Origin of the sequence: Cognataquiflexum rubidum (assembly GCF_022538115.1) — a bacterium.
GTDB lineage: Bacteria > Bacteroidota > Bacteroidia > Cytophagales > Cyclobacteriaceae > Cognataquiflexum > Cognataquiflexum rubidum.
Genome location: NZ_JAKZAL010000002.1, coordinates 115,343 through 173,013, shown reverse-complemented (window position 1 = coordinate 173,013; position 57,671 = coordinate 115,343). Strand labels below are relative to the sequence as shown.

General features: G+C 43.2%; 48 protein-coding genes (2 of these 48 running past the window's edge). 26 read left to right on the top strand and 22 right to left on the bottom strand.

The window, feature by feature from the left end; genetic code table 11:
* Positions 1-231, top strand: the final stretch of a protein-coding gene (locus MMU05_RS03060) for a protein-L-isoaspartate(D-aspartate) O-methyltransferase (protein ID WP_241140195.1). The gene continues 444 nt to the left of window position 1, outside the view; only the last 231 of its 675 coding nucleotides appear in the window; its start codon lies off the left edge, out of view; it ends in the stop codon at positions 229-231.
* Positions 232-464: 233 nt separating this feature from the next.
* Here the strand turns inward: MMU05_RS03060 and MMU05_RS03055 are convergent, their stop codons facing one another.
* Complete coding sequence (locus MMU05_RS03055) at positions 465-926, bottom strand: YehS family protein (protein WP_241140194.1); 462 nt, start codon at positions 924-926, stop codon at positions 465-467.
* 408 nt (positions 927-1,334) lie between these two features.
* On the bottom strand, positions 1,335-2,372 hold the full coding sequence (locus MMU05_RS03050) for a serine hydrolase domain-containing protein (protein ID WP_241140193.1): 1,038 nt from the start codon (positions 2,370-2,372) through the stop codon (positions 1,335-1,337).
* 619 nt (positions 2,373-2,991) lie between these two features.
* Here MMU05_RS03050 and MMU05_RS03045 point away from each other — a divergent pair.
* The 10 genes from MMU05_RS03045 (at position 2,992) to moaCB (ending at position 15,480) form a co-directional block, all read left to right on the top strand.
* A complete protein-coding gene (locus MMU05_RS03045) occupies positions 2,992-3,495 on the top strand; it encodes a CIA30 family protein (protein ID WP_241140192.1) in 504 nt (167 codons plus the stop codon).
* Between the two features lie 1,355 nt (positions 3,496-4,850).
* Positions 4,851-6,662, top strand: coding sequence for a 3-keto-disaccharide hydrolase (locus MMU05_RS03040; RefSeq protein ID WP_241140191.1), 1,812 nt, complete (start codon positions 4,851-4,853; stop codon positions 6,660-6,662).
* Between the two features lie 18 nt (positions 6,663-6,680).
* Complete coding sequence (locus MMU05_RS03035) at positions 6,681-8,648, top strand: c-type cytochrome (protein ID WP_241140190.1); 1,968 nt, start codon at positions 6,681-6,683, stop codon at positions 8,646-8,648.
* Between the two features lie 921 nt (positions 8,649-9,569).
* Positions 9,570-10,550, top strand: coding sequence for a GTP 3',8-cyclase MoaA (gene moaA, locus MMU05_RS03030; protein WP_241140189.1), 981 nt, complete (start codon positions 9,570-9,572; stop codon positions 10,548-10,550).
* Between the two features lie 9 nt (positions 10,551-10,559).
* Entirely contained in the window at positions 10,560-11,741 is a 1,182-nt protein-coding gene (locus MMU05_RS03025; RefSeq protein ID WP_241140188.1) for a molybdopterin molybdotransferase MoeA, read from the top strand.
* Between the two features lie 3 nt (positions 11,742-11,744).
* Positions 11,745-12,488 (top strand): sulfite exporter TauE/SafE family protein, encoded by a 744-nt coding sequence (locus MMU05_RS03020; RefSeq protein WP_241140187.1) that lies wholly within the window; start codon positions 11,745-11,747, stop codon positions 12,486-12,488.
* Between the two features lie 40 nt (positions 12,489-12,528).
* Positions 12,529-12,771, top strand: a complete 243-nt coding sequence (locus MMU05_RS03015; RefSeq protein WP_241140186.1) for a MoaD/ThiS family protein — start codon at positions 12,529-12,531, stop codon at positions 12,769-12,771.
* A gap of 12 nt (positions 12,772-12,783) precedes the next feature.
* Positions 12,784-13,869: a ThiF family adenylyltransferase gene (locus tag MMU05_RS03010; protein ID WP_241140185.1), complete on the top strand. Its 1,086-nt coding sequence runs from the start codon at positions 12,784-12,786 to the stop codon at positions 13,867-13,869.
* A gap of 7 nt (positions 13,870-13,876) precedes the next feature.
* Positions 13,877-14,323 (top strand): molybdenum cofactor biosynthesis protein MoaE, encoded by a 447-nt coding sequence (locus tag MMU05_RS03005; RefSeq protein ID WP_241140184.1) that lies wholly within the window; start codon positions 13,877-13,879, stop codon positions 14,321-14,323.
* Between the two features lie 245 nt (positions 14,324-14,568).
* Positions 14,569-15,480, top strand: a complete 912-nt coding sequence (moaCB, locus tag MMU05_RS03000) for a bifunctional molybdenum cofactor biosynthesis protein MoaC/MoaB (RefSeq protein ID WP_241140183.1) — start codon at positions 14,569-14,571, stop codon at positions 15,478-15,480.
* A 72-nt stretch (positions 15,481-15,552) separates the two neighbouring features.
* Here the strand turns inward: moaCB and MMU05_RS02995 are convergent, their stop codons facing one another.
* The 3 genes from MMU05_RS02995 to MMU05_RS02985 all read right to left on the bottom strand — a co-directional run bounded on the left by MMU05_RS02995 (position 15,553) and on the right by MMU05_RS02985 (position 18,495).
* Positions 15,553-15,870, bottom strand: a complete 318-nt coding sequence (locus MMU05_RS02995) for a hypothetical protein (RefSeq protein ID WP_241140182.1) — start codon at positions 15,868-15,870, stop codon at positions 15,553-15,555.
* 280 nt (positions 15,871-16,150) lie between these two features.
* Positions 16,151-18,271 carry a ferrous iron transport protein B gene (gene feoB, locus MMU05_RS02990; protein WP_241140181.1) on the bottom strand — a complete coding sequence of 707 codons (2,121 nt, stop codon included), beginning with the start codon at positions 18,269-18,271 and terminating at the stop codon, positions 16,151-16,153.
* 5 nt (positions 18,272-18,276) lie between these two features.
* The gene (locus tag MMU05_RS02985) at positions 18,277-18,495 is read right to left on the bottom strand and encodes a FeoA family protein (RefSeq protein WP_241140180.1); all 219 of its coding nucleotides are present in this window, start codon (positions 18,493-18,495) and stop codon (positions 18,277-18,279) included.
* Positions 18,496-18,920: 425 nt separating this feature from the next.
* Between MMU05_RS02985 and MMU05_RS02980 the strand changes: the two genes are divergently transcribed.
* The 13 genes from MMU05_RS02980 to MMU05_RS02920 all read left to right on the top strand — a co-directional run bounded on the left by MMU05_RS02980 (position 18,921) and on the right by MMU05_RS02920 (position 34,665).
* The gene (locus MMU05_RS02980) at positions 18,921-19,505 is read left to right on the top strand and encodes a TetR/AcrR family transcriptional regulator (protein ID WP_241140179.1); all 585 of its coding nucleotides are present in this window, start codon (positions 18,921-18,923) and stop codon (positions 19,503-19,505) included.
* 16 nt (positions 19,506-19,521) lie between these two features.
* The gene (locus MMU05_RS02975) at positions 19,522-20,847 is read left to right on the top strand and encodes a TolC family protein (protein ID WP_241140178.1); all 1,326 of its coding nucleotides are present in this window, start codon (positions 19,522-19,524) and stop codon (positions 20,845-20,847) included.
* Between the two features lie 10 nt (positions 20,848-20,857).
* Positions 20,858-21,907, top strand: a complete 1,050-nt coding sequence (locus MMU05_RS02970) for an efflux RND transporter periplasmic adaptor subunit (protein WP_241140177.1) — start codon at positions 20,858-20,860, stop codon at positions 21,905-21,907.
* Between the two features lie 10 nt (positions 21,908-21,917).
* Positions 21,918-25,031 carry an efflux RND transporter permease subunit gene (locus tag MMU05_RS02965; protein ID WP_241140176.1) on the top strand — a complete coding sequence of 1,038 codons (3,114 nt, stop codon included), beginning with the start codon at positions 21,918-21,920 and terminating at the stop codon, positions 25,029-25,031.
* Between the two features lie 770 nt (positions 25,032-25,801).
* Positions 25,802-26,233 (top strand): RrF2 family transcriptional regulator, encoded by a 432-nt coding sequence (locus MMU05_RS02960; protein WP_241140175.1) that lies wholly within the window; start codon positions 25,802-25,804, stop codon positions 26,231-26,233.
* Between the two features lie 44 nt (positions 26,234-26,277).
* A complete protein-coding gene (gene ric / locus MMU05_RS02955; protein WP_241140174.1) occupies positions 26,278-26,997 on the top strand; it encodes an iron-sulfur cluster repair di-iron protein in 720 nt (239 codons plus the stop codon).
* Positions 26,998-27,000: 3 nt separating this feature from the next.
* On the top strand, positions 27,001-28,818 hold the full coding sequence (locus MMU05_RS02950; RefSeq protein WP_241140173.1) for a c-type cytochrome: 1,818 nt from the start codon (positions 27,001-27,003) through the stop codon (positions 28,816-28,818).
* A gap of 21 nt (positions 28,819-28,839) precedes the next feature.
* Complete coding sequence (gene nosZ, locus MMU05_RS02945) at positions 28,840-30,804, top strand: Sec-dependent nitrous-oxide reductase (protein ID WP_241140172.1); 1,965 nt, start codon at positions 28,840-28,842, stop codon at positions 30,802-30,804.
* A 56-nt stretch (positions 30,805-30,860) separates the two neighbouring features.
* A complete protein-coding gene (locus MMU05_RS02940) occupies positions 30,861-31,448 on the top strand; it encodes a hypothetical protein (protein ID WP_241140171.1) in 588 nt (195 codons plus the stop codon).
* Positions 31,449-31,476: 28 nt separating this feature from the next.
* Positions 31,477-31,911, top strand: coding sequence for a nitrous oxide reductase accessory protein NosL (locus tag MMU05_RS02935; RefSeq protein WP_241140170.1), 435 nt, complete (start codon positions 31,477-31,479; stop codon positions 31,909-31,911).
* A gap of 28 nt (positions 31,912-31,939) precedes the next feature.
* Positions 31,940-33,187, top strand: a complete 1,248-nt coding sequence (locus MMU05_RS02930) for a nitrous oxide reductase family maturation protein NosD (RefSeq protein WP_241140169.1) — start codon at positions 31,940-31,942, stop codon at positions 33,185-33,187.
* Entirely contained in the window at positions 33,162-33,905 is a 744-nt protein-coding gene (locus MMU05_RS02925; protein ID WP_241140168.1) for an ABC transporter ATP-binding protein, read from the top strand. The genes MMU05_RS02930 and MMU05_RS02925 overlap by 26 nt, the downstream gene beginning before the upstream one ends.
* Complete coding sequence (locus MMU05_RS02920; RefSeq protein WP_241140167.1) at positions 33,898-34,665, top strand: ABC transporter permease subunit; 768 nt, start codon at positions 33,898-33,900, stop codon at positions 34,663-34,665. The genes MMU05_RS02925 and MMU05_RS02920 overlap by 8 nt, the downstream gene beginning before the upstream one ends.
* A gap of 79 nt (positions 34,666-34,744) precedes the next feature.
* Here MMU05_RS02920 and MMU05_RS02915 read toward each other — a convergent pair whose 3' ends face one another.
* The 4 genes from MMU05_RS02915 to MMU05_RS02900 all read right to left on the bottom strand — a co-directional run bounded on the left by MMU05_RS02915 (position 34,745) and on the right by MMU05_RS02900 (position 39,542).
* Complete coding sequence (locus MMU05_RS02915; protein WP_241140166.1) at positions 34,745-35,155, bottom strand: putative toxin-antitoxin system toxin component, PIN family; 411 nt, start codon at positions 35,153-35,155, stop codon at positions 34,745-34,747.
* Positions 35,145-35,369, bottom strand: a complete 225-nt coding sequence (locus MMU05_RS02910) for a hypothetical protein (protein ID WP_241140165.1) — start codon at positions 35,367-35,369, stop codon at positions 35,145-35,147. The genes MMU05_RS02915 and MMU05_RS02910 overlap by 11 nt, the downstream gene beginning before the upstream one ends.
* Before the next feature lie 118 nt (positions 35,370-35,487).
* Entirely contained in the window at positions 35,488-36,879 is a 1,392-nt protein-coding gene (locus MMU05_RS02905) for an MATE family efflux transporter (protein ID WP_241140164.1), read from the bottom strand.
* Positions 36,880-37,211: 332 nt separating this feature from the next.
* A complete protein-coding gene (locus MMU05_RS02900) occupies positions 37,212-39,542 on the bottom strand; it encodes a patatin-like phospholipase family protein (RefSeq protein ID WP_241140163.1) in 2,331 nt (776 codons plus the stop codon).
* 386 nt (positions 39,543-39,928) lie between these two features.
* On the opposite strand from MMU05_RS02900, the gene MMU05_RS02895 reads away from it, so the two are divergent.
* Positions 39,929-40,831, top strand: a complete 903-nt coding sequence (locus MMU05_RS02895) for a cation diffusion facilitator family transporter (protein WP_241140162.1) — start codon at positions 39,929-39,931, stop codon at positions 40,829-40,831.
* 671 nt (positions 40,832-41,502) lie between these two features.
* On the opposite strand, the gene MMU05_RS02890 is transcribed toward MMU05_RS02895, so the two are convergent.
* Positions 41,503-43,920 carry an alpha/beta hydrolase gene (locus tag MMU05_RS02890; RefSeq protein ID WP_241140161.1) on the bottom strand — a complete coding sequence of 806 codons (2,418 nt, stop codon included), beginning with the start codon at positions 43,918-43,920 and terminating at the stop codon, positions 41,503-41,505.
* 298 nt (positions 43,921-44,218) lie between these two features.
* On the opposite strand from MMU05_RS02890, the gene MMU05_RS02885 reads away from it, so the two are divergent.
* Positions 44,219-44,698: a thermonuclease family protein gene (locus MMU05_RS02885; RefSeq protein WP_241140160.1), complete on the top strand. Its 480-nt coding sequence runs from the start codon at positions 44,219-44,221 to the stop codon at positions 44,696-44,698.
* A gap of 99 nt (positions 44,699-44,797) precedes the next feature.
* On the opposite strand, the gene MMU05_RS02880 is transcribed toward MMU05_RS02885, so the two are convergent.
* The 12 genes from MMU05_RS02880 to MMU05_RS02825 all read right to left on the bottom strand — a co-directional run.
* Entirely contained in the window at positions 44,798-45,265 is a 468-nt protein-coding gene (locus MMU05_RS02880; RefSeq protein WP_241140159.1) for a ferritin-like domain-containing protein, read from the bottom strand.
* A 188-nt stretch (positions 45,266-45,453) separates the two neighbouring features.
* Positions 45,454-46,017, bottom strand: a complete 564-nt coding sequence (locus MMU05_RS02875; protein ID WP_472843683.1) for a helix-turn-helix domain-containing protein — start codon at positions 46,015-46,017, stop codon at positions 45,454-45,456.
* Between the two features lie 20 nt (positions 46,018-46,037).
* Positions 46,038-46,490 carry a response regulator gene (locus MMU05_RS02870; protein ID WP_241140158.1) on the bottom strand — a complete coding sequence of 151 codons (453 nt, stop codon included), beginning with the start codon at positions 46,488-46,490 and terminating at the stop codon, positions 46,038-46,040.
* A complete protein-coding gene (locus tag MMU05_RS02865) occupies positions 46,487-49,978 on the bottom strand; it encodes a CheR family methyltransferase (RefSeq protein WP_241140157.1) in 3,492 nt (1,163 codons plus the stop codon). Before MMU05_RS02865 ends, MMU05_RS02870 begins: the two co-directional genes overlap by 4 nt.
* A gap of 194 nt (positions 49,979-50,172) precedes the next feature.
* Positions 50,173-51,966 carry an alpha-amylase family glycosyl hydrolase gene (locus MMU05_RS02860; protein ID WP_241140156.1) on the bottom strand — a complete coding sequence of 598 codons (1,794 nt, stop codon included), beginning with the start codon at positions 51,964-51,966 and terminating at the stop codon, positions 50,173-50,175.
* Between the two features lie 108 nt (positions 51,967-52,074).
* Entirely contained in the window at positions 52,075-53,025 is a 951-nt protein-coding gene (locus MMU05_RS02855; protein ID WP_241140155.1) for a YihY/virulence factor BrkB family protein, read from the bottom strand.
* Positions 53,026-53,265: 240 nt separating this feature from the next.
* Positions 53,266-54,471 (bottom strand): ATP-binding protein, encoded by a 1,206-nt coding sequence (locus tag MMU05_RS02850; protein ID WP_241140154.1) that lies wholly within the window; start codon positions 54,469-54,471, stop codon positions 53,266-53,268.
* 64 nt (positions 54,472-54,535) lie between these two features.
* Entirely contained in the window at positions 54,536-54,847 is a 312-nt protein-coding gene (locus tag MMU05_RS02845; RefSeq protein WP_241140153.1) for a circadian clock KaiB family protein, read from the bottom strand.
* A gap of 10 nt (positions 54,848-54,857) precedes the next feature.
* The gene (locus tag MMU05_RS02840; protein WP_241140152.1) at positions 54,858-55,148 is read right to left on the bottom strand and encodes a circadian clock KaiB family protein; all 291 of its coding nucleotides are present in this window, start codon (positions 55,146-55,148) and stop codon (positions 54,858-54,860) included.
* A gap of 7 nt (positions 55,149-55,155) precedes the next feature.
* Positions 55,156-56,571 carry a circadian clock protein KaiC gene (gene kaiC, locus MMU05_RS02835; RefSeq protein WP_241140151.1) on the bottom strand — a complete coding sequence of 472 codons (1,416 nt, stop codon included), beginning with the start codon at positions 56,569-56,571 and terminating at the stop codon, positions 55,156-55,158.
* Positions 56,572-57,007: 436 nt separating this feature from the next.
* Positions 57,008-57,505 carry a PEGA domain-containing protein gene (locus tag MMU05_RS02830; protein WP_241140150.1) on the bottom strand — a complete coding sequence of 166 codons (498 nt, stop codon included), beginning with the start codon at positions 57,503-57,505 and terminating at the stop codon, positions 57,008-57,010.
* A gap of 101 nt (positions 57,506-57,606) precedes the next feature.
* Positions 57,607-57,671: the 3' portion of a VapC50 family PIN domain-containing toxin gene (locus tag MMU05_RS02825; protein ID WP_241140149.1), read on the bottom strand. It continues 499 nt past the right edge of the window; the window shows 65 of its 564 coding nt (coding positions 500-564); its start codon lies off the right edge, out of view — the gene reads right to left on this strand; it ends in the stop codon at positions 57,607-57,609.

Below are 57,671 nucleotides of genomic sequence, written 5' to 3'. Positions count from 1 at the left end.
GGTTATCAGGGTTGGAAGGAAAACAGTCCCTTTGATGCGATCATCGTCACTGCGGCGGCAGAGAAAGTGCCCCAACCGCTGATCGACCAACTCAAAGAGGGTGGCAAAATGGTCATTCCCGTCGGACCGGAAGGAAAAGTGCAGGACCTACTATTGCTCGAAAAATCCAAAGACCAAATCAAAACCACCAACCTTGGCCCCGTGAGGTTTGTACCCTTTACAAGAAAGTAAAGAGAGCGGATGAATCAGGCAGAATGACCGATGCAAGATGACCGATGTATCAGGCAATTCAATCATTAACCGGAATATCAATTGATTCCCAATACCTTAAAGAGTGGAATAAACGGTTTTTTTGGATCAATATCCCTTAATTACCAATATCAATCAATATCCGTAATCAAAATTAAAAACTTTAAAACAGTCCCTAAACAAATAACCAATTAACCTTTAACCCAATAACCCAATCAATCCGGCCTATACTTCATCTGAATCCCCCTCAAAAAATTCCTTAAAATCTGATCCTTGCAGGGGCGGTATTGGTCTTGGGTTGGTTTGCGGAAAAAGGCACTCAGTTCATGTTTGCTGATATTGATATTCACTTTGGCCAAGATTTCCAGGATCTCATCATCCTTCATGTTAAGGGCGATTTTGAGTTTTTGGAAGATCATGTTATTGGTCAGGGTCTTCTCCGCCACAGGTACATCCCCTTCCCGCTTGCCGCGGCGGTCGATAATCAGGCCATTGAGGAAGTAAGCCAGGTCCTTGTCATAAATTCCCTTATACTCCAGATCTTCTTCCCGCTTCAGCCAATCACTCACCTCAGACCTTGTGACCGTCTTGCCCCCCAACCCAAAAAGCGCGATCATCTTGTCATCACCAAAATCAAAAGTATAGCGCAGGCTGCGGAGGATATCGTTGTTGGTCATTTTTTAAAGGATGAAGGAGGAAGGTTGAAATCTGAATTCGACGGAACGTAAAGATGTCGGATTGGGGTAAGTTTTCCAAATAAGAAGATTAAAGCCGGAAAAGGAAATCTCCCTTTGTGACTCCTTGCCATCCCTTCGTTTCCTTTGCAGTTTAAGAAAATTTATCTCACGCGGAGCCGCAGAGGAAAAGGAAAAATATTGATGGATGATGGATCTTTTCTCTGCGCCCTCAGTGCGCTCAGTGGTAAATTAATTTATTTGACTTTGGGACTCTTCGCGAAAACTTTGGGTCCATTGCGGTAAATGAAAAATAATCTCACGCAGAGCCGCAGAGGAAAAGGAAAAATACTGATGGATGATGGATCTTTTCTCTGCGCCCTCAGTACGCTACGGGGTAAATTAATCCCCTCAATCATAATTTAACCAATCACACGCAGGCTGTGGATCGGGCATACCTAACTTGACCAATTCCCGGACAGGACTGAGACCATTCTGACTGTTGGTGAAGTAAACCACTGCATTTCCGGTTTCTATATTGGCAGTAAAAAAACCCCGAAATGTGAAATTATCTCCCCATTGAAAAATCTGTCTTCCTTCAGTTGTCTCTTGTATTCCCACACCCATACCCCAATAGACTTGCTGCCCTTTGCCTTCCTTCAGATTGACTTGAACTTGGGGAGTAAACATCAATTGCTGGAAACCCGGGCTCATCTTTTTACCCTCCAATAAGGCTTCTAGAAACAAGGCATAGTCATACGCGGTTGTCTGCAGGGAAGCCGCTGCATTGGGATTTTTTACTTTACTTTTCCCCATTTGCTTTCCGTTTTTCTTGAAGGAAAGACTATGGTTAGCATCAAATTCCTCTAAGAAAACAAAACTGCTTCTCTCCATACCCAAAGGTTCAAATACATATTCTTTAGCCAGTTCTTCGAGATTATTTCCCTTCAAGTGTTCAACCACCTTTTGTAGCCAAACAAATCCCTCTCCTGAATATCGAAACCGCTCTCCAGGCTCATATTGAAATTGCAATTTCCCTTTTCTCCAATTTGGCAATCCGCTTGTATGGCTGAGTACCATTTTGGATGTTACAAGTTTGTGCCTTGGGTCATGCGCAATATCCGGATAATCAAAATAAGTATATAAAGGCATATCCAGATCCAAAATCCCTTCAGCTACCATCTGCAGGACAAGGTAGGCAAAGATAGGTTTGCTGAGCGAAGCCGCAGAAAACACCGTCTCCTGGTCCACTGGTTGGTTTTTGTTGTTAGCTCTCCCGATAGCAAAACTTTCTTTCAATTTCCCTTCCTCCAACCAAGAATAAGAAAGCCCTGGAATTTCTTTTTCATCCATAATCTTGGAAATAGAAGAGATGTCCACTTTATCTTGAAAAAACAATACATCAGCAAGCAATCCGGATAGACAAAAGAGGATTGAAAAGTATTTCATAAGGAAAAAGGTTTACATGTAAAAATACTGAAATCCTCTTGCAATACCTTTGAGTCCATTGCGGTAAAATAAAAATGGTCTCACGCAGAGCCGCAGAGAAAAAGGAAAAAAAGAGGTGAATGAATAATTCAGTATAAATAATGTTTGTGGAGACACAAACATTGGCGACGGCGACCGACCACGTAGTGGTCAAATATGGGTAGCCCCGAGTAAGGAAATCAACTCGGGGATATAGACAAACAAGACGATTCAGGTTTTTGGCTGAGAAATCGGAAATAGTGAATTAGAGTTTCCTCCAAAAACAGGAACGTTCAAAATCCTTTGCGTCCATTGCGGTAAAAAATTTATCTCACGCGGAGCCGCAGAGGAAAAGGAAATATATTGAAGGATGATGAATCTTTTCTCTGCGCCCTCAGTGAGCTCTGTGGTAAACTAACTAACCCCTTGGCGTCCATTGCGAAACCTTTGCGTCCATTGCGGTAAATGAAATATTACCACGCTATCCATTTACTAAAATTTCCACTCAAATTTCAAACATTAACCTGCTCAATTCTCTTCTCATGGTATGTGGCAGCCAATGTTATTTTTGTTCCTTTTGTTTTATATAAATCCCCTTTTGATGAAAGATCCCTTGCTGTTTGATTTTGGAGTTGGTAAAAATTTTGGAAGTTGGACCATAGTCAACGACGGTGTCATGGGTGGGCTTTCCCAATCCAAAGCGAGTCTGGATGCGGATGCGTTGCTTTTTGCAGGAAATGTTTCCCTGAAAAACAATGGCGGATTCGTTTCCCTTCGCAGTCCATTGGGTAGCTACGACCTTTCGTCTTACAGGCATTGTGAAATCCGTTTCAAATCAGATACCCAAAGGAAGTTTGAAGTATTGATTGAAAAAGAAACTCCATTTTACCTCCCCAAATTCAGGGTAAAGTTTGCCGCCAAAGGCAAAGATTGGGAAACCGTCACCATTCCGCTTCGGGATTTTGAAGTCAGCAGAATGGGTGCCACCATCCAAAAGGGAATTGACCCGGAGGTCTTAAAAGAAATTCAGCGGATTGGGTTTATTTTGGCTGATAAGCAAGAAGGTACTTTCAATTTGTGGATAGATTACCTTAAGTTCTATTGATTTTTTTCCCTTCAGGCAGGTTCCCTTTGCTCAAAAGAAAAATTATCTCACGTAAAGCCGCAGGGAAAAAGGATTTAAGGATTGATAAGGAAAAAAACAATCTGCGTTTTCTGCGCAGTCTGCGGGAAAATAAATTACTCTTTGCGAAACCTTCGTATCCCTTGCGGTAAAAGAAAAATTACCCCTACCATTTCGGTATTGAAGATTCTTCTGCTTAGAAGATTCATGACCGAAATAAAACCAACGGCATTCATATTCACCTTGGGCTGCGGTGCATTGGAATTCCTGTATGTATTAAGATTGTTTTAGCACCTTTCCCATGGCTTCTATATTTCGCCACTATGTGGCTGCTTGTTTGTAGACCTTCTGCGTCAATCTGCGATATCTGCGGGAGAAAATTAAACCTACTTTTCTTTGTGCCCTCTGTGTCCTCAGTGGTAAATCAAAATACCCCCTACCATTTCGGTAATGAAGATTCTTCTGCTTAGAAGATTCATGACCGAAACAAAACCAACGGCATTCAAATTCACCATGGGCTGCGGTGCATTGGAATTCCTGTATGTATTAAGATTGTTTTAGCACCTTTCCCATGGCTACCAATATTTCGCCACTATGTGGCTGCTTGTTTGTAGACCTTCTGCGTCAATCTGCGATATCTGCGGGAGAAAGTTAAACCTACTTTTCTCTGTGCCCTCTGTGTGCTCAGTGGTAAATCAAAATACCTCCTACCATTTCGGTAATGAAGATTCTTCTGCTTAGAAGATTCATGACCGAAATAAAACCAACGGCATTCATATTCACCATGGGCTGCGGTGCAATGGAATTCCTGTATGTATTAAGATTGTTTTAGCACCTTTCCCATGGCTACCAATATTTCGCCACTATGTGGCTTTTATCTCAAACAATCCAAATATCACTATTGTGGAAACATAAACATCGGCTTAGGTGTCGTCTGGGTAAATCTGCGATATCTGCGGGAGAAAATTTACCTTTTTTCTCTGTGCCCTCTGTGTGCTCAGTGGTAAAGTTAAAGACCCTTGGCGACCATTGCGAAACCTTGGCTATCATTGCGGTAAAAGTGAAATCAAATCCAGCTTCTGGAGAAGCAGGATAGCAGAAACATAAAAATCGGCTTAGATGTCGTCTGCTTAAATCTGCGATATCTGCGGGAGAAAATTTAACCTTTTTTCTCTGTGCTTTCCGGGAGCTCTGTGGTAAAGTTAAAGAACCTTTGCGACCCTTTGCGAAACCTCCGCGTCCATTGCGGTAATTAAACATTCATTTGGAAAAACACCCCATTTGGGACATATTTACTCTTTCAAACTACTTCCATTCCAAACCATTACTTTGAAAAAATGACCAATATTGATTTCAAAAAATATGCAGTCCTCCTAGGCTGTATATTCCTGACTGGATTTTTTGGCAATACTGCCCTTTTTGCCCAGCAGACTGTAATGCTAAAAGACCTCTCAGCTTTCAAACCCAACAGCGGCACCTGGCAGATGGCATCTGAGGTCTCGGGAGATCCGGACCAGGCCAACTTCCTCAAAGCCACTAAAGGCGATGGCATCATCGTCAACCTCCCCACCAAAAAGAACAACGGACAAGATCTTGTCTCTGTCGAAGAATTTGGCGACATCGACCTAGAGCTTGAAGTGATGGTGGCTTCCCATTCCAACTCAGGCGTCTACCTCATGGGCCAATACGAAATCCAGGTCCTTGACAGCTGGACCAAAACCACCGTCAAGCCAGGAGACATGGGTGGCGTCTACGAGCGTTGGGATGACACCAAACCCGATGGGCAAAAAGGATATGAAGGTTACGCTCCAAGGCAGAATGTCTCCCGAGCACCGGGAGTATGGCAGCAGCTGCGAGTTTCCTTCCAGGCTCCAAGGTTCAATGCGCAGGGAGAGAAAATCGAAAATGCAAAGTTCCTTTACATCGAGCTTAACGGTGTATTGATTCACGAAAATCTTGAAATGAGTGGACCTACCAGAGGCTCATTGATGCCAAACGATATCGCCAAAGGACCGCTCCGAATCCAGGGCGACCATGGTGCGGTGGCTTTCCGCAATATCATGATCACGAGATTTGATACAGCGGTACCGACACTCACAGACCTGAAGTACATGACTTACAAAGGATTCTTCAACCAAGAACCTGAGTTTTCCAAATTGGACGCGGCCACTCTAGGCATCATTGCCAATATCCAAGACCCGATTTCAACACCAGCCGGACAAAACCTGACCCGATACATGGGAAATTTAAGTATCCCGGAAAACGGCGAATACAACATCCACATGCTTGTTTCTTCAGGCACTGGACAGCTAAAAATAGACGGAAAGAAAGTTACTGAGATGGGTGAAGAGTACCAAAGGGCAACTGTCACCCTCACCAAAGGAACAGTTCCTGTTGAAATCCTTGTTTCCAAAACCAAAGATTGGTCCGACACAGGACTTGACCTGTATGTCTCCGGACCAGGTCTGCGCGAGATGCCATTGTCAAAAAGTCCGACGAGACAGATATGGGCCACTGACCCGATCCTCGTCGACCAACAGGATGTACCGATGTTGCGAAGTTTTATGGATTTGCCTGACGGCAAAAGAATCACCCATGCCCTGTCGGTATCAAGTCCTCAGCAGGTGCATTATTCCTATGACCTGAGCAAAGGCAACCTATTTCAGGTCTGGAGAGGTGGATTCCTAGATGCCACGCCGATGTGGAATGACCGAGGGAATGGCGCCTCTGTTCCCCTCGGTGCGGTGGTTTTCCTCGGCAATCCTGAAAAGAACCTTCAGGGAATAGAATTCCAGTCAAACAAGCAGAACTTTGATTCCCAAGGATATCAGACCAAAAATGGAGGCGTAGAATTCAGCTATGATTTGCAAGGAATCGCATTCAAAGACTTTATCATCAGCAGAGTAGATGGCAAAGGCCTCGACAGAACACTTTCCGCCACAGGAGGCACCGCCAATAAGCAATATGCCATCGCCGAAGGTGCCGCCATCAAGCTGATCAAAGACGGATTGTATTGGGTAGCAGACAAGGGTTTCTACATTCAGGTAGACCCCAAATCGGCCAACAAGCCGGTAATCCAAAGCAGTGGAGACAAACAGCAGCTCTTGGTATCCCTCAATTCACAAATCCAATACGCCATCTTGTTTTAACTTATTGACAATTAGAATATGAAGACCTTTTATTCAACATATATTACCGTCTTGGCACTTGGACTTTTGGGATTGTTTTCCCGTCCGGCCATGGCACAGGAGTCTCCATTAGAGGAGGATTATTACAAAATCATGAAGGTAAGCAGTCCGGAAGGAACGCTCCTTGAAGTAGGCGGATTGGCTTTGATGCCAAATGGCAACCTTGGGGTGGCGACTAGGCGGGGGGATATTTTCATCGTAGAAAATCCCACAAGCCCAAGACCTTTCTTCCGAAAATTTGCTTCAGGACTCCACGAAATCCTCGGATTGACCTATCAGGACGGTTCATGGATCTGTGCCCAAAGGGGTGAACTCACCAAAGTCACCGACACAGACAAGGACGGCTACGCAGACAAATACGAGACGATCTATGCATGGGACATTTCCGGCCATTACCATGAATATAGCTTTGGACCCAAAGTCAGCAAGGATGGGAATTACTTTGTTTCTGGCAATGTGGCCTTTGGAAATGAAGAATGGTGGAGAGGCGAAAGCCGCGTGCCGTACAGAGGTTGGGTGATGAAAATCACCCCTGACGGCAAAATGGAGCCTTGGGCCACCGGCATGCGCTCCCCTGCCGGACTCGGCATCATAGACGGAGAACTGTTTTACACCGACAATCAAGGAGATTACATGGCTTCGGGTGGATTGTGGCATTTGGAAAAGGGAGATTTCACCGGACACCCTGCAGGCTTGGCCTGGACAGGAATGGCCGGTCCTCCCTTCAAGCTGACCTCTGAACAATTTGACGCAGTAGTCGATCCAAGGAAAATCAAAAACACTTACGGCCGCTATATCAAGCCCGAAAATATAGTCGATGAGGAATTTATCACACTTTTTGAGGCCAAAGAAAAAATCCCATCCATCAAGCTTCCGGCAGTTTGGTTGCCTCATGGCATCCACGGCATCTCGAATTCTGAGCCTTTGCAGATTCCAAAAGGACATTTGGGGCCATTCGAAGGTCAGGTCCTTGTAGGGGATCAGGGTCAGAGCAAGATCATGCGGGTCATGCTGGAGAAAGTCAACGGACAGTACCAAGGTGCATCCATTGACTTTAGAGGAGGATTCCAATCCGGTGTGATGCGGATAGCCTTCGGTGCGGACAAGTCGCTTTTTGTAGGCGAGACCAACAGGGGTTGGGGTTCGGCAGGCGAAGCCAATGAAGGCTTGCAGCGTATGGTTTGGAACAATGAAATCCCTTTTGAAATGAGAACCGTCAAAGCCATGCCTGATGGATTTGAGATAGAATTCACCAAGCCAATCAATATCAATTCTGCAGAGGACTTGGCTTCCTATGCCGTTCAGAGCTTTACCTACAAATACCATCCGGTCTACGGCAGTCCTCCTGTGAATATTCAGGAAAATGTTATCTCAGGAGTTAAGGTATCGGCTGACCGCATGAAAGTAAGGATCGTAGTCGATGGCTTGAGGAGGTACCACATCCATAAAATATCCTTGGATGGCCTCAGGGACAGTTTCGAATCCCATTCTTTGGTACATGGTACGGCGTATTATACACTGAACAATATTCCCGAAGGGGCAAAGTTGACCGTGGATGAACTCATTCAGTACAACTCCGTAGCCGAAAAAGCAAAACAGGAAGCCGAAGCAGCGAAAAAAGCCGCTACTTCTCCGAAGAAAGCCCCGGTTGCAGTTGCTGTACAACCCGTGGCTGCCGCCAATGAAGTCCCTTCACTCGAAGTTATCAATGCACTGCTCGCCAAGAACACCTGTACTGCTTGTCATAACGCTACCAAGCGACAAGTCGGTCCTGCCTATGCAGAAATCGCCAAAAGGAAATATTCCAATGAGAAAATCGTGGACTTGATCTACAATCCAAAACCTGAGAATTGGCCGGATTATGCCACACCGATGGCCGCAATGCCACAGGTTCCAAGGGATGAAGCTTTGAAGATTGCTGCTTGGATTAATTCTTTGGCGAAATAAAACTTCAACTTAGGTTGAATTCGGAGTGAATAGATATTGATTGATATTGGATATTGATTGATATTGTGTGTGAATCAAACCTTAATTTGAAAATCAATCATTATACCCCAAACATAAACCTGATTTGGTTTTTGTTTGGGGTTTTTTGTTCATGTTTCGGTTATAATTGTTCTAGTGGATGTCATTGTTGTCATTGTTGTCTGCTTTGGAATTATCGGGTTTTAGAGTCCGCCAACCTGAGGCACGAAAGGTCTCTTGGTTAATGGTTCTAATTGTTCTAGTTGTTGAAACGGTTGTCTGCTTCGCGTTTTGGGGTTCTAGCATCATGATCGGATGAAAAAAGAAAATTAAGACTTTAAAAAACCTCCCCTTGTCATTTCGAACGTAGAGAGAAATCTTTTTAAAAGAATCAAAACTTGCGATTAAGTAGACCTCTCCTTCGTCCCTGCCTGCGGTAGGCAGGGAGGTGACAAGGTAAAGTGCCTGCTTCTTCAACCCTTAATTGTAACTTAATCATTATCTAAATAAAGTTCCAAAACTTTGGTTTCTTCAAGAATAAAGATAAACTCACCTTGTCATTTCGAACGTAGAGAGAAATCTTTAATTTAATTGAACAAATAGACCCCTCCTTCGTCCCTGCCTGCGGTAGGCAGGGAGGTGACAAGGATAAGTTTTCTCCAATTTCATAGTTGTGAGTGATATTTAACTTTTCGCGGATAAAACAAAAACAATTGATTGATCACTGGTATCTCGGCTCTCGCCTCTAGTCTCTCTCTTCTTGATACTTGATACTTACTTCTCCTTTCTTTACATCCGTCATCGGACATCTGACATCCTACCCTTTACAAAATTCCCCTTTTAATTCTTAATCTTTCTTGGCAAATTTGATCTTGATACAATTGGGAAATTTACCCGCTTCAAATGCTCATTGACCAACATAACAGGATCCACAATTACCTCCGGATATCGCTGACAGATAGCTGCAACTTCCGTTGTGCCTACTGCATGCCCAATGAGGAAATTGAGTGCCTGCCCAATTCCAAACTCATGTCCACCGGAGAGATTGAGCAGATTGCCAAGACTTTTGTGGACCTCGGAGTTAAGAAAATCAGGTTGACCGGTGGCGAACCTTTGGTCAGAAAGGAGTTTCCCGACATTGTGCAGCGGTTGTCAAAGTTACTGGTCGAACTTACGCTGACCACCAACGGGGTTTTGATTCACAAGCATCTCCAACTTTTGAAAGACGCAGGCATCCGTTCCCTCAATGTCAGTCTTGACACCCTGAATCCGGAGACATTTTTCAAACTCACCAAAAGAAACCAATTCCAACAGGTTTGGGACAATATTCTCCTGCTCCTTGACCATGGCTTTCGGGTCAAAATCAATGCAGTGGCACTGAATGGCATCATCGAGGAGGAACTGCTTGACTTTGTCAAAATCACTGAAAAACTTCCGCTTCATGTCCGATTCATAGAGTTTATGCCTTTTTCGGGCAACCATTGGAAAAGTGAAAAGGTCATCACTGCAAAGCAGATGCTCGGGATGGTCCAAGCTGAAATGGATGTGGTCAAACTTCAGGATCAGGTCCATGATACCGCCAAAAAATATAAAGTGGTCGGCAATGAAGGTACTTTTGCATTCATCACGACGATGAGCGAGCACTTCTGTGGGGACTGCAACAGGATGCGGATCACAGCTGACGGCAAGATGAAAAATTGCCTTTTTGGCAAAGAGGAAATGGACCTGCTCGGCACTCTGCGCAAAGGTGAAGACATCCTTCCTTTGATCCACCTATCCATCTATAGAAAACACGCCATGCTCGGGGGACAGTTTTCACCTGATTACCTCAAAGCCGAAGCAGATAAAATCGAAAACCGCAGCATGATCAAAATCGGCGGTTAGCCAACCCATATGATTTCAGTTAGCGAAGCAAAAAAAACACTTCAGGATAACCTCATTTCAGGCAAGACTATTTTGCTCGACATGGATAAAGCTTCCGGGTTGGTCCTTTCCAAGGATATTTTCTCCCCCATCGATATTCCTTTTTTCAATAATTCTGCCATGGATGGTTATGCCATTTGCTGGCAAAAAGACAATAACCTAAGAAGGCTTTTAAGCCAATCCAAGAGCAAAGCCGGAGACATGCAGGAGTTGGTTTTGGGAGAAAATGAAGCCATCCGGATCTTTACAGGTGCGCCTGTTCCCTCAGGCGCAGACACAATCATTCCTCAAGAGTATGTCAAAATAGAAGAAGGACAGCTGATTTTTGATTCAGAAAAGTTCCGAAAGGGAGCCAACTTCCGTGGCAAGGGAGCCCAAAACAAAGCCGGCGACCTGATCGCCAAGAAAGGCAGTTCAATCAGTCCCGGGATGATCGGTTTGCTTGCTTCTGTAGGGATCAGCCAGGTTCCCGTCCATGCAGCTCCGACTGTCGGGATCATCCTGACGGGCGATGAACTCGAAGAAGCAGGGAATCCTTTGGGTTTTGGAAAAGTCTATGATGCCAATGGTCCGGTGATGAAGTCTTACCTGCAAAATCTTGGAGTGAAAGAAATCCAGATCGGGAAGGCGATAGATGAACCGGAGAAATTGCAGGAGAAAATCAACGAATACCTCGACAACTACGATATCCTGATTCTTTCCGGAGGTATTTCTGTGGGAGATTATGACTACGTCAAAGAAGGATTGCGGCAAGCTGGAGTGCAGGAACTTTTCTACAAAGTGAAGCAAAAGCCCGGAAAACCACTTTTTGTCGGGCAGAAGAAAAACCAATGGATTTTTGCCTTGCCGGGAAATCCCGCCTCTACCCTCACCTGCTTCAACCAATATGTCAAACCCTGCATCGAAGCTTGGATGGGAAGGACAGAAGTTTGGAATCCAACCGGTTCATATCCTTTGGCTAATAAATTTGAAAAGAATGGCGCACTCACCTTTTTCCTGAAGGCCAAACTGGAAAACGGTGAAGTCACCGTACTCCCCGGTCAGGAATCCTTTAATTTGATCTCTTATGGCACTGCCAATTGCATCGCGGAGATCGGTGAGGAAGTGGATTTTTTGGAAGCAGGTACCAAAGTCAATATCTACGAATGGTAAAATATGACTGAAGGACTAAATGAATTCTTCCTCTATCTGATGCTGCCTTTGGTGGCTTTTTTGTACGCCTCTGTGGGTCATGGTGGTGCAAGCAGCTATTTGATGGTGTTGGCTTTGTTGAATTTCGCCCCGGAACAAATCCGTCCCACAGCGCTGATCATGAACATGTTTGTGTCTTTGATGGCGTTCTTTTCCTTTAGAAAGGCAAGCACTTTTCCCACGCAGCTGTTTATTTCGTTGACCTTATTCTCCATTCCTGCAGCATATCTTGGGGGCAGTATTCTGGTGGATACAGTCCTGTATAAAAGGATCTTGGGCATTTTGCTTTTCTTTCCCATTCTCCGATTTATGAATGTTTTTCCGGTATCTGACCGTCCTGCCATGGAAAGGCAGTGGTGGATGGGACCTGTATTGGGATTGCTGATCGGATTCTTTTCCGGACTGATCGGCATCGGGGGCGGGATCATCCTATCGCCGATATTGCTGATGTTGGGTTGGACCAATATGAAAGAAACCGCCGCCGTCAGTGCGCTGTTCATCTTTTTCAACTCCGTATCGGGGTTTCTTGGTGCAGACGGGTTTCAGGTGGATATCGACCGGCAACTTTGGATCGTCATGCCGTTGACGATCGCAGGAGGAGCTTTGGGCGCGTATCTCGGTGCAAAGAAATTCAATCCCGTCATGATCAAATACCTCTTGACTGTTGTTCTCTTTATTGCAGCGGTGAAGCTGATCTGGTCTGGGTGAAAGTCAAATTATTCCAATTCTAATGCCTAACTTCGAACCTATGACACTTACAAGTATCCACATAATAGCCTTCGGTATGATTGCCGAAAAGATAAAAACCAAAGAGTTGGTGTTGGAATACATGCCGGACACAGAGGTTTTATTAGGCTATCTCTACCAACAATACCCCGACCTTCAGCATACCAAGTTTAGCCTTGCAATCAATAAAAAAATGGCAGTCGGAAAGACAGCCATTCCTGTAGGTGCTGAAGTTGCCTTGCTACCTCCTTTTTCCGGAGGTTAATAAAAAGATGATATGGACCGCTTTGAAAGACAATATATATTGCCTGGATTTGGAAAAGAAGCGCAGCACAAGCTGAAGCAGGCAAAGGTATTGGTCATCGGTGCGGGCGGTTTGGGTTGCCCCGTTCTACTATACCTCTCTGCCGCAGGTGTCGGAACAATTGGCATTGTGGATGGAGATATGGTATCATTATCCAACCTCAACAGACAAGTACTCTTTGGAGAGGGAGATTTGGGCCTAAACAAAGCTGAAACTGCCGCCCATTTTCTCAAAGCAAAATACCACGATATCAAGATCAATTGCATCCCGGAATTCATCACCACGCAAAACATCAAGGCGATATTTTCCAAATACGACCTGATCATTGACGGTTCGGACAATTTCCCCACAAGGTATTTGGTCAATGACGCCTGCGTGCTTTTGGGTAAACCATTGGTTTTTGGAGCTGTGTATCAAAATGAAGGTCAGGTTGCTATCTTGAATGGAAAGGGCCATAACAGCATCAATTACCGAGATATTTTCCCTGATCCTCCTACTGCCTACGAAATTCCCAATTGCAATGAAACCGGAGTCTTGGGGGTTTTGCCTGGAATAATTGGGACCTTACAGGCAGCAGAAGCTTTAAAATATCTGACAGGATACGGCGAAGCTTTGGTGGACAAGATGCTGTTTTACAACCTTCTCAGCCATCAATGCTACACAATGGAGCTTAGCAAAAATCCGGATTCAAAGAAGGGGATTCCTTCCTCGATGGAAGCTTTGGAGACAACAGATTATGCCGTAGTTTGTGGAGATGGTGACTCTATTGATTGGGAAGAAGCTTTTGCCTTATTGAATAAATTCCCCGGAGGAACACTCATTGATGTCAGGGAAGCGGATGAATTCCCAAAACTGAAAGGACATCCATATCAATCTGTACCCTTGGACCTGATAGATGAAAAGCACCAAGAATGGCTCAATTCGGAATTGATCTTGTTGTTTTGCCAAAGCGGAGTCCGGAGTTTGAAGGCAGTAAAAATGTTGGAAAAGCATTTTCCTGGAAAAAAGATACATTCAATATCAGGAGGCATTGAAGCCCCTGATTCACCGATTTATTGATAAATACATGGAAACCAAAAGAAGCCCAAAAAACATCTTTGTTCAGGGACCTATTTCACCTGAATCCATCGCCAAGTCCATCGCCAACCACAGTTCCAAAACGGATATTGGAGGACATAGCATCTTTCTCGGTCAGGTGAGGGCCGATGAAAAAGAAAGCGGAAAAGTCACTGCGATCGAATACACAGCCTACGAAGAAATGGCGTTGGAAAAGGCCTTTGAGATCAGGGAAGCTATATTTGTCAAATACCCTTTGAGCTGTATGCATATCTACCACAGTCTCGGAGAGGTGAAAGTCGGTGAAATCTGCCTCTTTGTATTCACTTCTTCCAAGCACCGCAAAGCAGCAATCGATGCCTGCGAAGAATTGGTAGAAAGGATCAAAAAGGAAGTTCCTGTCTGGGGAAAAGAACTGATAGACAACGACGGCTCGGTCTGGAAGGAGAATTTGTGAGGGGTTGAGTGAAGGGTTGTAATTGTTGTAGTTGTTGTAATGGTTGTCGGGTTGTCTGCTTCGCGTTGTCGGGTTGTTATGCGTCACCCTGAGGTACGAAGGGTCTCTTGGTTATTGCATCTTGGCTCCCGCTTTTCGCTATTTGATTCTTACCACATAACCACTGCCAACTGCTACTGCCAACTGAGCTCTGAGAGACTCTCGCCTCTTGATACTTGATACTAATTTCTTGATACTCTAAAAAAATGGTCGACATTACCCACAAATCACCCTCTCTCCGCAAAGCCATTGCCCAGGCAATTGTCTCAGTGAGTTCACAGGAAACCATCGATGCCATCGTACAGCGGAAGGTACCAAAAGGTGATGTCTTTGAAATGGCGAAGACAGCGGGACTTTTTGCTGCCAAGCGCACTTCGGACATGATACCGGATTGTCATCCTCTCCCGATCGAGTTCACTTCCATCAGCTATAAAATCGAAGGTTTGGATATACACATCCATGCAGAGATCCATACAATCTACAAAACCGGCGTGGAAGTCGAAGCCATGCACGCTGCCTCAGTTGTGGCGCTGACGATGTATGACATGCTCAAGCCTATCGACAAGGGCATCAGCATCAATCAGATAAAATTGTTGGAAAAGAAAGGCGGCAAGACAGATTTTGCCAGAAAGGAAACTCAAGGACTCAAAGCTGCCGTGGTGGTCTGTTCGGATTCTATATCAAAGGGAACCAAAGAGGACATGGCAGGAAAGGCCATTATCGAAAAGTTGGAAAAACAAGGTGTCATCATTGGAGACTATATGGTGATTCCTGACGAAACTGCTATCATTCAGGAAAAATTAAAGCAGTATTGTACCGGAGGAATGGACTTGGTGATTTTCACAGGGGGAACAGGTTTGTCTCCAAGGGATGTCACTCCGGAAGCGATCAAGCCGCTTTTGGAAAAGGAAGTACCCGGAATCGAAGAGGTCATCCGTGCGTATGGACAGCAGCGGACACCCTATTCTATGTTGTCGAGAAGTGTAGCGGGTCTGATCGGAGAAACATTGGTATTGGCTTTACCCGGTTCGACAAAAGGCGCCGCCGAATCCATGGATGCGATTTTCCCTGCAGTGTTACATATTTTCAAAGTGATGGAGGGAACGAGACATGATTGATAAAAAATAAGGTAAAAAAAATGGGGAATCAATCTTCCCCATTTTTTTATCGAATAAGTCTGAAAATATATATCAATGGCTGACCACCAAATGATCCACTTTCTGGGTCTCTTGAGGCTGAAACTCAATATCAATTTTTGCGTCAATTTTTAGGCTATATCCGTTTGCTTCAGCTTCTTCCATTATTTCAAGCATTTTCTGCATGCTTGCCTTCAATTCTATGATTCTTGCTTGGGAACGAGCATCTTTTTCACCAAATTTTAATTCAGAGTTGAAACTTTTGATCTGATGAAACTTGATCTTGAAATCAATCAGGTTTCTCAAAATATCTTTTGCTTCTTCGGTTTCAAATTCCCCTTTGATCAAAGTGATGTTGTTTTGCCTGTTCATATGTGTAGCCTTTAGTGTCTGATTCTTTTGACATTACAAAATTGCAAAGGTCTACTCATTAGTTTTTATTTATATTAATAATTATATGTATAAAAAATATTTATAATTAATAAATCCTTCAATTCAAAAAATAGAGAGGAGAAAGGCACTAACTATCGCCCACATTTATCGCAACCGGGACCGGATTGGGATTGTTTTGGTTTTCGTATAAAAGTCCTGAAAACCCAAGTTCCCAAAACCAAGGCAAACAATCCGAAAACAACAAGTTCCTGCCACATAATTATGAGAAAATCTGATAGGTGATAAAGGCTGCCAAATACGCAATCCCGGTCATGACAACGGTCTGCAGGATAGGCCATTTCCAGCTTTTAGTTTCGCGGTACACTACCGCCAAGGTACTCATACATTGCATCGCAAAGGCATAAAAGACCATGAGGGAAAACCCTGTGGCTTTGTCAAAAACCTTCTCTCCGGTATCAGAATGGACCTCTTTTGCTAGTTTTTCACGGATGGTCAGTTCGTTTTCGACATCTCCGCCAATGCTGTAAATCGTAGCAATGGTCCCGACAAAGACTTCCCTGGCTGCAAAAGAAGTCAAGAGTGCAATACCGATTTTCCAGTCATAACCCAAGGGCCTGATGGCGGGCTCGATGGCCTTGCCCATGATACCGATAAATGATGCCTCAAGCTTTTTGGAGGCATATAACTCCTCCACAGAAGACCATTCTGCCTCAGGAGTAGTTTGTAAAATGGTTGTTTTTTCATCTTCAATCGCCTGCATTTTGCCACTCGGACCATAACTCGCCAAAACCCAAAGGACAATGGAAATCGAAAGAATGACCTTGCCGGCTTCCAAAACAAAGATTTTGGATTTGTTGAACATCGTCAATAGGACGGTCTTCCATCTTGGTAACCTATAAATGGGAAGCTCGGTCAGGAGGTAACTTTTCTCTTTGGTTTTTAGGATAAATTTCAGGGCCAAAGCCCCCAAGAGTGTAAACAAGACTCCCAACAGGTACATCGCCAAAAGACCGAGGGCCTGAAAACTGATTCCCATCCAAAGGGTGTCCGGAACAGTCAATCCGATCAGAATAATATAGACCGGCAACCTTGCCGAACAACTCATCCAAGGAGTCACCAAAATCGTGATCAGTCTTTCTTTGGAGTTGCTGATATTTCTGGCCGCCATGATACCGGGGATGGCACAGGCCATACCTGAGATCAGCGGAACGACACTTTTGCCATGGAGTCCAAAAGGACGCATCAACCTATCCATCAAAAACACCACCCTGGACAAATATCCGGTATCCTCCAAAATCGCCAAAAAACCAAACAGCATGGCGATCTGCGGTATAAAGATGACAACTCCGCCGATCCCGGGAACAATCCCTTCTGCAAGCAAATCAGTCAATACACCAGGAGGAAGATTCTCATAAATCCAACCACTCAGGCCTGCAAATCCCACATCAATCAAATCCATCGGGAAGGCTGCCCAAGCAAAAATTGCCTGGAATATCAACAGCATGATTCCCAGAAAAACCACAAACCCAAAGACAGGATTCAAGAAAACATTGTCCAAGCTAATGGTTACATTGCTTGATTCGATTTTAACCCTATCGACAGATTTTTTGAGTATTGAAGCTATTTTGACATACCGCGCTTCGGTTTCACGTACCTGTTGCCTTTTTCTGTCAAATCCAAAAACAAGGGATTTTTCCTTCAGCCATTGCTTGTCCGCTATTGGTAGGGTTTTGTCAAATTCTCCGAACACCAACATCTGGAAAGCCTGATAGGGATTTATAAACCCAAATCTCGCTATGACTTCCTCTACCAATGCCTTGTCGGCGAATGCGTAGGAGTCAAGAAGCGGTTTGGGTGATTCAAACTTTTCGGTTGCCATCAATTGACGGATGGCATCTATTCCTTCGTTGTTTCTTGCATCGGTAAGAACCAAAGGCACGCCAAGCAATTTGTACAATTCAAAAGTCTTGATCTGAATGCCTTTTTTAATGGCGAGGTCCTTCATATTGACTACAAAAGCCATTGGAATACCCAAATCCATCACCTGGGTACCAAGCAACAGACTTCTCTCCAGGTTGCAGGCATCGAGGATTACCAAAGCGAAATCCGGCTTTTCCTGTCCCAATCCATTCAGGACACGATGGGCGATGACTTCATCTTCAGACTTGGGGTAAAGGCTGTAAGTTCCCGGCAGGTCGATCAGGTTAATTTCCTTTTCACCAATCCGAAGAAAACCCACTGTTTTGTCAACGGTAACTCCGGGGTAATTTCCGATTTTTTGATTGAGGCCTGTCAGTTGGTTGAAAATACTGGATTTGCCTACATTGGGATTGCCGATAATGGCAACAGTTTTGGTCTGGAGGGCAGTGGCAGTTTCCATGCTAATCAGGATTTTAAATTGATCATAATGGCCTCCTGCTGTCTGAGGGCGATAATATTTTCTTCAATCAAAAAAGCCATTGGCCCTCCAAAAGGTGCTTTCTTCAATAATTTGATTTCTTTCCCGGGCAAAATCCCCAACTCTAAAAAATTAATGGAAATATCAGATTCTCTTATACTTTCTATGATTGAAGATTGCTGTAACGAAAGTTCTGCTGCTGTCATTATTGATACTTTCTAAGGGTCTCGAAAATTAATAGATTTTTCTCAAACAACGCCATATATTATTTTTAATCAATCTAAATAATTGTGTTTAAGTTCCAAAGTTGAGAGAAAAGGTACTTGACTTTTTTTGTTCAGTATGCTCATTGAGATGACGGAAAAGACAAGATTCAAACATTTATGAAAGATGAAACGGTTTGACTCACCATCAAACAAATGGCAGAGTTTTTCCAAAAAGGAAAATCAACCAATAGCCAAAATTTAACTTTGTTTTTTGGTTGACTAATCTCGTTCTAAAAAACCTTTTTCCCCGTCCCTTGAACAGGGTATTTTCAAGAAAATTGTTCAGATCTGATGAGAATAATCACGACAATATTTTTATTTCTACAATTTATCTTTACCTTTGTTAGTGAATACTAACTTACATTATGAAAGAGATTTCAGAAAGACAAAAAGAGATTATTGAAGCTGCGGGAAAACTCCTTTCCAACTCCGGTGTAAGCGGCTTGACTACCAAAAAGCTGGCACAAGAAATGGGCTTTTCTGAGGCAGCCATTTATAGACACTTTGAAAACAAAGAAGCGATTATAGTCGGATTATTGGAATTTTTGAATGCTGATATGGATCAGAGACTTGCAGCAGCCATCAAGGAAAATAATACTCCTGAATCAAAATTCAAGGCAATTTTCAAAAGTCAGTTCGATTTCTTCAGCGAAAATCCACACTTTGTTGTTGCTGTATTTTCCGATGGACTATTGGAAGCAAGCGAAAAAATCAACCAGGCTATCCTCCATCTCATGCAAACCAAAATCAGTTACCTCATGCCGGTCATCCTGGACGGTCAGCAAAAAGGAATATTTACCCAATCCATCACTTCTGAGGAATTGGTGCACATCATTATCGGGTCATTTCGGTTGCAGATGTTCAAATGGAAAATCGCCAATTTCCAATTTGATCTCAGAAGAAATGGTCAAAATATCATTGAGAGCCTTTTGACGATCATTAAACCTTAAAAAAATTTGACATATTATGTTAGTAAATACTCACATACTAAAACTAGGGTTAGTATTACCGCTCATGGTCTTGACCTTTTCAGCAAAAGCCCAAAACAGAGAATGGGAACTTGAGGCCTGCATCGACACGGCATTTGTCCATAACAAGAACATCCTGATGGCCAAAAACCAGACGGACATAGCCGGTCTCAAAAATCAGGAAGCAAAAGCGCAGTTGATTCCCAAGCTTTTCCTTCAGGGAGACTACCGGTACTACACAGACCTTCCTTATCAGCTCCTCCCACAGGCTGCCTTTGGTGGTCAGGAGGGCGTATTCAGACCGATTCAATTTGGCGTTCCCAATAATATTTCGGCAAACCTGTCTTTCAAAATGCCCATTTACGATCCCCAGATCATGGGTGGAATCAAAGTTTCTGAAAGTTACGAAGCCCTTTCATCCTTGCAGGAAAGCAAATCAAGGGAACAGATTTACTTCGAAATATCAAACCTCTACTACAATGCCCAAATCCTGAAAAACAAATTGGCATTCATAGAACAAAACCTCGAGAACAGCCAAAAACTTCAAAAAAACATTCAGTTACTCTATGAACAGACCATGGTTCAAAAAACAGAATTGGACAAGGTGGTCCTTCAAAACCAACAGCTCCAGACGCAGCGGTCACAAATCATGAGACAATATGAGTCTGTGTTGAACCTGCTGAAATTTTCTATGGGTATAGAAACAGACAGGGATTTTGATGTTCTTTCCACCATACACAAACCTGAGGAGGAATATTTGGAGAGTAAAAATATCCTCGACATCCTCATTCAGGAAAGTAAATACAAGATCGTCCAACAGGAACTCAAAACATTACACAACAGCCGCATTCCGCAATTGTCGCTTTATGGCAATTATGGAACCACAGGTTTTGGTTTCAATGGCGAACCCGAAGCTTTTCTTGATTTCTACAGGGTGAGTTTTGTAGGAATTCAATTGAACTATCCCCTATTCAGTGGCACAGTCACGCAGAAAAAAATCCGGGTCAAAAAATATGAATTGGCAAACAGCCAACTTCAAAAAGACTTTGTCAATGAACAGACCCTTGTCCTCAGCCAAAATGCCCAACTAAAACAGGACCAGGCAGAACAGCAACTCCAAACCAATCTTTCGCAGATCGCATTAGCCGAGTCAGTCTATCAGCGGACCTTGCTCCATCAGCGTGAGGGAATCGCAAGCCTGACAGAAGTACTATTGGCAGACAATGCCCTCAGAGACAGTCAGCAGCAATATCTCTCGGCCATGGTCGAATACCTCACTGCCACCCTTGAAATCAAAAAACTTAACGGAACACTCCTCAACTGAAAGAGAAACCATGAAAAAGCTACTCTATATTCTCATCCCTTTGGTTATCGTTGCGGCGATAGCATTCAAGCTTTTTTCCAACAAGCAAATAGCCACGGAAAGGGTCTTTCACTACAATAAGGATCAAAACATCAATGTGATGGCCCAAAAGCTGACCAAAGAATCTGTGCAGCAGGAGTCTGCTTTCACGGGTGCATTTGTGGCCCAAAAAGAATCCAACCTCAGTGCAGAATTGCAGGGAAAAGTCAATGCCGTCATGGTAGAAAACGGCGACCCTGTCCGTAAAGGTCAAGTATTGGTACAGCTGGACAACACCATGCTGGTATGGCAACAAAAAGCAATTGAAGTCCAGATAGAAGGGCTTGAATCGGATTTGAAACGCTATAAAATATTGGTAGAAAATGACGCCATCCAGGGAATCCAACTTGAAAAAACCGAAATGGCCCTCAAATCCGCCACAGTCCAACACCAATCCCTTCAAGAGCAAATCAAAAAAACAAGCATCCGAGCGCCTTTTGATGGGATTGTCACTGCAAAAATGACCGAAGTGGGAGACTTTGCGGCACCCGGCAAACCTTTGGTTCAGGTATCCAATCTAAAAGACCTGAGTCTCTTGATACAGGTTTCGGAACAAGACCTAAGCCTGTTCCAAAATGGTCAGACTGTCGACATCTTGGTCCCAGTGATCAATATGAAGACCACTGGAAAAGTATCCATGGTGGGCTTCAAAAGCAATCCGGGAAATAGTTTTCCTGTCGAACTCAAGGTCAGCAACAGCAACGACCTCAAGATCAAAGCAGGATTTTTGGGGGAAGTATCTATATCAGACCCGAGCATGCAAAACGGAATCCTGATACCCTCATCGGCCATCGTAGGGTCAGACCTCGAACCCAAAGTATATCTGATCAAAAACGGAAAAGCACAGCTCACTACGATCTCCATCAGCAAAAGAATCCAGGACAAAATCCTGGTAGATTCCGGACTTCAGGAAGGTGATACCCTCGTCATCGGTGGTGTGATCAATGTCTTTGAAGGTGCCAACCTCACTCCTATCTTTTAACCACTCCGCCATGAATATCACATCCATATCCATCAACAGGCCTTCTTTGATCATTGTCCTGTTCAGTGTTTTCATCCTCTTGGGATATATCGGCTTCACCAATCTTTCTTACGAATTGATGCCAGACTTCAACCAGCCTGTTGTCGTCATCAAGACAGTCTATCCCGGTGCCGAACCTGAGGAGGTCGAAAATTCGGTTTCGAAAAAAATCGAAGATGCACTTTCAAATCTGGAAGGAGTAGACTATTTGGTTACCAAATCTCTCCCCAATGCCTCTGTGGTCATCGCCAACATGAAATACGGCGTCAACTTGGACCAAACCATGATGGACGCACAGCGGTACATTGATAATATTTCGCAGGATCTTCCCAAGGAGGTGCTTTCCCCCGAAATGAGCAAGGTCTCCCCAAATGACCTGCCCATCATGTCCATCACCGCGACAAGCCAAATCAACGGTCCTGAGTTTTACCAAAAGATGATCGATGATTTTATCCCGCAGATACAGCAACTCAAAGGGGTCGCCGAGATCACCATCCTCGGCGGTGAACAGCGAGAAGTCCTGGTCAACGTGGACCAAAACAAACTCAGACAGTACAAAATCTCACTGCTTCAAATTGTAGAAGCCATCAACAGATCCGGACTCGATGTCCCTGCGGGAAAAGTCCAGACTGTCACCGAACAGAGCGCTGTCAGACTTTTGGGGAAATTCAATTCGCTGGAGGATATTGGATCGGTGCAGGTCGCCATGCCGGTGAAGGGCAGTCCGGTCTATGTCAGGGATGTCGCTGTAGTGAAAAACGGAATTAGAGAAATCAGCTCCATCAGCCGTTACAATGGCAAGGAAGGTATTGGCCTGATGCTCAAAAAGCAGGGTGATGCCAATGCCGTCGAGGTCTCCCGAGCAGTAAGAGACCGTTTGGCACTGATAGAGGAAATAAATTCAAGTGCCGGTATAAAATTCATTATCGCTGACGACAGTACTGACAATACCATCGCTGCTGTCAATTCAGTGGTTTTTGACCTTATCCTCGCAGTTATTCTCGTGTCTCTTGTCATGCTTATTTTCCTGAGAAGCTTCAGAAATTCACTGATAGTATTGGTCGCCATCCCAACCTCCCTTGTTACAGCATTCGCTGTCATGTGGTTATTGGGATATACCCTGAATCTGATGACGTTGCTGGCCATGTCTCTCATCATTGGTATCCTTGTGGATGATGCCACGGTGGTTTTGGAAAACATACAGCGCCATTTGGATCGGGGAAAAGACAAAAGGACTGCAGCCATGGACGGACGTCTTGAAATCGGCTTTTCAGCGCTTTCCATCACCTTGGTGGACGTGGTGGTGTTTTTGCCGATCCTCTTCCTGCAGGTTTTTGTGGCGGATATGTTAAAGCAGTTTTCTGTAGTCGTGATTACCTCCACGATGACGAGTTTGCTGGTTGGATTTACACTTACGCCTTGGATGGCTTCACGGATCGGCAAGTCAGAAGACCTTCAACCAACCAATTTCTTTAACAAATTCCTGATCTGGTTTGAGCATCAGTTGGACACCTTCATCGCTTGGTATGGCAGACAGTTGGATTGGGTATTGGACCATAAGCTTGTATTTATGGGCATCATTTTAGCGCTTTTTGCCATGACCGGACTTATCCTGAAGCAGGGGATCATCGGCAAGGAACTGATTGCCACCGGAGATCAGGGAAAGTTCAGTCTTTACCTAGAATTTGACAAATCCACCGGAATCAAGCAGAACAACCTCAAAAGCCAAGAGATAGAAAATTTCCTCTTGGAGCAACCTGAAGTGGCCACCATCTTCAGCAACATCGGCGGCCCAACCACCGGAATCGGAAGCCTTGGCGTGGGTTCACCCAATAAATCCGAACTCACCATCCAGCTAAAACCCGCAAAGGAAAGAGGCAATATCCCAACAGAAACTTATATGAAAGAAGTCAGGGAGGAGTTGCAAAAAGAATTTCCCGGAGTAAGTTATTCCATGACCGCATTGGGACTGATCCCAAGATCCGCACCGATAGAAATAACCCTCAGCGGCCCGACTACCGAAAGTGTCATGGCTGCGGCAAATGACCTAAAGACCATTGTCGAAAATATCCCCGGATCAGACTTTGTGAAATTGTCCGTGGAAGAAGGAAGCCCTGAGTTCCAGGTCATCCCCGACCAATACAGACTGCAGCTATTTGGTCTGAACAATGCCTTTGTGGGACAAAATCTCCGTTATGCCCTGACCGGAAATGACGATGCCTCCCTGACCGAAGGGGGTACCGAATATCCTGTCCGTATCCAATTGGATAATTTTAACCGCCAAAATTACGAAGACATCAGACGGATTTTGATCACCAATCCTATGGGGTTCCCGATCGAACTCGCTCAGGTAGCCAACATTTCCCAGAACAAATCACCTTCCTTACTTGAAAGAAAAGACCGTCAACCTGCAGTCACTTTGACAGCCAATGCCCTTGGAAGACCTTCCGGCACTGTGGCCGACGAAGTTGTCGCCAAACTCAAAACAAACCCGCTTCCTGCAGACATCAGCATGGTATGGGGTAGTGATATCAAAAGGCAAAATGACAGTTTTGGAGCTTTGGGATCGGTTTTGCTGATTTCCTTTTTGCTGATCTACCTGATCATGGTGGCACTTTATGACAGTTTTATCTATCCCTTCGTCGTCCTTTTCTCCATTCCGGTTGCTGTCATTGGGGCGTTTTTAGCGCTCAACCTTTCAATGAACAACCTCAGCCTCTTTGCCTTGCTTGGTCTGATCATGTTGATGGGATTGGTAACCAAAAATGCCATCCTGATTGTGGATTTTACCAACCAACTCCGGGCAGAGGGAATGGAGGTAAGAAAAGCGCTGATCACTGCCGGCAAAGGCAGAATGCGTCCGATCCTGATGACTACCATATCGATGGTCGTTGGGATGCTGCCCATAGCCCTGGCGAGTGGAACGGCGAGTGAGTGGAAAAACGGATTGGCTTGGGTGATTATTGGTGGCTTGATGTCGTCTCTGATATTGACGGTCTACCTCGTCCCTGTGGTTTATTATTTCTTTGAATCAATAAAAGTCCGAATCCAAAGAAAAAAAGAAAAAGTCCCGGCATTGTCTTGACACATGAAATTTACGGCTTTCCTAAAGTTTGGCACAAACAAGGAAAGCCGTTTTTCCAGTCTTCCCTTATTTCATTGGTACGTATCTGCCAACTGAAAAAAAATGTGAAAATGGGAGATGGCAGATAGCCCTTTTCATAGGTGTAGTTTTAGGAGCCATTGTTTGGCTTTACCTTCATGTTCCCCTACCCCTCCGGTATAGTCCCGCCCACCATGTCCTATACTCCCCCTACCCATACTCCGCCTCTCAGTTAGGGATACTCCGTGTCCTAGCTATAGATACTCCGCCTCTGGGTTACCCTTGGGCTACTTCCCAACTACCCCAAACCTTAGATTCCCATACCCCCTCTCCTTACTATCCCTATAGCAGTCCTACCTCAAACCTACTCCCTAGTACACGCTCCACCACAGTTCCCCTACCCATTGACCAATGCTTGACCAATCCATGTCCAATGCAAGCCCAATCCTTATTCAATATCCAAGTTGGCACAGGAGTATACAAGGCTGATACCTTTTACCTCCGCGATTTTTTAAAAAATGGATTATAAGTGGCTGATAATCTGTCATGATTCGTATCTCAAAAAATCTTTCGACATAAAATCCCCAAAAGGTGTGATATATAAAAGTATCTATTCTATACCTATAACATGATTGTTTATCAAAAGACTTGCTTTAACACTCAAAAGAAGCCAAGATATTTTGATAAAAAAATAGAGGATATTTTTATCTTTTAATATAAAAGGATATATTTGTCCTGTATTAAAAACGGATATGTTTTCCAAAGCCTGCAAATATGCCATCAACGCCATGATCTATGTGGCCACGCTACCGGAAGGTCAGGAGCGTGCAGGGTTGAAGGAAATCTCCAAGGCCGTCAATTCTCCGGAGGCATTTACAGGTAAAATTTTGCAAGAGCTTGTTAAGCATGACTTGCTCCATTCTGTAAAAGGGCCAAATGGAGGATTTCACATTCAGGGTGATACAAGCAAAATCGTCCTCTCCGAAATCGTCGAGGCCATTGATGGGGACATGCTATTTACAGGATGCGCTTTGGGATTGGAAAAATGCTCCGAAGACCACCCCTGCCCTGTTCACCATAAGTTCCAAGCGATCCGCGAACACCTGACCGGTATGCTGATGACGACAAGCCTGAAAGATGTGGCGGATAGGGTAAACATCGGGATCAGCTTTCTGAAGTATTAAAAAATTGAAATCTAACGGCTACAAGGCTCTAACAAATAAGAAAAATGGAAAATCTATCACAAAGAAAAGTAGGCGGAATCGTTGCGGAAAACTTCCGGGCGGCCAAAGTATTCACCGAGTACGGCATTGATTTTTGCTGCAAAGGCGGCGTCACCCTTGAGAAAGCCTGTGAGGTCAACGATGTCCCCATGGAAAGCATCCTAAAGGACCTCGAAAACGCAGTCATCATACCTGAAGAGGTTCATTTTACAGATTTTGGACTGACCGACCTGATCAACCATATCACGACTACGCATCACCGCTACGTAGAAAACAGCATTCCTCCCTTGAAGGCTTATTTACAGAAACTTGTCCAAGTTCACGGGGAAAGACATCCCGAACTCGAACAAATCAAAGAACAATTTTTCCAAGCTGCAGATGCTTTGACTACCCATATGAAAAAGGAAGAGCTGATCCTTTTCCCCTACGTCAAAGCCATGGAGGAAGCCAAATCAAGTCATTTCAGCCTTTCAAAACCACATTTTGGAGCAATCGAGAATCCCATCAACATGATGCAAGACGAGCATGAGACTGAAGGTGAAAGGTTCCGCTTAATATCCGAACTGAGTGACGGCTATAGGACACCTTCCGATGGCTGTCAGACTTACAAAGTGGCTTTTGCCATGCTTCAGGAATTTGAAGAAGACCTTCACAAGCATATCCATTTGGAAAACAACATCCTTTTTCCGAAGGCAACCGAACTGTACCACCAATTGAATCCATAAGAAATGAAAACCGCCCCGGAACTTTTAAGCCAAAAACCAAGTGTCTCTCTGCTGGAGAGACACTTGGCAAAACCGTGGATGTTCTGGGCGGTGTTCTTCTTTTTGATGGCTTCGTTATTTGGGCTTTTGATGAGATATTTTCTTGTCGGGGAAGTCAGTTTCTTCGAATACAAGCATATTCTTCATGCACACTCCCATTTGGCCTTGTTGGGTTGGGGATATTTATTGGTAACAGGGGCTTTGGTTTTTACCTATGTAAAAGATGCCAAAAGGCTCCAAACCTATAAAGTACTTCTCGGCATATCGGTTTTTACCACGCTAGGTATGATGCTGAGTTTTCCCTTTCAGGGTTATGGCCTTTACAGCATCACATTTTCATCCCTGCACCTGATTTCAAGTTATTTCTTTGCTTACTTCTTCCTTCAGGACCTATGCCGTCACAAGGAATCAACTGCTACCCGATTGGTGAGATTTTCCATCATTTGGTTGCTTGTTTCAAGCCTTGGACTATGGGCAATCGGTCCTGTCGGCGCAACATTGGGCAGGCTCCACCCCTTGTATTTCATGAGTGTGCAGTGGTTTTTGCACTTTCAGCTCAATGGCTGGTTTGTCTATGGATTTTTGGGATTGTTGGTGTGCTACCTGCAAAAAAACGGATGGAGCATTCCTGTTTCCAAAAAAAGCGAATGGATCCTCCATATCTCCCTTTTCTTGACCTATGCCTTGGCCGTTTCTTGGAGTACACCGATCAAAGCCTTGTTTTTCATCAATGCTGCGGGTGTCATCCTCCAAGTCATCGCCTATTACCGGATACTGAATCCTGCTTTCAACCAACTGTTCGAGGGACTGAAATTTCCCAAAAACTGGATAGACAGGATGCTTTACATCGGAATGATGAGTTTGGTGGCCAAAGCCCTGATTCAGGCCGCCCTCATCATCCCGGATGTGGCCACCATCGCCTATACCATCCGCATGTATGTCATCGGTTTTGTCCATTTGGTAATGCTTGGTTCCATCACCTTTGGCATTGGAGCATTTGCTTTGAAAAACAATTGGCTTGGCACAGGCAGATTTTCAGGTTTGGGTTGGCAATTCTTGGCTTTGGCCTTCTTGGCATCGGAGATTCTACTCCTCGGGCAGGGTACTTTACTTTGGGCCAAACTGGGTTTTATCCCCCAATTCCACCTGATTTTATTTCTTGCCTCTACCCTATTTCCCCTCGGACTTATCCTGATATGGTTGGGACTGTGGCACAAACCGGCTTTCTATGAGGCTGAACTTACAATTGAAAATAATATCAAAACCCAATTTTATAAAAACAGAAAAACTATGAAAAGTACGATGATCATGACCATGGGGGTAACATTGCTCCTGATGGCGAGTTGTGGCGGTGGCGGTGAAAACCAAAGTACTACTACCCCTCCCACCACCGAAGAAACAGTAAAAGAGGCCGATCCACAAGGTGTCGGTGAGTTCAAAAACGTAGAAGTCTCAGCCACTGTCGAGGATGCATTGGCGGAGAAAGGCAAGGCTATCGTGGACATGAAATGTACCGCTTGTCATCAGCTCAACGACAAGAGATTGGTAGGTCCCGGCTTCCAAGGCGTGACCAACAGAAGACGTCCGGAATGGATCATGAATATGATCACCAATGTGGACGTGATGCTCGACGAGGATCCTGTGGCACAGGCACTATTCGAAGAATGTCTTACCCGTATGCCAAACCAAAACATCTCTTCGGATGAAGCAAGACAGATTTTGGAATTTATGAGAAAAAATGACTTAGAAAAAGCCGGCAGCATGGATGGTGCTGCGAAATAAACAAATCAAAACCCCAAGAAAATGAAAACAAGATTATGGTTGATGGCAGGAGCAGCAGTTGCTGTAGCTTTTGCCTCTGGTTGCAAACCCAAAGGCGCCCAAACCGCCATTTCGGGAGACGCTGCCTCTAAAGTATACGTAGCCCCAGGACAGCATGATGAATTTTACAATATAGTATCGGGTGGCTTCAATGGACAGATCTCAGTTGTAGGACTTCCTTCAGGAAGAGTACTCAAAATCCTCCCTGTTTTCTCTGTGCACCCTGAAAATGGATGGGGATTCTCAGAAGAAACCAAACCAATGCTAAACACCACGCATGGGTTCGTTCCCTGGGATGATTTGCACCACATTGCCATCTCTACGACCAATGCGGAGCATGATGCAAGATGGGCATTTGCAAATGCAAACAATACCCCAAGGATTGCAAGAATAGACTTGACTACCTTTAAAACAGTTGAGATCATCGAAATCCCAAATTCTTCAGGCAATCACTCTTCGCCTTTTATCACAGAAAACACAGAGTATGTGGTGGCCGGAACGAGATTTTCTATACCTACCGGCGATGACACAGACAGGGATGTGGCAATCGATACTTACAAGGATAACTTCCGTGGGACAATTTCCTTTATCAGTGTGGACAAAGACCATGGAGACATGGACATTGCCTTCCAGATAGAGGCACCGCCTTTCAATTTTGACCTTGCAAGAGCAGGAAAGAAAAAATCACATGGTTGGTTTTTCTTCTCTACCTACAACACCGAAATGGCCCACACGCTGTTGGAAGTGAATGCTTCCCAAAAAGACAAGGACTTTATCATGGCTGTCAATTGGAAAAAAGCAGAAGAGTATATCGCTGCAGGAAAAGGCAAAAAAGTCCCTGTAAATTATGTCCATAACAAATGGGATGAAAGTACACATACCGCAATTTCCACAATTAGGAATGAAGTTCTGTCCCTTGATCCAAAAGTATTGAAGGACATGGTTTACTTTATCCCTTGTCCAAAATCCCCACACGGAACAGACACTGACCCTACCGGTGAGTACATCATTGGCAGTGGAAAGTTGGCAGCAATCATCCCGGTATTCTCTTTTACCAAAATGCTTGCGGCAATCGAAAATCAGGATTTCGAAGGAGATATTAATGGAATGCCTGTCCTGAAATACGAATCTGTTTTGCACGGAGAAGTTGAAAAACCAGGGCTTGGACCTTTACACACCGAATTTGACGGAAAAGGATTTGCCTATACTTCCATGTTTGTTTCTTCGGAAATCGTAAAGTGGAATATCGAAACGCTTGAAGTTGTCGATAGAATCCCTACTTACTATTCAATAGGTCACTTGAGTATCCCCGGTGGACCGACCGGCAAGCCACATGGCAAGTACATGGTAGCTTACAACAAAATCACCAAAGACAGATACTTGCCTACAGGTCCGGAATTGGCACACTCTGCCCAGCTTTATGATATCTCTGGAGACAAAATGCAGCTGCTCCTTGACTTCCCGACCATCGGTGAACCCCATTATGCAGAAGCATTTCCGGCTTCCCTGATCAAGGACAAGCAGGTGAAATTCTACAAACTGGAAGAAAACAACCACCCGCATGCACTCAAAGGGATCAATGATGCTCGAGTTGAACGGAAAGGCAATGAAGTCCACATCTACCTGACGAGTATCAGGTCTAATTTCAGGCCTGACAACATTGAAGGCATCAGAGTTGGCGATGAAGTGTATTTCCACATGACCAACCTCGAGCAGGATTGGGATGTACCGCACGGATTGGCTATCAAAGGCGCCAACACCGCTGAACTGCTTGTCATGCCTGGAGAAACCTCCACCTTGAAATGGACACCTGACCGAGTAGGCATATTTCCATTCTATTGCACAGATTTCTGTTCGGCATTGCACCAGGAAATGCAGGGCTACATCAGGGTATCTCCGGCAGGAAGCAATACGCCGCTCAAGTTTTCTACAGGAGTGGCAGAATAATTTCCCTTTAACCTCACCGCCGGGATCAAAACCGGCGGTGATTAAAACCTAAAAAGATGAACAATATCAGCCCATCAAACCGCATTCTGGCATTTATTGCCGCTGTCCTGATGGTTTCCGCGTACTTTACCCCTCTGTGGCAGATCAGCCTTTGGGCTCCCCAATATCCCGAGGGACTGAATATGAAAATATGGATCGACCGCCTCAGCGGAGATGTCGACATCATCAACGGTGTCAACCACTATATTGGCATGAAGCATATCGGTGTTGAGATGTTTCCTGAATTTACCTACCTGATCTATGTCTTTGGTTTCATTATCGGCTTTGGGATTCTTACTGCGGTCATTGCAAAGAGATGGGCACTTTATACCTTCTTGGGGATGATCGTTCTCCTTGGAATCGGGGTTTTGACCGACATGTACCTTTGGGGATATGATTATGGCCACAACTTGGATCAGACTGCTGCGATCAAAGTGCCGGGTATGGCTTACCAGCCTCCACTTATTGGATACAAAGAACTCCTCAATTTCATTGCCTATTCGGGACCCGATACCGGTGGATGGATTCTTGGGGTATCGGCTTTACTCTTGACCTTTGCTGTTTTTACAGAATGGAGAAAGAAAAAGAAAGTGGCTTCCCTCTGAAAACCAAATACGATAAACCACACCATCAATGAAAAATATAATCAAAATATTCCTGGTCTCTCTACTGATGCTTTCCTGCAAGGCAGAACCGAGACCCATCAGTTACGGAAATGACAACTGCCACCATTGCAAAATGAAGCTAATGGACCCTGTCTACGGCGCGGAGGTCGTTACCCAAAAAGGAAAAATCTTCATCTTCGACGATGTCAACTGCCTGATGTCATTCTTAGAATCTGATGAAGTCAGTCAGGAAGATATCAAGCATATCCTCGTCGTTGACTATACCAAACCCGAAAGTCTGACGGATGCTTCGGTTGCTTTTTACCTGAAGTCTGACAAATTCAAAACCCCCATGGCAAGCAACATCATCGCATTCTCCGATTATGAAACCCTTGAATCCTACAAATCCCAACATGGAGGAGTATATCTGGCTTGGGGTGAATTAGTGACCCAATTCAAATAAAAAATTGCTCGGAACTAAATCCAACAAGATGAAAACTTTAAAACTCCTTTTCCTGTCCTTTTTCATTCTGATGACAGTTTCCTTGGAGGCTGCTACCATCAGGGTCAAAAACGGTCAATCCATCCAAAAAGCAATCACACTGGCAGCTGTTGGAGATACTTTGATCATCGAAAAAGGAACTTACGCTGAAAATGAAATCACCATCAGGAAGCCCCTGACCCTCATCGGCGAGTCCTACCCTATTGTTGATGGAAGAGAAAAAGGAAACGTTTTTTTGGTAGCATCAGAAAATGTGCATATCCGGGGCTTTAAAATCATCAATACCGGAATGTCCAACATGGATGATTCGGCAGGGATCAAATTTTTTGATTCCAAAAACTGCACTGTGGAGGACAACATTCTGGAAGAAACATTCTTCGGCTTACACTTTTCCAATTCCTCTAACCTTACCATCAAAAACAACAGGCTTTCCTCCCATGCCGAGCGGGAATACCAAACCGGCAACGGCATCCATCTCTGGAAATGCCGGGATTCATTCATTCAGGGAAATACTGTGAGCGGCCATCGGGATGGCATTTACTTGGAGTTTGTCACCAATACAGTCAGCACCGGCAACATGATCGAGGCAAACAAAAGATATGGGCTGCACTTCATGTTTTCCCATGACAACAGTTATATCCGAAATACTTTCCGAAAAAACGGCGCCGGTGTTGCGGTCATGTACACCCGAAATGTCCTGATGAAGGAAAACATCTTTGAAGAAAGCGAAGGGGCAAGCTCTTATGGGATTTTGCTCAAAGACATTACCGACAGCGAAGTAGTCGGCAACATTTTTAGGAACAACACCATCGGGATTTACATGGAAGGATGCAGCCGAAGTACATTCAAAAGCAACTCATTTACACATAATGGCTGGGCCATCAAACTCATGGCTAGTTGTGACCAAAACACATTCGAAGAGAATAATTTCATAGCCAACACCTTTGACATCAGCACCAACGGAAATGTGGTCCTGAACACCTTACAGCATAATTATTGGGACAAATACGAAGGCTATGACCTGGATAAAAACCGGACAGGCGACATTCCCTACCGTCCCATCAGTTTGTTCAGCGTCATCGTAGAAAAAATCCCCGCCGCAGTGATTCTTTGGAGGAGTTTTCTGGTGACGCTCCTTGACAGGATGGAAAAAGTACTCCCATCCATCACCCCCGAAAATATGATCGACAACTCCCCAAAAATGAGACCTTATGATATCCGTACAGCAAATACATAAAAAGTTTGGCAAGCTTGAAGTTCTGAAGGATTTCAATCTTGAATTTAAATCGGGAAAAAGCTACGCCCTTATGGGTCCCAACGGCTCCGGAAAAACCACCTTGATCAAAATCATCCTCGGCATGGTCATCCCAAATGCCGGAGACATCCTCGTCAAAGGCAAATCCATCAAAGGAAGCTATTCTTATCGCTCTGATATCGGCTACATGCCGCAGATCGGCAGGTATCCTGACAATATCAAAATCGGTCAGCTATTCTCCATGATGCAGGACATGAGACCTGAAATCAAAAAATATGACATGGCTTTGGCTACAGAATTTGGCTTGATGGACTTGCTGGACAAACCCATGCATACCCTCAGCGGTGGGACGCGCCAAAAAGTGAGTGCCTCCTTGGCGTTTATGTTTTGTCCGGATATTCTGATCCTCGATGAACCTACAGCCGGCCTTGATCCCATTGCAGTCGAAATCCTGAAAAACAAAATCATCCAAGAAAGGGAAAAAGGGAAACTCATCCTGATCACTTCCCATATCCTGAGTGAATTGGATGAACTGACCAACCATGCGATCTATATCCATGAAGGGAAGGTATTCTTCAATGACACGACTGAAAGCCTGAAGGATATCACAGGAGAATCCAAGTTTACCACCGCCATCGCGAGGTTGATGGAATGGAGTTTAAAAAAAAAGCAAATTAAAACTGAATTGAGCCATGTTTAAGTTATTGAAATACGCCTTGTATGATATTGTAAAGTCTAGGTTTGCTTTACTTTACACCCTTTTTATGGTATTGGTAGCGATCTCCATTTACCAGGTTTCGGAAGACATGAGCAAGGTTTCCCTCAGTCTGCTCAACATCATGCTGATGATCGTTCCTTTGATTTCAGCCATCTTTGCTACGACCCATTTTTTCAATAACTTGGAGTTTACCGAGCTTATGCTCGCCCAACCTGTCAAAAGAAGGGATGTTTTTTTAAGTCAGATCTTAGCGGTAATGTTTGTATTGAGCTTGGCGATTGTAATAGGTTTTGGTGTGCCCATGATCCTGTGGGGTGCGGATTCTTCAGTCTTGATCTTATTGGGAATCGGCATCGGTCTGAGTGTAGTTTTTGCGGGATTGGCATTTTTGGCTTCCGTTATGACCAGAGACAAAGCCAAAGCCATCGGCATCAGCCTTTCTTTTTGGATCTATTTCTCTTTGGTCTATGACGGATTTGTCCTGTACCTGATTTATAGTTTGGCTGACTATCCTTTGGAAAAACCCACTTTGGCCCTGGTGTTTTTGAATCCAGTGGATTTGGGAAGAATCATCATGCTGATGCAGTTGGACATCTCCGCTCTGATGGGTTATACCGGAGCCTTCTTTCAGGATTTCTTCGGTTCGGCAAAGGGAATTCTCCTTTCCTCCGCAGTGATGTTTATTTGGATGATTTTGCCTGTTTCCGCCGCCATGAGGGTATTTAAAAGAAAGGATTTTTAAGTGGAAAAAGGTTTCTTATGATTGGAAATTTGAAAAATAAAGCGATGAAAGTTTAAAAAGAAATAGGCTGAAATCAGCATTAAACAAATTTTTCCAAAAATTCGGTAGGAGTTAAAATAGGTATTCCTTCAAAAGGATGAAGTACCAATAAATCAGGGTCACCAGTTACTATACATTTTGCTTTTGCATCCACCGCCAAGTGTAAAAACATATCATCTTTTGGATCTCTGCAGGCTTTGAAAGTACTATGGGTTTCAAAGAAAACAAACTTTTTATCTAATAATGCCAATATTTCATTTCGCTGTTCGACTGTAAAATACCTATCAAACTTATTTCTAAAAATAACACTCTTGAATTCTTTCCAAGTTTCTTGGGACAACATAACATCTCCAATTTTTAACGCAGATTTCAAGGCAGAAGCATTTGTTGATAGGGGTGATAAAACTGAGCTTATGAGTGAATTAGTATCAAAAATAAAACTATTTTTCATTTAGGATTTGATTTAGAATTTCATCTGAAAAACCCTTTTTCTCCGCCTCTTCTCTGATTTTTTCCAAGACAGGCCAAAAGTCCTCCACCTCCTTTTCCATCAAAATATTTAAGAATTTATCAAAAGCATCCGAAATTCTTTGCTTTGTAACAGCATCGCTTTCTTCCCATTTCTTTGCTGTATCTTTATCCACCTCAATCATTATCTTTTCCATATCCGCTTCATTTAGAAACTCCAATTTACAAAATTACTTTTTAGAATAAACGAAATTTTGAGACTTGGAGATTCCCGGATTTAGCAAGCACAATTTTTTTGGGGTTATTGAACCCAACCTAAACCTGCACCAACTTCCACTTGCCTCTATTAAATACCAAAGTACTCACGACAGCATGCAGTGAATGGCTGACCGCAATGGCGATAAAAACCCCCGTTGCGCCCAATCCGAAAGTCTTGGCAAGCAGGTAAGCAAAGGGAATCTGAAAACCCCAAAGTATGGCCAAATTGATGATTGTCGGGGTTTTGGTATCGCCAGCACCGTTGAGCGATTGACTCATCACCATCCCATAGCCAAAGAAAACATAACCCAAGCAAATGATCGTCAAACCCATTGTTCCGACAGCGATAACTCCTTCTTCTTGATTAAAAATCCCGATAAAGAATCCAGCTTCGGCAATGAAAATAATGGCGCAGAAACCAAGAAATATGGCAGTCAGATGTGCCGCCAACCAAGCGGATTTTTCAGCCCTGCCCGGTTGCAAGGCTCCAAGGTTTTGTCCTACCAATGTCGCTGCAGCATTGGAAAGACCAAAAGCAGGCAAGAGCGCAAAGATAATGATCCGCACTGCAATCGTATACCCGGCCAAAGCCACGGAACCTGATTCGGAGATAATCCTCATCAAAAAGATCCAGGAAGCGGATTCGATCAGAAACTGCCCCATGCCCCCTGAAGCCACTTTCACAATGGTAAGGACGGTTTTCCAATTCATCTTGAGGCTGTCCCAATAGAACTTGATGATGGATTTGCCATTGAACAGGATATAAAACTGGTAAATCACACCGATTCCCCTGCCTGTTGTAGTTGCCCAAGCCGCCCCTTCCAATCCCATAGCCGGAATCGGTCCCAATCCAAAGATCAAAATGGGATCCAAGACCATATTTATGGCATTGGCGATCCATAGTGTCCGCATGGCTACCGCGGCATTACCGGCTCCTCTGAAGATTCCATTGATCAGAAAAAGCAACATCACACAGACATTTCCTCCAAAAATTATCTGGGTATAACGGTAGCCTTGCTCGATCACTTCCGGTTCTCCCCCCATCAAGGAAAGCATTTGCTTGGCATACACTACCCCGAGAACTGCCACTGCTACCGCAAAAAGCGAACAAACCAAAATAGCCTGAAAAGCTGCTGCGGATGCTTCCTTCGGTTTCTTCTCTCCTATCCTACGGGCTACAATCGCCGTTGCGGCCATACTGAGACCGATAGCAATGGAGTAAATTATCGTCAAAACCGATTCAGTCAGGCCAACCGTTGCGACTGCGTGCACGCCCAGTTTTCCTACAAAAAAGATATCTACTACTGCGAACAACGATTCCATCACCATCTCCAAAATCATGGGGATAGAAAGGTAGAAAATCGCTTTTTTGATACTGATATTGGTGAAATCCTCTTCAAGTCCACTTACGGCCTGTTTGAAATGTTGGATGAAGTTCTTGATTGTCATATATGAATTAGCTTTCCTGTTGGGAGGTGAAGAAAATAGGCCGCTGTCCCTTATGGGATTGGGCCAAAATAAACCGGAGAAAAATCAAGCCTTCATAATGACACAAAAATGCTAAAAAAATCAAAGAACCCAAATGGGAATTTGATTAGTAACATAAATAATGGTTATCCACCTTTTTGCCAGTAACCCAAGATTCTACAGCAAACGGGACGGAAGACCAAAGTCGGAATCCCGATGGCTATCAGGACGATGGACCGGACAATTCAAATCTCCTAACAAGTCCTATTTTGAATTAACATTCTACCGGCACCATTGAGTACATAGATAATCTATTAACGGTCTGAATAGCCAAAAGAAAATCCGATGGAGAAATAAAACCTGAGGTTTTCATCTGAATTGTTTTTTCCAACTCCTGCTATAATGGGTCCCAAAATCGATTTGTAAGTAATGTCCACTCCGTACCCAAATAGGTTGTTGGATTCCATTTCAGAAATGATGGAACCTTCTCCGTTTTTCAAAGGAACATGTTCGCTGTATCCGACAAAATTTGCACCCGTCCGGAGAAAAATATTGTTGACAGGAATATACTGAAACTCCAAGCCCAATTTGGCAAAATTGGGAACGACTAATTCCCTGTAATTCAATCCCCAAATCCTGGTATCATTGAACCTCACCCGCTGATGCCCGCCCGCTATAAATCCATCAAAAACCTTAAAAGCATTTTCATTGGAGAATGTCAGACCTGTAGCTGCTGTCGGCATGATCTGAAGGTTTCTTGCCAAAGGAAAGTATTTGATGTATTTGAAATAAAAAGCAAAATATCCCTTTGGTGTCAATAAGTCCGTAATGAAAGGGATATCTTCTTTCGGAATTCCCACCTGACTGTCGCCTTCCCCGATAAACAAAGTATCCACTCCATCATTGAGGTTGATTTTAAAATTGTTATTGAATAAATAAACAGGTTCGACGATCGCCTCTGCACCTCTCGTGGCGTAGTTTCGGTCGTTGAGAGAATTGCGGTAATACATAAACCGCAGACCCATAAAATTCCTGACGGCGTTTCTGACGTCAGAAGGTGAACTGATATTGAATTTGGATTTGGCTTGGTTGTTTTCATAAAAACCACCGACAACAAATGTTTCCTTCAAGGATTGGGTGGACATAATATGGGCACCGACCCTGCTTTCCTTATTGACATTGATGTCTGTCTCTTTGCCATCTTCATAGACGGGTGCCTGTTGGTTGAGGTAATTGACCTTAAAGTTGAAGGCATACTTTTTTTGAGGTCCGATGTATTTGTAATAGTCAAACCGAAACTTGGGATTTTGGGAAATATCCGCGAGGATGATGGATCGGGAGGATTTCCCCAATACATCCCTCATGGTAAGGTTGAGAAGGATGCCTGCAGAAAATTGGTTGTCATAATGGACGGAGGCGAAAAGAAGACTTTTAGGTTTTTCATTGGCACGAATCACCAATTGATAATTGTCCTCACCTGTTTTGATCAGAGAATAATCCACATTGTAAAATCCATTGATCCCAAACACCCGCGACATCCCTTCCCTGAGTTCCTGCCTGGTGACTGTTTCTCCCGCCTTGATATTCAGCTTGGATTTGATCAATACATCAGAAAACAGGGAGTTTCCTTTTACCTCGATGTCACTGATGACTATCGGGGCGACATCAAGCCCGATTCCGGTAGTGGGAACAAATACATCTAAGCTGTCCGCTAGGTTTTTGAATTTTTGGGCATGCTTTTGTCCGGCCAAATCCCCCAATTCCAGGATTTCGCGAAACTTGCTAAAGCTCCCTGTAGAGTAGTTTTTCAGGTCCGGCTTGATGTAAATATCCGTATCCTGAATATTTTGCCTCAGCCTGCTGTAGGATTTGGACATAGCTATCTGCATCAGGATACCGGAAAACGAACCGATATCTTTGGGGTTTACAAAATCTTCATCTCCGACATTGACACCGATGATGATATCGGCACCCATCTCTTTGACCACATCGACAGGAAAATTATTGACCACCCCACCATCTACTACCAAGGTGCTGTCCATATCAAAGGGCGTAAAAAATGTCGGTATGGCTATACTCGCCCTCAATGCATCATGGAGGTATCCATCTTTCAGCACGATGCCTTCTCCGGTTTTCACATCGGTGGTGATGCAGCGAAAAGGTATTGGGAAATCATCAAAACTCTCAATGTTATTGGCAGGCCAGGTGTAATAATGCAAGGTCTCGGAGAGCATTTGACCATGAATCAAACCCGAGGGAAGTGAAACTTTCCCTTCAATCACCGGTAATTCAACAAGATACCTGTTATAATATTCCTTTTCTTCAAATGAAATGTCATTGAATCCCACTCGGTTGGTGATCAATATATCCCAATCGATATTGAGAATAATTTGCTCCAGTTCATCCGCACTGTACCCCAAAGCATACAAGCCTCCCACCACTGACCCCATCGAAGTCCCGACGATAAAATCAGGACGGATGCCGGCCTTTTCCATATAGCGCAAAATCCCCACATGGGCCATTCCTTTGGCACCACCACCACTGAGTACAAGTCCGATCTTGGGTCTGTCGGCATTCTCTTTTTCCTGGGCCTGAAGGAAAAAAACGATGAAAATTAATAAGGAGGAAAGTAAAAGTTTCTTCATAAAGGTCTATTTGGGTAGCCAAAATCAGGAAAACCAAATATAAAATTTTAATCAATAATTTATTGAACGGGAAGGTTCAAAACCACCAAAAACAAGTTCGGAGAAAGAAAGACAAGTCATAAGATAAAGAAGAATCCAATCAGCCCTGAAAGGGCAAAATATCTCAGGGGTGGGTGCAGCCCATCCATCATATAAATGTCCGATTCAGGTTAGCCCTGAAAGGGCGAAATACCCACACCATCGGGACACAAAAATTTCCTAATTCCCAAAACCATAATTTCTGCTATTTTTTAAAAATCTCCTATTGACTTCATTTTGGATAAACAATACCTTTAAGAAATGAGGCATTTAATTTTTTTTCACCATTAGACGTCAATCGGAAAAATATGGACAATGAAAAGCAACTTTTAAAATTCTCTGTTTATGGAGCTTTGTTTTTTGCTTTGCTTGCCATCATTTGGGGTGTCATCGAAAACTCCAAAATCATCCTTTTTGACGGGATTTATTCCCTGATCAGCGTCGGGCTTTCGATGATTTCCCTCTTTACAGCCTCCTTTATGGCCAAGCAGGATTTTGACCGCTTTCCTTATGGGAAAGAGATGATCGAACCCATCATTATCCTTGGCAAATTCCTCGTCATTACTATCCTCTGTCTTTTTGCCTTTTTCTCAGGAGTTTCGACTTTGCTTTCCGGGGGGCAGGAAGTCAATGCCGGTTCAGGCTTGGCATATGCATTCATTGCGACAGTTGGTTGTTATTTAGTTCATATATTTTTGGTAAAAAAACAAAAAGTAAACGGTTCCGGACTTGTAGAAGCAGAATCCCAACAGTGGCTGATGGATACTTTCCTTAGCTTGGCGGTATTGCTTGGGTTTTTATTGTCTCTTGGTTTGGGATATACACAATACAGCCACCTGATGCCCTACATGGATCCGCTGATGGTCATTTTGGTATCGGGCTATTTTCTCAAAGTTCCGATTACCAACATGGGTTTGCAGATCAGAGAAGTACTCGACATGAAAGCCGACACCAAATACCTGGATCTTTGTCAGGAGATCGTCGCAGAAATCGAAAAAGAGTACCAATTCCAAGAATCTTTTTTGAGGGTTTCGAAGTCAGGCCCAAAGCTTTTTATTGAAATAGATTTTGTTGTTGCTCCCGAAGGATGGCAACCGAACCTTGGCGAACAGGATAATATCCGTGAAGAAATCCTGTCCAAAATGAAGCCTATCTCCCTCAAAAAATGGCTAAACGTCGCCTTTACCAATGACAGAAAGTGGGCCGTGTAGGTGGAACCGTCACCCTGGGGAACGAAGGGTCTCTTGGAGGAAAGTTGTAGTGGTTGGAAATGCTGTAATGGTTGTAGTAGTTGTAATTGTTGTATGCTTCGCGTTGTCATTTGTCAAGCGTCACCCTGACTCCCCAACATTTTTAAGTGCTCAGAAAAGGAATGACGGTGGTTCGTCCGTCATTCTGAGTCCCCGACATTTTAAAATGTTCAAAAAAGGAATGACTTTGAGATTTTTCTAATTTGGCCTCGGCAAGCTCGGCCACCGAGTTTTTTTAGGTTAAGGGGTGGGGAGGAAAAAGCGGCTGCGCCGCTTTTTCCTCCCCACCCTCAAAGGCCCAATATTCCGTTCCCCGAGCATGCCGAGGGGTAATTTAGATTTACTTCATTGGTGGTGCCCAAAATTTTTAAGTGCTCAGAAAAGGAATGACGGTTGGTGTTGCGTCATCTTGAATCCGAGGTACGAGGATGAAAGATCTCAGAAAAAAGAGACTCTGATCCGCCGCAGCGGATCAGAGTGACGACTCGGATTTTCACGTCATTGGTAACCGCAGCTTGGGAAGGTGAAGAATTTCCCAAAACTGGCACACTTCACTGCGTTCAGTGTCACGATACAAATATTCACCTCATTGGAAGGAAAACTTCCTTATTGATTCTTCATCCAGGGTTCTTTTAATTGCCATTATACCTTCCAATTTCAAAACTCGGCATCAGTCCTATTTGGTCAATCATCAGAGCACCTTTTTCTGATTGGTCAAAAATGAACCGAATTTGTTGGAGACCTTCTACTCTGAATTTGGGGTTTTTGGAGGCCAATTTTTTCAGGTCAAACTGATAAAGTTGAAATATGGGTTCGGAGTCATCCTTTTCGTCCAAAAACTGGATTTTTAGCACACGGGATTTGATAAGGCGTTGGACGGGAGAGAATTCACTTGCAAGAAAGGCAACCTCTTCGCCTTGATGGTCCACAAGCTCCAGCGTGAAATCCAGGACAGGTAAGGGTATTTCATCCTCGTTTACTTCTTCTTTTTTGTTTATGGCTTCTAATTTGGTTTCGGAATTCTCATCGTCTTTTTCATTACTTTTTGCAATCTTTTTCCTTTTGCCCCTTGGTTTGGTGGATTCTCCAGATTCGGATAAAGAAAAAATAAGGACTGAGCTGGAATCCGGCACAAACGTATCCGAACCAAGCATTACTGTATAGCTGGCAAGAATGGAATCAGGGAGAATTGGCTTATTCGGAGCATCCCAATCGAGACTTTCGGTTCCAAATTCTTCATAATTCCATCCCAAATACAGTGCTCTCGTTCCTCTTGAACCGTATCTTTGCCAGACTTCTCCTTCTCGCCAGACAGTAAGATTTTTTCCCTGAGCTGATTCTGCATTGGACAGCGTCTGGACATCAAAGTCCTCCTCAAATCCAGCCCAAAACTGACTCTTTGAATCCTGAAACTGACTGAGATAAATAGTTTCCGGCAGCCAGTTTCGACCCTTTCTTGGATCTGAAAAAAGCGGGAGATAGCTGTCATTTTGGTGAAGGGTGGTTTCTAAAAATGCAATGATATAGACTTTGGCGATGGTTTCTTGATCTTTGGCTTCCATGAGTTGCTTTTTGTTCAGCAAACCTGAAAACGAAGCATGAGCATCGTTGTCTCCCCAACTGGAATTGAATTGGCCATGATTGGCACCGGAAATATAGAGTCCTGCTTTGAACCGATATACAGAATCCGTGAAGGAAGTGCGCTCAAATTGCTTGAGGCCTTCATAGGAAAAAACATCCTGATCCTGTGCTCCGTGCATTGTAAGATAGTTCACATTTTCAATTTTGGTGAGACTTCCTCCAGGCTTGTACTGCCCGTCTACAGGTGCAATGGCTACAATCGACTGAATATTGAAATGATATCCCAACGGGATCGTGGCATCGTCAGGATAGAAATCCAGCCGATTCAGCATGGCTGCATGCGCCACAGCCTCCCCTCCCCGGGAGTGTCCGACTAGGGCCAGTTTGTTAAAGTCAACTTGCCCAAAAAGAGGATGTGCCGGATCCTCATTCCATTCCTTCCACTGCCTCAGGTGCTCCAAGAGCATCCATCCCCTAGCATCATTTTCTTTTTCCAGTACCTTCCTCCCACGAATTAGGGAGAAGAAATTGAGAAAATTTTCATCCACTGATGCAACAATAAAACCTCGGGAAGCCAAAAGTTCCCCGAGATATTCGTAACCAATATCTGAAAAATCAAGCATGGGATGATTGCCGTGGACAATCAGGACCAAAGGAAATGGACCTTCCCCTTTGGGTTTCCAAACGCGGCCGTTGATGGGCAATTCTTTAAAATCAAAACCCCATTTATGGGTTCTATACTTGCCTAAAATCCCATTCCAGTTTTCCAAAAACGCAGTTCCATCCACAGACTTGGTCTCAAATTTCACTCCCTCCCTAAATTCCTCTCTGAGGCGATCTTTGCCTGATCCGTAGGTGAAAAATTCTACTTCATGTTGTCCCGGGGTCGCAGGAGATTCAAAAGGAAGCGGGGTGATTTTGTCCTCAGTAAGTTTTGCAGCATTGAGGATTGGCTTCAAATCCAAGCCCCTGATCATCAAAAAATATAGAGCTGCCCCGGCCCCAATCAATCCAATTCCAAAACCCAATAGAGCAATCGTCTTTTTAGGTAAAGTTAATTTTCGGAAATGGGCAATATTGAAAATAGAGACTCCTGCCCCCAATAGTGAAAAGGCGATCATCAAAAACAGCGCAATTCTCTTTTCCAATAGTCCAACCATCATCAAAAGCGGAATGGAAATGAAAAGGGCTATTTTGTATCCCTTTGGTATTTCATTGAATTGCTCGATCAGCCATACACTCAGATAGGCCGCCAAGACAGAACCCAACAAAATAAGCGCACCAAGGGCCAAAAGCCATGGATCCCTGAAGTTGATTGTCAAGCCTATTACCTCGAGCATGAATACTAAAAAAGATCCGATTAAAAGACCAACTGCAGCTCCATTAAAGGCTTTGAATCCCGGAATTACCTTTGTTTTTAGATTTTTAAGCAAGGAATTTAATCGGGTGAAATAGTACTTTAGGGACATATTTTGGAGTTTGATTTCTGAAAATATAAAATATTTTTGGAAATAGCATTTGAATACAATCCCCATTTTTTTCCGGTCTGATTTGCCGGCAGAGATGTGGCGAATCCGGGAATATAGGGTAATTGGTTAATTGATTGACTGATTTCTTCCAGAAAGTCTTTCCTGTTCCCTAAAACCTAAATCTTTGGAGAATCAAGTCTCGTTTCTCGCATCTCGCCTCTCTTTTCTTGCCTGTTAGTTCCCTGAGCGAAGTCGAAGGGCTCGCTTCCCAGTTCTAAAAAATTCCCTACTTTCACCCATGCTTAAAACCCAATATTTCCTCCTACTCGTCCTTTTTCTTTTTTTATCCGCAATTCCGTCTCCTGCACAGACCGAACCCAAGTGGTACCCGGTTTCTAAAATTGTGGACGGGGATACTTTTTGGATCATCAATGGGAAAAACGAAAATGAGAAGATCCGGTTGATCGGCGTGGATGCGCCTGAATCCAGGAAGTCAGGAAAAAAAGAAATAGGATACTATGGCAAGGAATCAAAAATCTACCTTGAGCAACTTTTGACCGGTAAAAAAGTAAGGCTGGAATACGATGTCGGCAAGTACGACAGGTACAAAAGAACTTTGGCATATGTGTATCTCGAGAACGGCATTTTTCTCAACGCCCATCTGATCAAAAACGGCTATGCTTCTGTCATGACGGTGCCTCCCAATGTCAGACATGCGGACCAATTTGTCCAGCTCCAAAAAGAAGCTAGAGAGAAAAAGCGCGGATTATGGAAGTGATCGATATTCTGTTGACGGCGGCTGAAAGCTACTTACCAACCCTATTAATTCATCCAAATCCTGCTTTTTCCCTTTAGCTATAAACTTTATGGCTAAAAATTAGGCCATACTTTTGTGCAAATCTCTCATTTTTTTGATCAGGTCGTGGTCAGTTTTGATGGATGATTTTTGGTCCATCAAAGTCTTTCTGACATCGGCGCTCATTTCTGCATCAGAAGCAAGGGCCAAATCATAAGCTTTCAAAGCAGCATCTTCGCCTGATTCACAGGATTCCAAGACGCTTGTCCTGTCATCCATCGAAAAAACAGATTTTACATCCATCCAGATGCGGAAGATTTTGCCGGAAGTCGTCGTTCCTTTATCCACTTCTCCGCCTGCTTCGGATATCATATCGCCAAGGACAGCCACATGGTCTCTGCTGTTTGAAATCAGTTTGGCAAAGAGCATCTTCAAATCAGCGTCTTGGATCTCTACTGATTCGATTGCATTTTGGTAGCCTTCGATCCTGTCATTGTTAATCAATACAAGGTCATTGAGTGCAGTGGTCAATTCTTCTGAATGTGTCATGGTGAGTTATTTTTAAATGTTATAAACTTATTTATCAGATAAAACAAGCCCAACATTCACACCACGTTTTCGGAATTCTCCCAAATCAAAAAATCCTGTAATTATTGGTGGTAACTATATAAAAAACCCCACGATATGCTGACAGATGGTCTGCCTTTGGCAAAAAATGTTTTCTTCAAAAATCAAACTCAAACAAGCATATTTTTTCTCATTTCTCTCATTTGCTTGAAAAATGAAGGGGTCAATCCCGTTACTTTCTTAAATTGGTTGGAAAGATGGGACACACTGCTGTAATCAAGTTGGTAAGAAATCTCCGTCAAGTTGAGTTCATTGTACAGCAGGAGCTCTTTTACTTTTTCGATTTTATTGAAAATGATAAACTGCTGAATAGTGATGCCCTGTACCTCCGAAAAAATATTTGATAAATACGTATAGTCGTACCCCAATTTTTCACTCATATGGTCGGAATAATTGACCTTAGGCAAGGACTCTGAGTGATGGATCATTTTGATCACTTCATTCTTGATTTTATCGATCAGAATGCTTTTCTTATCATCAAGAAGTTCGAGTCCGATTTTTTTTAAATTGATACTCAAAGATTCTCTTTGGGAATTGCTGATTTTTTCCAAAATCTCCACTTCGCCCAGATTGACATTGGCATAGGATATCCCCAGACTCTTGAGTTCTTCTTTGACTACCATGATACAGCGATAGCTGACCATGTATTTGATATGTATTTTTTGATATTCCACTTTATTTTAAATCTAGCAATTTATTCTGCCATTAACAGAAAATTTTCTTTATTAAAGGGTGGATTCTGGTACATATTTGCATATGTGATCGCTTTTTCCAGAACTTTCTTTAATTTTTGAAAATCATTTGGCTTGTGGATATAGACATTTGCGCCATGAAGAAAAGTCTCTTGCATGTCGTTTTCGGAAGAAGAAGTCGAATAGATGGCTACTGAAACCTCCTTGTATTTTTGGTTGGATCTGATTTCCTTCAGGCATTCCAAACCGTTCTTTCTGGGCATGTTGATGTCGAGAAACAAAATATGAGGGAGGTTTTCGTTATCAGTATTATGCATAAGGGTCATCAGTTCTTCTCCATCATTGACGGTGTCTACCGATGTACCAATATTCAATTCATCAAAAGCCTCCTTAAACAACAGTCTATCTGCTTCATCATCATCTGCTAACAGGATTTTAATGGATTTTACATTCATTTTTTGGCTGGTAAATAAATATCAAAGATAGTCCCTTTATTTAATTCACTTGTAGCGTATATAAAACCATTGTGGTTTTCTACAATCTTTTTGACAATGGCAAGTCCGATCCCTGTTCCCGGGTATTCATCTTTGCTATGCAATTTTTCAAATACTTCAAAAATTCTTTGGCTGTACTCTTGGTCAAATCCAATGCCGTTATCGGCAAACCTGATATGGCAATAGGATTCTTGGCTCAGTTTTTCAATTGTTTTGATTTTTTCCTTCTTCACGATCTCAGAGAAAATATTGATTTTGATCGGGATTCCGGGTTTGGAAAATTTCAATGAATTACTGATCAAGTTATTAATTAATTGCCTGAATTGAAAGGGAATAACGCTGACTTTACACATTTTCTCGATGGTAATGACCGCATGTTTCGCTTCCAATTCTTCTTTTATTTCCATCTGTACGTCATGGACAATATCTTCAAGCGGAAGTTCCTCAAATTTTCTTTCGGCAGAATTGAGACTGGTAAAAGTCAACAGCTCCTCAATCAGCTTTTGCATCCTGTTGGCTGATTTTTGCATGTGTTGAAAATATACCTTGCCAGAATCCGATAAGTTTACTAATTCTTTCTCTAATATCCTATCGGCAAATGTTTGGATCTTTCTCAGCGGCTCTTGTAAATCATGACTGGAGACGTAGGCAAAGGCCTCAAGCTCTTTGTTCATCCTTCCGAGTTCGTTGTTTTTTTCTGACAGTGCCTTGTTGGATAGGTCAAGTTGTTTGGTCCTCTCCAAAACCGCCTTTTCTAGCTTGGTATTGTAGATCTTTGTTTCCTTGATGTCTTTGGTATATTCTTCCAATTCATTTTTTTGCGTTTGCATGGCTGCTGTGATATCATTGAAAGAAAGTAAGATCAACTGGTCCCCATGACTTTTTTGGATTAGGCGGCTTGCATTGAGTAAAAAAACTTTTTCACCAATCCTGGGAAATGTGTGTGTTATCTTAAAGTTGCTAAAAGAGGAATTTTTGGGAATGATATGTTCAAGCAATTCCCGAAGGCTTTCAATATTCCATTGCTTTTCTTCCATTTCAAACAACTTCTTGCCATCGACCTGATCCTCTTTCAGTTGAAAAATCCTGAAAAAAGATTTGTTGGCAGTCTTGATCCGAAGGTTTTTGTCCAGGACAATCATAGGCTCATGGAGCGTGGCAATGATGGCATTGGAATAATCGTAGGATTCATTAAGCAGGTCATTTCGTGTCTGGAGCTCCTGATTGGTTGTGACGAGCTCCTCGTTGGAGGATTCGAGTTCTTCCTTAGACGTTTCGAGTTCTTCATTGACCGTCTGCAATTCCTCATTGCTGGAAACTACCTCTTCATTGGCGCTTTGTAACTCTTCTATAAATCCCTCCTGCTCTTGGGACATTTCCATGGCATCATCCTGAGCAGAAGCCAAATCCTCCTCGAGCTGTTTTATTTTTTGTTCTTTGATATATAAAATCGAATTAAGGCTTTCATCTTTTCCTTTTATCTTATGCGAACCGGCAATCTGATCGTGTTTGGAAAAAACCACCAGCAATAATAAATCTTCCGTGTCTGCTTGAAGCGGTGCCACCTCTATGCTGATGACAACAAGGGCATCGTCAATATAAACTTCAATTCCACCTTTTCTCAACCTCTTATTGGTTTTGATGGATTTGGAAATCAGATTTCTCAGGTGAAAAGCTATCTCTTTACGGACAAGCTTCAGGATATTCAAAGAGGCCTTGCCGGAATCGTGACTGAGGTAAAGGTCGGTTTTTCCCCGGAACTGAAGGATTTCCATATGCCTGTTGATCACGACACTGGCCGGTAAAAAATCTGCAATAATCAACTCATTGATAGCCTGATCCAAGTTTTTGCTGGTCTGTAAGGCATTGGTTTTGATCCTATCTGATTTGAAATCGGCATCTACTGCGGGTTGTTTTGAATAGCTATCTGCTTTTGGCATTCTGGTAGTCGGTAAAGGTAATTTGCGCGAGTCGGCACTGTTGTTTTTTGAATAGATCCGAAACTTTTTGTTGACCTCCGAGAAAAGATTTGGAGAGGAACTGATGGTCTCTGCTTTGCCCAACATCAAGTATCCGGTATCATTGAGTGCATAATGAAAAGTTGACAGCACTCTTTTTTGGGCAGCTGTATCCAGATAAATGAACAGGTTCCTGCAGCTTATAAAATCTATTCTTGAAAAGGGCGGATCCCTCAGCACATTGTGGGGGGCATAAATACAGATATCTCTGATGGTTTTGGAAATCCTATAATTACTGCCTGTTTTGGTAAAAAACCGCTGCAACCTTTGAGGGGAAACTGAATCCAATTCTTCCTTGGAATACACCCCGCTTCTCGCTTTTTGTATGGCTTTTTCACTCAGGTCTGTAGCAAACATCTGAAAAGGGATATGGGTCCCCGTATTTTCCTGGATTTCCAGAATCATGATAGCGATGGACAATGCCTCCTCACCGGAAGAACAAGCAGGGACCCATACCCGGAAGGAACTTTCTCCTTTTTTTGACTTCAGAAGGTTTGGTAAAATGGTTTCTTTCAAATATCTGTAAGTATCAGAATCCCTAAAAAAACTGGTCACATTGATCAGGAGATCCTGGTAGAGAATGGCCATCTCTTCATTGTTCTCCTTTATCAAAAGCAAATAGGCTTGGAGATTACTTACTTTGTTGAGTAGCATTCTCCTGAGGATTCTTCTTTTGATAGTCCTCATTTTGTACACCGAAAAATCTACCCCGGTGAGTTTCAGGAGGCTTTGGATAATGGCTATCAGGTCAGGATTATCATCGTCAATCAAGTCTTCTTCCCGTGTTTTCTTGCCCGAAAACCTGATCAAAGGATGTTGGCTAATCCTATTCAGCTCGAGTGCTATTTCTTTTGGGGAAAGTATAAAATCAACCAAACCGGCAGAAATAGCGGATTTGGGCATGCTGTCAAATTTTGCAGAACCATCTTGGGCAAAGGTAAGTCCGCCTTCTTCCTTGATTGATCTCATTCCCATCGTACCGTCGGTGGCACTTCCACTCAGGATGATCCCGATCACATTTTCCCTGTGGGTCTTTGATAGAGAGGTAAAAAGGATGTCAATGGGAAAATTGAATTTGGGACTTTCCGGCCTTGGTGATAAGATAATTTGGTCTTTTTCTACAGAGATTTCTTTGTCAGGGGGAATGATGTAAAATGTATCGGGCTTAATCACCACTTTGTTTTCAACCTCCCCTACATCCATGGAAGTGATTTTGGCCAAAAGTGGGGTAAGCATACTCTTGTGATCAGGACTCAGGTGCTGTACATAAATGAGAGCCATACCCGTGTCAGGAGCGAGGTATTTCAAAAATTCAGAAATAGCTTCCAATCCGCCTGCAGAAGCGCCGATCGCCACGATAGGAAAATCAGCTTTATGCGTAGGTTCCGCGGTTGAGTCCTTTTCTTTTTTTTCTGCTTTGGATTGTTCCATGCCGGTTATTCGATTTTAATACGGAAGCTTTTTTCAGCAACAGCAAGAACGTGTGAGTGGCAGGTAATTCCTACTTTTCTCAAGCTACCATATTTATGCCTCAATTCCGCACCGCTGATACAATAAATGCAACATCATTCTTTTTATTTTTGAAATTTTAGTTTCTAAAAAGGGAGAAGTAATGAATGGTCTATTTATCGGATCAAAATGATCCCCCCAAACGCCGGAAGACCCACCAAAATTGAATGAGGCTTACCTTCAAAAGGTCCGTCGGCCTCCACGGCTAGAATCTCCGTCCCGGCAAAATCCTCATCATATCCCTGCCAACCGCTGTTGAATTTCACATGCCATCTTCCCCCATGCGGAACTCCGAATTTATAATCGTTGTAATTCTGATGAGAAAAATTGAGCACTACGACGACAGGACGGTCTCGATGGTCCCTATGACCACGGCTATATGCTAAAACCAAAGTTTCTTGGTTGAAGTGCAAGGTTTCCGTAAGTTGACCTGTAAGTCCGATTAAGGCTTGATCCCGACCATTTCGCATCCTGATCAGGTCTTGGTACATCCTCGAAATACCATTGAAAACAGACTGCCTCTCCCAATCCAAGGGTTCGGTATCGGTAAAAGTTCCATGCGTAATGAATTCCTGACCCTGAAATATCATGGGTATTCCTGGAGCAGTCATTAAGGTAATGGCTCCCAAGGTGGATTTCTTTTTGGCATATTCTCCGTCAGCTTCACCAGGCTGTATTTCCTCTGGCAGACGAGCTGCGCCGTTGGCCACCTCGTCATGGGATTCGGTAAATATCACCCTTTGGAAAACGTCATTGTTGAAGGAGAAAAACAGGGATTCCACCACCAATTGGAGGTTTCGGTGTTTGTCTTCAATTTCGAGGAGCACCCGTCTGAGGTGGTTGACAAATCCCAAACCCCATTGGGAATGAAAGCCTAGTCCATTTAATTTAATATCCGAAGTCACTATTGGATCCGCTTTGAGGTCTTCTGCAATCAAAATTTTACCTGGAAATTTGGACCTGATTTCACCATTCAGTTGCTGTAAAAACTGATAACCTTCTTCCAATATGGCATGGTTGTGTGGGTTTTCATTTTCCAAAAACCTGATCACCGCTGTGGCGTCTAACCTTAGCCCATCACATTGATAGGCTCCCAGCCACATCATGGCATTGTCCCGGAGGAAATTCCTTACTTCTTTCCTGCCATAGTCCGGGCGGTTTTCACCCCAGGGAGTCTTTGCCTTGTGGTCATTGTAAAAGTAAATTCCGCCAAGGTCGTTTTCCTTCCATCCGTCAAATTGCCATAAGTCAATATCCGAAGGTCCAAAATGATTGTAAACCACATCCATAATCACGGCAATTCCTCTGCTGTGTGCTTCGAAGATAAAATGCTTCAAACCCTCCGGTCCGCCATAGGCTGATTCTACTGCAAAAGGATGTGCAGGATTATATCCCCAAGATTGGTCTCCGGCAAATTCCATCACCGGCATGATTTCTATGGCATTGATCCCAAGGTCACGGAGATAATCCAGCCTTTGGGCTGCAGTATAAAAATTGCCTACTTCCCCTTCATTCAATCCTTGTCTGTTGAAGGTACCGATGTGGAGCTCATAGATTACCAGGTTATTGAAAGAAGGGAGGCGATACTGATGGTCGTTCCAATCTTTGTAAAGGTCAATGACCACAGAATTGCCCACACTGTTGGTCACTTTCCGGGCAAAAGGATCGTTTTTGGTGATTTTCATCTCTCCATTGTAGATGACAAATTTGTATTCGTCCCCTTCCGATGCCGACTCTACATGCACTGCCCAATAGCCCTCATTTTCATGCTCCAATTCAAATTCATCCTCATTCCAGCCATTGAAACTACCCATTACAAAAATCTTGTTGGCATTGGGTGCCCATACCCTAAAAGTCACCCCATTGGACCCAACAATGGCCCCCATTCCCATATTGCCTATCGTTTCCATACTTTGATTTGTTTTGTAAAATATTTATAAAAAATGTTCCTACATGACGAAAAGAACAAAATAAGATAATTTATCTCATTTAATTATATATTTCAATGGCTTATTCAATCATTTATCTTCTGTCGGAATATTTTCATTTCCCTTCTCTACAATGATTTCCTTTTCGACAACCTTCATGGCAAAATCAGAAGGATGAACCTTATGTTCATATTTCTCCGCATAGACCCTTGTAAATGCTGCCCCATAGAACAATATCAGACAGGAATAAGATACCCAAAGTAAAATCAACACGACAGAACCTGCAGCACCATAGGTAGAACCCGGATCAGCAGCTCCAAAATATATGTTGAGCAAGAACTTACCCAGGTTGAATAATACAGCTGTCATAAATCCCCCCAACCAAACTGATCTCCATTTGATCTTCATATCGGGCATAAACCTGAATATCAATACAAACAAAAGTCCAATAACAAATGTGGACAAAGCAAACTCGAAAAACTGGGCGATGTACACGTATGCCGGCTCCCATAGTCTGGATAGAAATCTACTCAAAACGGTTAATGCGGTAGACACCACGAAGCTGATCAACAGCAAAAACGCAATGACCATCACAAAAGCCAAACTCAAAGCCCTGTCTTTGACAATTTTCCACCAACCTGCATCTGGGTCTACTTTGACACTCCATATCTCATTCATAGAAATCTGAAGCTGGTAAAACACGCCCGTAGCACCGAATAACAACACTGACACCCCCATCACGGTAGCAAAAACTGTCCTGTTATCCTTACTCGAATTTTCGATGATGGAGACGATAGACTCCGCAGCACTCGGACCGATGGCCTCCGAAATCTGCCCTGTAATCTCCCCCTGCACGATCTCCTGTCCCCAAAATGCCCCAACGGCACTAATGACGACAACGAGCAATCCCGGCAGGGACAACACCGCATAATAGGCCACGACGGCGCCTAATCTCCAAGGATTATTCTTATTCCAAAGCTTCCCCGCCTCCCACAACAGCCCGGGCAGGTCTTTTATCTTGAATCTATTTTCTTTACCCATTTTGTCATGTTGATTTGGGCCAAAAACTATATCCCGGCCTCCGGCTTTGAATAGCCGCAGTAAACAAGTGCATTAACCGTGCCTTATTGGAAAATTGGGCGGGAATAGTCGTGGAAGTTGCGCCCAAAAGAAAATACTTGATTTAGGAAATAAGGTTATCCACTCCTTTGCCAGTTACCGATATTCTCCTACAGAAATGATATCTGTGATCTGCTTCTCATGCGCAGGTTGTTGGTTACCTTAGTCTTCCAATGTTGTAGGAATATAAATGTCAAATGTGGTGCCTTTATTTAGTTTACTGGTGGCTATTATTATTCCGCTATGATTTTCTACAATATTCTTAACGATGGCAAGTCCGATGCCAGTACCATTATAATCTGTTTGTTGATGAAGGCGGTAGAATATTTCAAATATTTTCTCACTGTATTCCTGTTCAAAGCCGATGCCGTTATCAGAAACAGAAATGTGACAATATTCTTTTTGAGGTGTAAGCTTGACATGGTCAAATGCAATGCCCTTTGCTATTTCACTTTTAATCAAGATGTATGGTCTGATCGTTGGATTAGAAAATTTTAATGCGTTGACAATCAAATTGTGCATAAGTTGACGAAACTGGAAAGGGATAATATTGACACTATTCAGTGCTGTTACCTCCACGATTGCTTTTTTGTCTTCCAGTTCTTCTTTTAGTTCATCCTTCACTTCATCGATAATCTGATTTAGTTCGGTGTATTCCAATTTCCCTACTACCGTATTAGTACGTGAGTATTCAAGTAAATCCTGAACGAGTACCTGCATTGAATTTGCGGCGTATTGCACCCTGTTCAAAAAATCTTTACCCTTTTCAGAAAGTTTAATTCTTTCATTATCGATAATGTGGGAAATCAAAATTTGAATTTTGCGGAGCGGTCCCTGTAGATCGTGACTGGTAATGTAAGCGAATGCTTGAAGTTGATTGTTCAATTTTATTAATTCAGCGTTTTTACTTTTCAATATTTCTTCTTCCTTCTTTTTTTCGGTCAAGTCGGTTATAATCATACCGACCGTCGGGATCGTGGGAAACAAGGAGGTGAGAGAGATATAAACCGGAACTTTGTTATTGGCAAGTGATAAATATATTTCGCCTTTTATTTGCGAGGTCAAGGCTTTTTGAAAAAGTTTGCTGAATGTTTCTCTGGATTCAGGATGTACATATTGATAAATAGAATTTCCTATAACATCCTCATAGGAAAGGTTTAAAAGCCGGGGAAAATAATTGTTGGTGTACACAATCAAGCCCTCTTCTGTTAAGTTGAGAGCACCTTCGCCAAAATTTTCAACCAACAATCTATAGGCATAATCCACGGTTCGAAGTGTGAAAATTTCGGATTGGTTATTGGTCTTCAAGGCAAAGGCATCTACTTCACCTCCCTTAATGGCCTCAATTACCTGCTCGTATTCATCCAATCGGCTTTGCAACTCTTCGATTTTTAATGCTGATTGCCTCGCAGATAACTTCATTTCTAAAGAATTATTTATCGATTGTAATGCCTAATGATTTCAATACTTTTTTGGTATCCGATAATGTTCCTACCAAAGTTTTTTTTGGCAGCGGATATCTTTTCAATAGTGAGGGACTAAAAACAATATGTTGTTCTGAGGCAAGCTTGGGGTTTTTGTAAATATCTATTATCTCCAGATCAAAAGAATCTTTTAAATATTTGTCGCACATCCACTTAAGATTTTCAATAGCCTCCATTGATTTTTGGGACATACCTGAAATATAGAGTGTCAGCACCAACTTGTCTTCAACGTTTAATTCATCCATTGTAGGTTTTTTCATGATAAAAAAATTAAAGTTTTACAGGACGGATATTTAAGCCAACCAAAACCTTTTCCTCATTGGAAAGGTCTCCTATTATCTTTCTTAAGGGCACAGGGACTTTTCGCACCAAAGTGGGGATGGCAAATATCTGATCTCCTTCAGCCAACTGGGGATTTTTCAAGAGGTCAATCACTTCAATGGTATATTTACCTTCTAAATGATTCTCGCAATACTTGGTGATATTCTTCAAGGCAAGTACTGAATTAGGTGTCTGACCGGCAATGTATAATCGCAATTCCCATTTTTCTTCTTTTGCCATGTGGTTTTTATTTTTTGTTTGAGGAAGTAAATTGGAATCCTTTACCTGTAATAAGAAAATCGTGTTGGTTGTTTGAGTGACCCATGCCACGTGATTTTACGATGAGGAGGCTACGTGCCCTTTCATTGTTACGTGCTTCGTTCTTCAGATCTATCCATGTGTCTGCAAGGGAAGAAACTGCATCTACGGTAGAATTATTGTATTCTGATTGACCATCATAGGTGAGCGATGTGAAGAGTGCGTTGATCTGCTTTTTTTTGAGTGTATCCATTAATCTTACCAACATGGCCCGTACTTCATTGGTATTACCGATCGTGATTAGACTGCTGATAGGGTCAATGATTACGGTACGTGGTTTTAGCTCGTCCAATAATTTATTCAAAACCATCAGGTGCAATTCCAAACCTTGAAGGGAAGGCCGTGACGCCTGAATGTGGAGCAGTTTCGATTTGATGGCCTGCTCAAAATCAATCCCGATTGTAGCCATATTCCGTACCAATTGCTCGGGAGATTCTTCAAAGGAAAAAAAGAGCGTGGGTTCGTTGCGCTTGCAACTGCTCATCGCAAAGTGACTGGCGAGAATTGTCTTGGAAGTACCCGCATTGCCTGTAATGAGTGTACTGCTCGCACGATAAATTCCCCCTGTCGAAAACAAATTGTCCAATCCGGGTAATCCCGTGGAAATAATTTCTGTCGGTGATTTGTAATCCAACATCAATGATGTAACCGGGAGAACTGAAATTCCATTTTCGCCTATGAGAAAGGGGTATTCATTTGTGCCGTGTGTGCTGCCGCGAAATTTTACGATACGCAATCTGCGCGTGGCGATTTGTTCTATCACCCGAAAATCAAGAAGTATCACGCAATCGGACACATATTCTTCCAAGCCCTGTCTCGTCAAAGAATTTTCACCCCTTTCGCCGGTGATCACAGTTGTTACACCTTTTTCTTTGAGCCAGGTAAATAATCTGCGGATTTCAGAACGGAGCAATGCCATGTTTTGCATGCCCGAAAACAGCGATTCGATGGTGTCAAGCACGACTCTTTTGGCTCCGATAGAATCAATGGCATAATTTAGCCGGATAAATATCCCTTCCAAATCATACTCGCCTGTCTCTTCTATCTCTGATCGCTCGATGTGCACATGGTCAATTTGCAGTTTTTTTTCTGCTTTTAATTTTTCAAAATCAAAACCCAATGACTCAAAATTCTGTGTGAGGTCTTTTGCGGTTTCTTCAAAACTCATGAAAACGCCCGGCTCGTTATAATCTGTAATTCCTTTTACCAGAAACTGCGCAGCAAACAACGTTTTGCCGCAACCGGCACTCCCGCAGATAAGAACAGGGCGACCTTTAGGAAATCCTCCGTTTGTGATTTCATCCAATCCTCCTATTCCTGTGGGAGTTTTAAGCAAGGTTTCCATTTTGTATATATCTATGAGAAAATAATATGCTGCACTGTATATGAAAAAGATTCCCAGAAAGATAATATAAAAAGGTGAGAATAAGTGAAACCTATATTTTAATTCTGAAGCTTAATGTTTTCTTTATCAATAAGTTGCAGATAGGTGACGATTTCATTCTGGCATTCAAAAAAAAGCGGGTGAGTTTTGGAAAGTAAGTATTCACGGTATCCATAGAGGAATCCTTTCCAAAATCAAAAATTAGGATTATCCGCTACTTTGCCATTAGCTCAAAATTAAAGATAAAAACTGCGGATAATCGGTAAACGATTAGCGGTTCTGTGGACAGTGGACCGTCGTCCGTGGACAAGTATCCGCACCCGATAAAGTCCTTTCAAGCCCAAGGTGCAACATTGCGGATACTCATATCAAAAATTTACTGCAATTATATCGATCCTTAACTTTCGAGGATTTTCTTTTTTTCTATTTCAAATTCTTCTTGGGTGATCACACCCTCATCTAGTAATTTTTTCAGTTCTCTCAGTTTATCGGCTTTGGTTTTATCCAAACCACTTGGGATGGAATAGTAGTTGGTATCAAGTCCTCCGACAGCCGGCTGAAGCTCATAGGTTCTGAATGACTTGTACTTCATGATCCAAAGGAATGGAACCAACAAAAATATCCCTCCGATCAAAGCGCCGACATCCAACTCCTCATCCCTTGAAAAAGAAGTATTGAAAGGGTTGTACCCTTCTTTTTCCAATCTGACCAAAGTGGTGCTGCCTACTACTTTGGTATCCCTGTAGGCATAAGGCGTATTTCCCATGTACTCGCCGTTCATATACAGCTTGGCATCAGAGGGATTAGATTGGATCATGGTCGTGCTGCCACAACTCGCAAAGAAAATAGCAACAGCCAAGAATAGGGCAATGGATTTGAGATAGATGGATTTCATTAAAAATTTGAGATTTAGTTTTACAATATTAAGGCCTATTGTCAAAACTACAAGGAAAGGAGGAGAAAAATTTGGGCATGTTGGACTTCAGTCTGCCTATTTCACAGTAAAGCATGTAGATAGTTTGCAGAATCAATCAAACCATTTTTTCGCAATCTGTCCAATA

What these genes read in the sequence shown, in the direction of transcription:
- MMU05_RS03055 (WP_241140194.1), bottom strand. Translation starts at nt 926, where the DNA reads ATGACCAACAACGATATCCTCCGCAGCCTGCGCTATACTTTTGATTTT.
- MMU05_RS03050 (WP_241140193.1), bottom strand. Translation starts at nt 2,372, where the DNA reads ATGAAATACTTTTCAATCCTCTTTTGTCTATCCGGATTGCTTGCTGAT.
- MMU05_RS03045 (WP_241140192.1), top strand. Translation starts at nt 2,992, where the DNA reads ATGAAAGATCCCTTGCTGTTTGATTTTGGAGTTGGTAAAAATTTTGGA.
- MMU05_RS03040 (WP_241140191.1), top strand. Translation starts at nt 4,851, where the DNA reads ATGACCAATATTGATTTCAAAAAATATGCAGTCCTCCTAGGCTGTATA.
- MMU05_RS03035 (WP_241140190.1), top strand. Translation starts at nt 6,681, where the DNA reads ATGAAGACCTTTTATTCAACATATATTACCGTCTTGGCACTTGGACTT.
- moaA (WP_241140189.1), top strand. Translation starts at nt 9,570, where the DNA reads ATGCTCATTGACCAACATAACAGGATCCACAATTACCTCCGGATATCG.
- MMU05_RS03025 (WP_241140188.1), top strand. Translation starts at nt 10,560, where the DNA reads ATGATTTCAGTTAGCGAAGCAAAAAAAACACTTCAGGATAACCTCATT.
- MMU05_RS03020 (WP_241140187.1), top strand. Translation starts at nt 11,745, where the DNA reads ATGACTGAAGGACTAAATGAATTCTTCCTCTATCTGATGCTGCCTTTG.
- MMU05_RS03015 (WP_241140186.1), top strand. Translation starts at nt 12,529, where the DNA reads ATGACACTTACAAGTATCCACATAATAGCCTTCGGTATGATTGCCGAA.
- MMU05_RS03010 (WP_241140185.1), top strand. Translation starts at nt 12,784, where the DNA reads ATGGACCGCTTTGAAAGACAATATATATTGCCTGGATTTGGAAAAGAA.
- MMU05_RS03005 (WP_241140184.1), top strand. Translation starts at nt 13,877, where the DNA reads ATGGAAACCAAAAGAAGCCCAAAAAACATCTTTGTTCAGGGACCTATT.
- moaCB (WP_241140183.1), top strand. Translation starts at nt 14,569, where the DNA reads ATGGTCGACATTACCCACAAATCACCCTCTCTCCGCAAAGCCATTGCC.
- MMU05_RS02995 (WP_241140182.1), bottom strand. Translation starts at nt 15,870, where the DNA reads ATGAACAGGCAAAACAACATCACTTTGATCAAAGGGGAATTTGAAACC.
- feoB (WP_241140181.1), bottom strand. Translation starts at nt 18,271, where the DNA reads ATGGAAACTGCCACTGCCCTCCAGACCAAAACTGTTGCCATTATCGGC.
- MMU05_RS02985 (WP_241140180.1), bottom strand. Translation starts at nt 18,495, where the DNA reads ATGACAGCAGCAGAACTTTCGTTACAGCAATCTTCAATCATAGAAAGT.
- MMU05_RS02980 (WP_241140179.1), top strand. Translation starts at nt 18,921, where the DNA reads ATGAAAGAGATTTCAGAAAGACAAAAAGAGATTATTGAAGCTGCGGGA.
- MMU05_RS02975 (WP_241140178.1), top strand. Translation starts at nt 19,522, where the DNA reads ATGTTAGTAAATACTCACATACTAAAACTAGGGTTAGTATTACCGCTC.
- MMU05_RS02970 (WP_241140177.1), top strand. Translation starts at nt 20,858, where the DNA reads ATGAAAAAGCTACTCTATATTCTCATCCCTTTGGTTATCGTTGCGGCG.
- MMU05_RS02965 (WP_241140176.1), top strand. Translation starts at nt 21,918, where the DNA reads ATGAATATCACATCCATATCCATCAACAGGCCTTCTTTGATCATTGTC.
- MMU05_RS02960 (WP_241140175.1), top strand. Translation starts at nt 25,802, where the DNA reads ATGTTTTCCAAAGCCTGCAAATATGCCATCAACGCCATGATCTATGTG.
- ric (WP_241140174.1), top strand. Translation starts at nt 26,278, where the DNA reads ATGGAAAATCTATCACAAAGAAAAGTAGGCGGAATCGTTGCGGAAAAC.
- MMU05_RS02950 (WP_241140173.1), top strand. Translation starts at nt 27,001, where the DNA reads ATGAAAACCGCCCCGGAACTTTTAAGCCAAAAACCAAGTGTCTCTCTG.
- nosZ (WP_241140172.1), top strand. Translation starts at nt 28,840, where the DNA reads ATGAAAACAAGATTATGGTTGATGGCAGGAGCAGCAGTTGCTGTAGCT.
- MMU05_RS02940 (WP_241140171.1), top strand. Translation starts at nt 30,861, where the DNA reads ATGAACAATATCAGCCCATCAAACCGCATTCTGGCATTTATTGCCGCT.
- MMU05_RS02935 (WP_241140170.1), top strand. Translation starts at nt 31,477, where the DNA reads ATGAAAAATATAATCAAAATATTCCTGGTCTCTCTACTGATGCTTTCC.
- MMU05_RS02930 (WP_241140169.1), top strand. Translation starts at nt 31,940, where the DNA reads ATGAAAACTTTAAAACTCCTTTTCCTGTCCTTTTTCATTCTGATGACA.
- MMU05_RS02925 (WP_241140168.1), top strand. Translation starts at nt 33,162, where the DNA reads ATGATATCCGTACAGCAAATACATAAAAAGTTTGGCAAGCTTGAAGTT.
- MMU05_RS02920 (WP_241140167.1), top strand. Translation starts at nt 33,898, where the DNA reads ATGTTTAAGTTATTGAAATACGCCTTGTATGATATTGTAAAGTCTAGG.
- MMU05_RS02915 (WP_241140166.1), bottom strand. Translation starts at nt 35,155, where the DNA reads ATGAAAAATAGTTTTATTTTTGATACTAATTCACTCATAAGCTCAGTT.
- MMU05_RS02910 (WP_241140165.1), bottom strand. Translation starts at nt 35,369, where the DNA reads ATGGAAAAGATAATGATTGAGGTGGATAAAGATACAGCAAAGAAATGG.
- MMU05_RS02905 (WP_241140164.1), bottom strand. Translation starts at nt 36,879, where the DNA reads ATGACAATCAAGAACTTCATCCAACATTTCAAACAGGCCGTAAGTGGA.
- MMU05_RS02900 (WP_241140163.1), bottom strand. Translation starts at nt 39,542, where the DNA reads ATGAAGAAACTTTTACTTTCCTCCTTATTAATTTTCATCGTTTTTTTC.
- MMU05_RS02895 (WP_241140162.1), top strand. Translation starts at nt 39,929, where the DNA reads ATGGACAATGAAAAGCAACTTTTAAAATTCTCTGTTTATGGAGCTTTG.
- MMU05_RS02890 (WP_241140161.1), bottom strand. Translation starts at nt 43,920, where the DNA reads ATGTCCCTAAAGTACTATTTCACCCGATTAAATTCCTTGCTTAAAAAT.
- MMU05_RS02885 (WP_241140160.1), top strand. Translation starts at nt 44,219, where the DNA reads ATGCTTAAAACCCAATATTTCCTCCTACTCGTCCTTTTTCTTTTTTTA.
- MMU05_RS02880 (WP_241140159.1), bottom strand. Translation starts at nt 45,265, where the DNA reads ATGACACATTCAGAAGAATTGACCACTGCACTCAATGACCTTGTATTG.
- MMU05_RS02870 (WP_241140158.1), bottom strand. Translation starts at nt 46,490, where the DNA reads ATGAATGTAAAATCCATTAAAATCCTGTTAGCAGATGATGATGAAGCA.
- MMU05_RS02865 (WP_241140157.1), bottom strand. Translation starts at nt 49,978, where the DNA reads ATGGAACAATCCAAAGCAGAAAAAAAAGAAAAGGACTCAACCGCGGAA.
- MMU05_RS02860 (WP_241140156.1), bottom strand. Translation starts at nt 51,966, where the DNA reads ATGGAAACGATAGGCAATATGGGAATGGGGGCCATTGTTGGGTCCAAT.
- MMU05_RS02855 (WP_241140155.1), bottom strand. Translation starts at nt 53,025, where the DNA reads ATGGGTAAAGAAAATAGATTCAAGATAAAAGACCTGCCCGGGCTGTTG.
- MMU05_RS02845 (WP_241140153.1), bottom strand. Translation starts at nt 54,847, where the DNA reads ATGAAAAAACCTACAATGGATGAATTAAACGTTGAAGACAAGTTGGTG.
- MMU05_RS02840 (WP_241140152.1), bottom strand. Translation starts at nt 55,148, where the DNA reads ATGGCAAAAGAAGAAAAATGGGAATTGCGATTATACATTGCCGGTCAG.
- kaiC (WP_241140151.1), bottom strand. Translation starts at nt 56,571, where the DNA reads ATGGAAACCTTGCTTAAAACTCCCACAGGAATAGGAGGATTGGATGAA.
- MMU05_RS02830 (WP_241140150.1), bottom strand. Translation starts at nt 57,505, where the DNA reads ATGAAATCCATCTATCTCAAATCCATTGCCCTATTCTTGGCTGTTGCT.